The 57,671-nt window shown below is 59.8% G+C and carries 45 protein-coding genes (2 of these 45 only partly in view); 26 read left to right on the top strand and 19 right to left on the bottom strand.

Features of this window, described 5'->3' with window-relative positions:
* Positions 1 to 886, bottom strand: partial view of a glycosyltransferase family 4 protein gene (locus AB6803_RS01240; protein WP_371107152.1) — the 5' portion only. The gene continues 218 nt to the left of window position 1, outside the view; the window shows 886 of its 1,104 coding nt (coding positions 1-886); its start codon is at positions 884 to 886; its stop codon lies beyond the left edge, outside the window.
* 201 nt (positions 887 to 1,087) lie between these two features.
* On the opposite strand from AB6803_RS01240, the gene AB6803_RS01235 reads away from it, so the two are divergent.
* Together AB6803_RS01235 and AB6803_RS01230 are read left to right on the top strand one after the other, a co-directional pair.
* Entirely contained in the window at positions 1,088 to 2,812 is a 1,725-nt protein-coding gene (locus tag AB6803_RS01235) for an adenylate/guanylate cyclase domain-containing protein (protein ID WP_371107151.1), read from the top strand.
* A 29-nt stretch (positions 2,813 to 2,841) separates the two neighbouring features.
* Positions 2,842 to 3,720 carry an FkbM family methyltransferase gene (locus AB6803_RS01230; protein WP_371107150.1) on the top strand — a complete coding sequence of 293 codons (879 nt, stop codon included), beginning with the start codon at positions 2,842 to 2,844 and terminating at the stop codon, positions 3,718 to 3,720.
* A gap of 3 nt (positions 3,721 to 3,723) precedes the next feature.
* Here the strand turns inward: AB6803_RS01230 and AB6803_RS01225 are convergent, their stop codons facing one another.
* A complete protein-coding gene (locus AB6803_RS01225) occupies positions 3,724 to 4,203 on the bottom strand; it encodes a class I SAM-dependent methyltransferase (RefSeq protein WP_371107682.1) in 480 nt (159 codons plus the stop codon).
* 147 nt (positions 4,204 to 4,350) lie between these two features.
* Here AB6803_RS01225 and AB6803_RS01220 point away from each other — a divergent pair, with 147 nt between their 5' ends.
* The 12 genes from AB6803_RS01220 (at position 4,351) to AB6803_RS01165 (ending at position 21,154) form a co-directional block, all read left to right on the top strand.
* Positions 4,351 to 5,541: a DUF3095 domain-containing protein gene (locus AB6803_RS01220; RefSeq protein ID WP_371107149.1), complete on the top strand. Its 1,191-nt coding sequence runs from the start codon at positions 4,351 to 4,353 to the stop codon at positions 5,539 to 5,541.
* A gap of 365 nt (positions 5,542 to 5,906) precedes the next feature.
* Positions 5,907 to 7,244 carry an adenylate/guanylate cyclase domain-containing protein gene (locus AB6803_RS01215; RefSeq protein ID WP_371107681.1) on the top strand — a complete coding sequence of 446 codons (1,338 nt, stop codon included), beginning with the start codon at positions 5,907 to 5,909 and terminating at the stop codon, positions 7,242 to 7,244.
* Between the two features lie 161 nt (positions 7,245 to 7,405).
* Positions 7,406 to 9,313, top strand: a complete 1,908-nt coding sequence (locus tag AB6803_RS01210; protein WP_371107148.1) for an ABC transporter ATP-binding protein — start codon at positions 7,406 to 7,408, stop codon at positions 9,311 to 9,313.
* Positions 9,307 to 11,223: an ABC transporter substrate-binding protein gene (locus AB6803_RS01205; RefSeq protein ID WP_371107147.1), complete on the top strand. Its 1,917-nt coding sequence runs from the start codon at positions 9,307 to 9,309 to the stop codon at positions 11,221 to 11,223. Before AB6803_RS01210 ends, AB6803_RS01205 begins: the two co-directional genes overlap by 7 nt.
* A complete protein-coding gene (locus AB6803_RS01200) occupies positions 11,216 to 12,214 on the top strand; it encodes an ABC transporter permease (protein ID WP_371107146.1) in 999 nt (332 codons plus the stop codon). Before AB6803_RS01205 ends, AB6803_RS01200 begins: the two co-directional genes overlap by 8 nt.
* Positions 12,211 to 13,386, top strand: a complete 1,176-nt coding sequence (locus AB6803_RS01195) for an ABC transporter permease (protein WP_371107145.1) — start codon at positions 12,211 to 12,213, stop codon at positions 13,384 to 13,386. The genes AB6803_RS01200 and AB6803_RS01195 overlap by 4 nt, the downstream gene beginning before the upstream one ends.
* Before the next feature lie 101 nt (positions 13,387 to 13,487).
* Positions 13,488 to 14,702 carry a glycosyltransferase family protein gene (locus tag AB6803_RS01190; protein ID WP_034516003.1) on the top strand — a complete coding sequence of 405 codons (1,215 nt, stop codon included), beginning with the start codon at positions 13,488 to 13,490 and terminating at the stop codon, positions 14,700 to 14,702.
* Between the two features lie 17 nt (positions 14,703 to 14,719).
* Positions 14,720 to 15,979, top strand: a complete 1,260-nt coding sequence (locus AB6803_RS01185; RefSeq protein ID WP_371107144.1) for a glycosyltransferase family 4 protein — start codon at positions 14,720 to 14,722, stop codon at positions 15,977 to 15,979.
* A complete protein-coding gene (locus AB6803_RS01180; protein WP_371107143.1) occupies positions 15,976 to 17,118 on the top strand; it encodes a glycosyltransferase family protein in 1,143 nt (380 codons plus the stop codon). Before AB6803_RS01185 ends, AB6803_RS01180 begins: the two co-directional genes overlap by 4 nt.
* 237 nt (positions 17,119 to 17,355) lie before the next feature.
* Positions 17,356 to 20,070, top strand: a complete 2,715-nt coding sequence (locus AB6803_RS01175) for an ABC transporter transmembrane domain-containing protein (protein WP_371107142.1) — start codon at positions 17,356 to 17,358, stop codon at positions 20,068 to 20,070.
* A 51-nt stretch (positions 20,071 to 20,121) separates the two neighbouring features.
* Positions 20,122 to 20,598 carry a cyclic nucleotide-binding domain-containing protein gene (locus AB6803_RS01170; RefSeq protein ID WP_037220261.1) on the top strand — a complete coding sequence of 159 codons (477 nt, stop codon included), beginning with the start codon at positions 20,122 to 20,124 and terminating at the stop codon, positions 20,596 to 20,598.
* 301 nt (positions 20,599 to 20,899) lie between these two features.
* Complete coding sequence (locus AB6803_RS01165; RefSeq protein WP_371107141.1) at positions 20,900 to 21,154, top strand: DUF982 domain-containing protein; 255 nt, start codon at positions 20,900 to 20,902, stop codon at positions 21,152 to 21,154.
* 188 nt (positions 21,155 to 21,342) lie between these two features.
* Here AB6803_RS01165 and AB6803_RS01160 read toward each other — a convergent pair whose 3' ends face one another.
* The 7 genes from AB6803_RS01160 to AB6803_RS01130 all read right to left on the bottom strand — a co-directional run bounded on the left by AB6803_RS01160 (position 21,343) and on the right by AB6803_RS01130 (position 31,724).
* Positions 21,343 to 22,485: a fumarylacetoacetate hydrolase family protein gene (locus AB6803_RS01160; RefSeq protein ID WP_371107140.1), complete on the bottom strand. Its 1,143-nt coding sequence runs from the start codon at positions 22,483 to 22,485 to the stop codon at positions 21,343 to 21,345.
* A gap of 183 nt (positions 22,486 to 22,668) precedes the next feature.
* Positions 22,669 to 24,039, bottom strand: a complete 1,371-nt coding sequence (locus tag AB6803_RS01155; protein ID WP_371107139.1) for an alpha-glucosidase/alpha-galactosidase — start codon at positions 24,037 to 24,039, stop codon at positions 22,669 to 22,671.
* Between the two features lie 17 nt (positions 24,040 to 24,056).
* Positions 24,057 to 25,727 carry an ABC transporter ATP-binding protein gene (locus tag AB6803_RS01150; RefSeq protein WP_371107138.1) on the bottom strand — a complete coding sequence of 557 codons (1,671 nt, stop codon included), beginning with the start codon at positions 25,725 to 25,727 and terminating at the stop codon, positions 24,057 to 24,059.
* 13 nt (positions 25,728 to 25,740) lie between these two features.
* The gene (locus tag AB6803_RS01145) at positions 25,741 to 26,868 is read right to left on the bottom strand and encodes an ABC transporter permease (RefSeq protein WP_371107137.1); all 1,128 of its coding nucleotides are present in this window, start codon (positions 26,866 to 26,868) and stop codon (positions 25,741 to 25,743) included.
* Positions 26,868 to 27,878 carry an ABC transporter permease gene (locus AB6803_RS01140; RefSeq protein WP_371107136.1) on the bottom strand — a complete coding sequence of 337 codons (1,011 nt, stop codon included), beginning with the start codon at positions 27,876 to 27,878 and terminating at the stop codon, positions 26,868 to 26,870. Before AB6803_RS01140 ends, AB6803_RS01145 begins: the two co-directional genes overlap by 1 nt.
* 150 nt (positions 27,879 to 28,028) lie before the next feature.
* Positions 28,029 to 30,116 (bottom strand): ABC transporter substrate-binding protein, encoded by a 2,088-nt coding sequence (locus tag AB6803_RS01135; RefSeq protein ID WP_371107135.1) that lies wholly within the window; start codon positions 30,114 to 30,116, stop codon positions 28,029 to 28,031.
* Positions 30,117 to 30,257: 141 nt separating this feature from the next.
* Entirely contained in the window at positions 30,258 to 31,724 is a 1,467-nt protein-coding gene (locus tag AB6803_RS01130; RefSeq protein WP_371107134.1) for an alpha-glucosidase/alpha-galactosidase, read from the bottom strand.
* 213 nt (positions 31,725 to 31,937) lie between these two features.
* Here AB6803_RS01130 and AB6803_RS01125 point away from each other — a divergent pair, with 213 nt between their 5' ends.
* Positions 31,938 to 32,879: an AraC family ligand binding domain-containing protein gene (locus tag AB6803_RS01125; protein WP_371107133.1), complete on the top strand. Its 942-nt coding sequence runs from the start codon at positions 31,938 to 31,940 to the stop codon at positions 32,877 to 32,879.
* On the opposite strand, the gene AB6803_RS01120 is transcribed toward AB6803_RS01125, so the two are convergent.
* Together AB6803_RS01120 and AB6803_RS01115 are read right to left on the bottom strand one after the other, a co-directional pair.
* Entirely contained in the window at positions 32,860 to 33,282 is a 423-nt protein-coding gene (locus AB6803_RS01120) for a DUF983 domain-containing protein (protein ID WP_371107132.1), read from the bottom strand. The two genes, AB6803_RS01125 and AB6803_RS01120, sit on opposite strands and share 20 nt — an antisense overlap.
* A gap of 225 nt (positions 33,283 to 33,507) precedes the next feature.
* Complete coding sequence (locus AB6803_RS01115; RefSeq protein ID WP_371107131.1) at positions 33,508 to 34,908, bottom strand: PLP-dependent aminotransferase family protein; 1,401 nt, start codon at positions 34,906 to 34,908, stop codon at positions 33,508 to 33,510.
* Between the two features lie 226 nt (positions 34,909 to 35,134).
* On the opposite strand from AB6803_RS01115, the gene AB6803_RS01110 reads away from it, so the two are divergent.
* Positions 35,135 to 37,378, top strand: coding sequence for a glycoside hydrolase family 2 protein (locus AB6803_RS01110; RefSeq protein WP_371107130.1), 2,244 nt, complete (start codon positions 35,135 to 35,137; stop codon positions 37,376 to 37,378).
* Positions 37,379 to 37,464: 86 nt separating this feature from the next.
* Here the strand turns inward: AB6803_RS01110 and AB6803_RS01105 are convergent, their stop codons facing one another.
* A complete protein-coding gene (locus AB6803_RS01105; protein ID WP_371107129.1) occupies positions 37,465 to 38,391 on the bottom strand; it encodes a GntR family transcriptional regulator in 927 nt (308 codons plus the stop codon).
* 230 nt (positions 38,392 to 38,621) lie between these two features.
* Between AB6803_RS01105 and AB6803_RS01100 the strand changes: the two genes are divergently transcribed.
* The 5 genes from AB6803_RS01100 to AB6803_RS01080 all read left to right on the top strand — a co-directional run bounded on the left by AB6803_RS01100 (position 38,622) and on the right by AB6803_RS01080 (position 45,053).
* Positions 38,622 to 40,127 carry a UxaA family hydrolase gene (locus AB6803_RS01100; protein ID WP_371107128.1) on the top strand — a complete coding sequence of 502 codons (1,506 nt, stop codon included), beginning with the start codon at positions 38,622 to 38,624 and terminating at the stop codon, positions 40,125 to 40,127.
* A 90-nt stretch (positions 40,128 to 40,217) separates the two neighbouring features.
* A complete protein-coding gene (locus AB6803_RS01095; protein ID WP_371107127.1) occupies positions 40,218 to 41,237 on the top strand; it encodes an aldo/keto reductase in 1,020 nt (339 codons plus the stop codon).
* 181 nt (positions 41,238 to 41,418) lie between these two features.
* The gene (locus AB6803_RS01090; RefSeq protein ID WP_371107126.1) at positions 41,419 to 42,408 is read left to right on the top strand and encodes an ABC transporter substrate-binding protein; all 990 of its coding nucleotides are present in this window, start codon (positions 41,419 to 41,421) and stop codon (positions 42,406 to 42,408) included.
* A gap of 92 nt (positions 42,409 to 42,500) precedes the next feature.
* Positions 42,501 to 44,051 (top strand): sugar ABC transporter ATP-binding protein, encoded by a 1,551-nt coding sequence (locus tag AB6803_RS01085; RefSeq protein ID WP_371107125.1) that lies wholly within the window; start codon positions 42,501 to 42,503, stop codon positions 44,049 to 44,051.
* 30 nt (positions 44,052 to 44,081) lie between these two features.
* Entirely contained in the window at positions 44,082 to 45,053 is a 972-nt protein-coding gene (locus AB6803_RS01080; RefSeq protein WP_371107124.1) for an ABC transporter permease, read from the top strand.
* 83 nt (positions 45,054 to 45,136) lie between these two features.
* Here AB6803_RS01080 and AB6803_RS01075 read toward each other — a convergent pair whose 3' ends face one another.
* The 5 genes from AB6803_RS01075 to AB6803_RS01055 all read right to left on the bottom strand — a co-directional run bounded on the left by AB6803_RS01075 (position 45,137) and on the right by AB6803_RS01055 (position 50,189).
* Complete coding sequence (locus AB6803_RS01075; protein WP_371107123.1) at positions 45,137 to 45,487, bottom strand: calmodulin; 351 nt, start codon at positions 45,485 to 45,487, stop codon at positions 45,137 to 45,139.
* 363 nt (positions 45,488 to 45,850) lie between these two features.
* Positions 45,851 to 46,852, bottom strand: a complete 1,002-nt coding sequence (locus AB6803_RS01070; RefSeq protein ID WP_371107122.1) for an acyltransferase family protein — start codon at positions 46,850 to 46,852, stop codon at positions 45,851 to 45,853.
* On the bottom strand, positions 46,849 to 48,141 hold the full coding sequence (locus tag AB6803_RS01065; protein WP_371107121.1) for an O-antigen ligase family protein: 1,293 nt from the start codon (positions 48,139 to 48,141) through the stop codon (positions 46,849 to 46,851). Before AB6803_RS01065 ends, AB6803_RS01070 begins: the two co-directional genes overlap by 4 nt.
* A 9-nt stretch (positions 48,142 to 48,150) precedes the next feature.
* Positions 48,151 to 49,425, bottom strand: a complete 1,275-nt coding sequence (locus AB6803_RS01060) for a polysaccharide biosynthesis/export family protein (RefSeq protein ID WP_371107120.1) — start codon at positions 49,423 to 49,425, stop codon at positions 48,151 to 48,153.
* Positions 49,426 to 49,508: 83 nt separating this feature from the next.
* Positions 49,509 to 50,189, bottom strand: coding sequence for a sugar transferase (locus AB6803_RS01055; protein WP_371107119.1), 681 nt, complete (start codon positions 50,187 to 50,189; stop codon positions 49,509 to 49,511).
* A gap of 742 nt (positions 50,190 to 50,931) precedes the next feature.
* Between AB6803_RS01055 and AB6803_RS01050 the strand changes: the two genes are divergently transcribed.
* Positions 50,932 to 51,222 (top strand): exopolysaccharide production repressor protein, encoded by a 291-nt coding sequence (locus AB6803_RS01050; protein ID WP_371107118.1) that lies wholly within the window; start codon positions 50,932 to 50,934, stop codon positions 51,220 to 51,222.
* Between the two features lie 89 nt (positions 51,223 to 51,311).
* Positions 51,312 to 52,322 carry a glycosyltransferase family 2 protein gene (locus tag AB6803_RS01045; RefSeq protein WP_371107117.1) on the top strand — a complete coding sequence of 337 codons (1,011 nt, stop codon included), beginning with the start codon at positions 51,312 to 51,314 and terminating at the stop codon, positions 52,320 to 52,322.
* Positions 52,323 to 52,334: 12 nt separating this feature from the next.
* Here AB6803_RS01045 and AB6803_RS01040 read toward each other — a convergent pair whose 3' ends face one another.
* Together AB6803_RS01040 and AB6803_RS01035 are read right to left on the bottom strand one after the other, a co-directional pair.
* Positions 52,335 to 53,276, bottom strand: coding sequence for a polysaccharide pyruvyl transferase family protein (locus AB6803_RS01040; protein WP_371107116.1), 942 nt, complete (start codon positions 53,274 to 53,276; stop codon positions 52,335 to 52,337).
* An 85-nt stretch (positions 53,277 to 53,361) separates the two neighbouring features.
* Positions 53,362 to 54,321, bottom strand: a complete 960-nt coding sequence (locus AB6803_RS01035; protein WP_371107115.1) for a glycosyltransferase family 2 protein — start codon at positions 54,319 to 54,321, stop codon at positions 53,362 to 53,364.
* 117 nt (positions 54,322 to 54,438) lie between these two features.
* Here AB6803_RS01035 and AB6803_RS01030 point away from each other — a divergent pair, with 117 nt between their 5' ends.
* The 3 genes from AB6803_RS01030 to AB6803_RS01020 all read left to right on the top strand — a co-directional run.
* The gene (locus tag AB6803_RS01030) at positions 54,439 to 55,926 is read left to right on the top strand and encodes a lipopolysaccharide biosynthesis protein (protein ID WP_371107114.1); all 1,488 of its coding nucleotides are present in this window, start codon (positions 54,439 to 54,441) and stop codon (positions 55,924 to 55,926) included.
* Between the two features lie 431 nt (positions 55,927 to 56,357).
* Positions 56,358 to 57,431 carry an acyltransferase gene (locus AB6803_RS01025; protein WP_371107113.1) on the top strand — a complete coding sequence of 358 codons (1,074 nt, stop codon included), beginning with the start codon at positions 56,358 to 56,360 and terminating at the stop codon, positions 57,429 to 57,431.
* Positions 57,432 to 57,434: 3 nt separating this feature from the next.
* Positions 57,435 to 57,671 carry the beginning of a glycoside hydrolase family 16 protein gene (locus AB6803_RS01020; RefSeq protein WP_371107112.1) on the top strand. The gene runs 582 nt beyond the window's last position, so the window shows 237 of its 819 coding nt (coding positions 1-237); its start codon is at positions 57,435 to 57,437; its stop codon lies beyond the right edge, outside the window.

The raw sequence follows: 57,671 nt of genomic DNA, 5'->3' as shown, positions 1-57,671 counted from the left end.
CTTCCGGCACACCGGCGGTTGCCTGCGCCACGACCGGCAGGCCGGCCGCCTGCGCCTCGAGATAGGCAAGACCATAGGCCTCGCCACAGCCGGGCCAGACATAGATGCCCCCTGCCCGCAGCTCCTCCACGATCTCCGGCGCTGTGCGTTCTCCAAGCCAGGTGATGCGGTCGCTGTCGAAACCGGAAAACAGCGCTCGCACCTCCGCCCGCATCGGTCCGTCACCGATGATGGTCAGCGTCCACTCCCGCTCCCGGATCAATTCCAGCGCCCGAGCGAGCATCCCATAACTGTCGAATTTGTCGCCACGGCGCAACATCGCAACGGTGATCAACCGATGCGGTTCGCGCTCGCTGGCCAGAGGTCCGAAATGCGCGGTATCGATGAACGGCAGGAAACGCTCATATCGCCCCTCGGGGATGGCGTCGGCAAGACCGATCCGGTCGCGCTCGGTAAAACACAGATTGACGGCGGCCTGCCGCACGGCGTCGGCGACGAGGCGCTGGTTGTCGCTCCAGCCATTATCATCATGCCGCCTGCCATAGGAAGCCTCGGCGGTGACATAGGCGATCCCGAGGCTAGCCGCGATCTTGGGACCGATCATGTCGGGCGTCTTGTAATAGGGATGGTAGGTGAACCAGAGGTCCGGCGCAGTTTCGCCGCGCCATTTTTCCAGCAGGCGGGCGATTTCTTCTTCCGCTTTCCTGGCGATTTCGGCACGCGGCCCCGCTTCCGGCGTCTGCGTGAAACTGCGCAGTTCAGAGGCAAGCTCGACCTGATGTCCCGCCATCTCGAAGGCCGCGATGATCAGCCGCGCCATCAGCCGATCGCCAGACGGCACCGGATGGTTGGGCGATTTCAGAGGGGCGTAGAAAGCGATCTTCATGGCACGGGCCAATAGTTGACGATTAAGTGATAGTTTGGCCCGGAAATGTGACGGGAGACGCCCGAATTCCGGCGGGTTGCTTGACAATTAAGGCCCTGGCTTTAACGACCGTATTCTCGACAGCATGCGGCATTGCAGCTAGATGATTAGGCGATAACTGTTTTCCGTTCCCTTGTGAACGGGCAATGTAAATTGGATTTGATGACCACAGAGGCAAGAAAACCCATCATATCCGATCGTCTGGTGCGAAAATTCCGGCTTGGCTCCGGTCTGGTCATCTTCGTTTTCGTGATGATGCATCTGGCCAATCACTCCCTCGGATTGATCTCGCTCAGCGTTGCCACCGAGGCGCAGCATTGGTTCATGGTGGTCTGGCGCAATCCTGTTGGCACCGTTCTCTTCTACGGCGCTTTGATTGTCCATATCCTCCTCGTCCTGCGCATGCTCTACAAGCGCCGCACGCTGGTCATGCCGGCGGGTGAGGCTTTCCAGATCGTTACCGGCTTGCTGGTGCCCCTGCTGTTGATCGACCACATCATCGCCACCCGCATCGTTCACGAGATCTACGGCTATCACGACAATTACCGCGCCATCGTTCGCGGCCTCTGGGTCACTTCACCGCTCAACGGCGTGCGCCAGTCGATCGTGCTGCTGATCGTCTGGCTCCATGGCTGCATCGGCATTCATTTCTGGCTGCGCTATCGGCCATGGTACATAGCCATCGCGCCCGTCATGCTGTCTTTCGCCATCACGCTACCGGTTCTTGCCCTGCTCGGTTTTGCGGCCATGGGAAAAACGGTATCGCACGAGGCGGCGCAGGAGGACGAGCGCGGCCTTCGTGGCGGCTATTACAGCGACATGCGCAGCCTTGGTGAAGCCGGCTCCATGCCGGGCAGCCAGGTAAGCATAACCCTATGGCCCTATCGCGCCGGCTTTTATGGCGCGTTCAGCATGTCGATCCTCGGCCTTTTCGCCTTCCGCACCCATCGAAGACTGCGCGAACGGCAGCATCAAGTGGCGATCCGCTATGCAGGCGGCGAAGTCGTGCATGCGCCGCGCGGCTTCACCGTGCTCGAAGCGAGCCGTCTCGGCGGCATCCCGCATTATTCCGTCTGCGGCGGCAAGGGCCAATGTTCCACCTGCCGCGTCCAGATCATCGACGGCGCGGACAATCTGCCGCCGCCAGAGGGGCTGGAGCAAAAGACCCTGAACCGGATCGGCGCCACGCCGGATGTCCGGCTTGCCTGCCAATTGCGCCCGACGGGAGATATCAGCGTCGTGCCGCTTCTGACACCGATGGCGGAAGCCGCCATTCCCGTCTACAGCCAGACGGCAAGCCCCGGGCGCGAGCGCGAGATCGTCGTTTTTTTCTGCGACCTGCGCCACTTCACCGCGCTCACCGAGGCACGCCTGCCCTTCGACATCGTCTTCCTGCTTAACCGCTATTTCGCCATCGTCGGCCGCATCGTCGAGGAGAATGGCGGCCGGATGGACAAGTTCATCGGTGACGGCGCCATGGCGCTGTTCGGCCTGCGCACCACGCCCAAGGAAGCCAACCGGCAGGCGCTGAAGGCGGCGGCCGAAATTGTCCGGGAAATCGACAAGCTGAGTGCGGAACTGGCCGATGACCTGGGCGCTCCGCTCGAAATCGCCATCGGCCTGCATACTGGCTCGGCGGTGGTCGGTTCGATGGGCTATGGCAATGTCAAGAACGTGACGGCGATCGGCGATACGGTCAACGTCGCCAGCCGCCTTGAAAGCGTCGCCAAGGAATTCAACCGCACGCTTGTCTTCTCGGAACCGGTGGCGAGCCTTTCCGACGTCGATATCGCCGGCATCGAAAGCCGCGAGATCGCCGTTCGCGGCCGCAGCGAGCCTCTGCGCGTCTATATCGTCCGGAAGGAAGACAGTGCCCGCTTTGCATAGATCGTTCAGGCGTGTAGGGATGACGCCCGATGTTCGACCGTAAGATTCTGACCACTAAATTCTGGAAGCGTACCCTCCGCAAGACCAGGGATCGCATCACCACGCGCCTGTTCGACACCCGCCTCGGCCGCGATATCCTGATCAGTGCCATCGGCCCGCGCGTGAAGGCCATGACGGTGGATTGCGGCGATCATCTCATGAGCTTTTCGCCGGCCGACTACATCGGCCGCAAGGTGTTCCGCAAAGGGCATTTCGAGCGTGACCATGTCGACCGGCTGCTGACGGTGCTGCGCGAGCGCGGCCTGCTGCGCAAGGGGACGGTGCTGCTCGAACTCGGCGGCAATATCGGCACCCAGACCTGCTACTTCGCGCTCAGCGGCGCCTATCGGCGCATCGTCTCCGTCGAGCCCGACCCGCGCAATTTCCGGCTTCTGTCGGTCAATATCGCCGATAACGGGTTTCAGGATGTGGTGACCGCCGTCAACTGCGCCGCTGGCGACCGCGAGGGGCAGCTCGATTTCTACCTGAACCACAAGAACCATGGCAAAAGCAGCGCCCTGCGGCAAAGCCCGAGCGACGAAAAGATTTCCGTGCCGGTCCGGCCCGTCGCCGATATTCTCGGCGAGGCCGGCGTCGAGCCCGCCGATGTCGGGCTGATCTGGATGGATATCGAGGGATATGAGCCCGTCGCCGTCAGATCGATGCAGGCGCTGATGGCCCTCAAGGTGCCGCTCTACATGGAGTTCACACCGGCCTTCTACGGCAAGGAGCAAACATCCGCCTTCATCGCCGATCTCACTGCCTACTATACGGAATGCCTGGCTTTTTTCGAGGACCGCACCGTACCGATGAAGATTGCCGAACTGCCGACCGGAGGCGAGCAGTTCGACGTCCTCCTCCTGCGCTAGCGCCTATCGGCGCCGGTAGATGAAATAGCGGCCCGCTTTCACGCCTGCCGGCAAGGGCAATGGCGCGAGATCAGGGTGATTCAGGGACAGGCCGCTGACGGCGATACCGCGCGGCGCCAGTACGCCGACCATAATCTGAGGCAGCCAGGTCAAGGTCACCGCGTCCTTCTCCTCATAGCCGGTGCCGATATCGGCATGGGCAAGCGAGGCACCGCTGCCGATGAAATCCCGGGCCGTGTCCTTGATCTCGCCGAGGACGAGATTCCCGGCTTCCGGCATCGACGGGCCGTAGGCATTGGCGGCGCGATCGAAGGCAACGATGCGGCGATCGGGGAAAAGCTCGCGCAGGTGGTCGAATGTGCGGCCATTGCCAAGTCCGAGCTCCAGCACGGGACCTTCGAGTGCTTTAACCTCATCGGCAATACCGTTGAGGATGTCGCGTTGCGCGGTCAGGCGGCGGATGAAACTATCCAGGCGGCTCATCGTATCTGTCTTGTCCTTGGCATCGTGGTGTCTCTCCCGCAGCCGGAGTAGCATGATGCATGTCGCCGCGTCGACCGCCCCGCTGGTTTTTCGATGCGGTTGCTGTAGGGATAGAGTGTTGCGGCGCGCATGTAAGGGGGATGTGTCATGGCCGATCCGAACGACGATTTCTTCCGTGCATTGCCGGTTTTCACCGATTTCGAAGGCGTGACGGACAGTGACAATTACCGACCGCTTCCGGATGATTGGTTGCTGGCGGTAGCCGATATCGTCAGCTCGACCAATGCGATCGCCTCCGGTCATTACAAATCCGTCAACATGGCCGGCGCCAGCGTGATTTCCGCCGTGCTCAACGCGCTGGACAAGGGCGATTATCCCTTCGTCTTCGGCGGCGACGGCTCTCTGGTGGCTATTCCTCCCTCCGGTGAGGGTCGTGTAAGGGAGGCTCTGGCGGCTGTGCGGACCTGGGTGACGGAGGAGCTGCAGCTCAGCCTGCGCACCGCTCTGGTGCCCATGGCGGATGTCCGCGCCGAAGGACTGGACGTACGGGTCGCCCGCTTCAGTCCCAGCGATTTCGTGTCCTACGCCATGTTCGCCGGCGGCGGCGCAAGCTGGGCGGAAAGCCAGATGAAGGCCGGACGATTTGCCGTCGAGGCGGCGGCACCGGAAACGCGGCCGGACCTGACCGGCCTTTCCTGCCGATGGAACCCGATCAAAGCCCATAATGGCGAGATCGTCTCGATTATCGCCGTTCCCGATCAAGCAGGCAGCGGTTCGGAATTTCGACGCCTTGTGACCGACATCATCGCCATTTCCACGGAGCAGAACCGCGACGGCCACCCCGTACCCGTCGAAGGCCCGAAGCCTGTGCTTAACTTTCTGGGGGCAGAAATGGAGGCGCGGGCGACAGGGCCGATGGCTAATCGCTGGCGGCGCAAACTTGCGATCGGCGCACAGATCGTTCTCGTCTGCATCCTCGACAAGCTGGGTATCCGCACGGCGACCTTCGATGCCAAAATTTATCGGCGTGACCTCGCCGCGAATTCCGATTTCCGCAAATTCGACGATGGGCTGAAGATGACCATCGATGTCGACGCTGAACGTTTCTCTCGTATCGAAGCGCGGCTGCGCGCGGCCGAGGCCGAGGGCGTGTGCCGTTATGGCCTCCATCGGCAGGACAGCGCTCTCATGACCTGTTTCGTACCGACACCGCTGATGCGCGATCACATGCACTTCATCGACGGCGCCAGCGGCGGCTATGCGATGGCGGCAATGGCGTTGCGCGAGAAGCTGCACGATGGCGAGGCCGCGACCTTGTCGTCATCCGACATGCCATAAAGATTTTCAAAGATTTTCGCCTCATGTGGATTTTTCTGGAGGCCTGGTATTTTCAACCATTGTTTCAGCGACATCAGAACCTTATTTGAAGGAGAACAAAACGAGAGTCGGCAGCCCTGCCGGCCCTCTTTTCCAATGCGCCATATGTCCGCCGGGATGCGTAAATGGCGCAGGGAAATCTTTTCACGACGTCGGCGCAATTCGGAATTTCGGGGGAAATGTGCCGTCGTTTGTCGCATGATTCGTTCATCCGACCGCTGCCACCAGGCTTGGACACGACGTTGCGGCCGCGCCCGCATTGTTTGGTCGGCAGCGCGTTTCGAGTGAACAGCCCTTATTGATTGCAAGGATAGGCCGTGGGGACGATGACAGTTCATTCGAGTGTTTCCGATATTTTTCTCGACAAGGTCGCTGAATGGCTGACCCAGGCGGCGCTGACCGGCGAAGACCTGGAGACCATCGTTCGCGGTTTCTGCGAACGCATGGCCGCCTCCGGCCTGCCGATCGCCCGCGTGCACCTGACCTTTTCGATGCTGCATCCGCTCTATGACGCGCTTGGCTTCACCTGGCGTCGGGCCGGTGGGTTGACGATCGAGGGCTACCGGCACATGGACGACAAGCCGGAACGCTTCGTGCAGAGCCCCTATTATTATCTGCTCTCCAACAATCTCCTGCATCTGCGCCGGCGGATCGATGTCGACGGGCCATTGGAATTCCCGGTCTTCAAGGATTTGCGCGAAGAGAAGATCACCGATTATATCGCCTTCGTGCAGACCTTCGGTGCCGGTTCCGCCCAGGGGATGATGGGCTCATGGTCGACCGACAGCATCAGCGGCTTCAGCGAGGAAATGATCGGCGCTCTGATGCGCATGCAGAACCACTTGGCGATGGCGGCCAAGATGGCGGTTCTCGGCAAGCTCGCCAACAACATGCTGACCACCTATCTCGGCGGTGACGCCGGCAAGCGCGTGCTGAACGGCCAGGTCCGCCGCGGCGACGGCGAAACGATCCGTGCTGCCCTCGTCATGGGCGATATGCGGCAATCGACCGTTTATGCCGAGAAGGAAGGCCGCCAAGCCTATATCGATACGCTGAACGAGTTCTTCGACGCCATCGCCGCGCCATTCAACCGCAACGGCGGCGAGATCCTGAGTTTCCTCGGCGATGGCTTTCTCGCCGTCTACCCCTGCGGCCGGCACAAGGATCCCTCAAAGGTCGCCTGCGAAGCGGCGCTATCGGCGGTTTTCCAGGCGCAGAGCCGGGTCACGGCGTTGAACAAGGATCGCCTGACGCGCGGCCTGAGCGAAGTTCGCTACGGCATCGGGCTGCATGTCGGCAACGTCATGTTCGGCAATGTCGGGCTGAAGGATCGCCTGACCTTCTCGGCCTTCGGCGCTGCCGTCAACGAGGTGCAACGGCTGCAGTCGCTGACCAAGAAATATTCGACGGAAGTGGTCGCGAGCCAGGCCTTCTCCGGCTATACCGGCAGCGAATGGGTGACACTCGGCGAGGAGCGGCTGCGCGGCGTGCGGCAGCGTTTCACGGTCGTGCATCCAAAGGCCAACGCCGCGCTCAACGGCGCGACGGAAGTCTTTCACGATGCGGATATCGACGCCCTGTCGGAAGCCGAACAGGTCATTCTGCTGCATCGGGACGCCAAGAAGTTCGAGAACCGCCCGCAAGTCGAAAAATTCATTCAATGATAATAAGGCATGCTTAGTTAAGCATCTCCCGATAGATCATTGGAAAAATGACAGTTTTTTTACTGTTCAGGTCCTGCTTTGACCAACTGGACACCCGTTATGGCCTACGTTAGTGTGCCGAATGGGACCGTATAAGGTCGTGCAATCGGGACTACACAGGCATGACGTCAGGGACTGATTTATTGCGTATCGAGAACCTCGACGTCTCGTTCTCGATTTACGGGGACAAGTTGCGAGTTGTGAAAAACGCCAACTTGCGGGTACTCCCCGGCAAGGTCACAGCATTGGTCGGCGAGTCCGGTTCGGGCAAGTCGATCATCAGCCAGTCGATCATGGGTATCCTGCCGACACCCGCGCAAGCGAGCGGCCGCATTCTGTTTACCGATCCGCTCGACGGTCAGACCACCGACATTCTGCAACTGCCCCGCGACGGCATCGCAATCCGCCAGATGCGCGGCGCGCGCATGGCCAACATTTTTCAGGAGCCGATGACCTCGCTGTCGCCGCTGCATACGGTCGGCAACCAGGTCAGCGAGGCGCTGCGCATCCACAACCCTGCTCTCAGCAAGGCCGAGCAACGCGAAAAGACCGAGGAGATGCTGAGCCTCGTCGGCTTTCAGAATCCGCACCGCACCTTCGACATGTATCCGTTCGAGCTGTCGGGTGGCATGCGTCAGCGTGCGATGATCGCCATGGCGCTGATCTGCAATCCGGCGCTGTTGATCGCCGACGAGCCGACGACGGCGCTCGACGTCACCATCCAGGCGCAGATCCTCGGCCTGCTGCGCGGCCTGCAGCAGAAGTTCAACATGGCCATGCTGCTGATCACGCATGACCTCGGCGTCGTCGCCAACATGGCCGACGAAGTCGTGGTGATCTATCACGGCGAGATCATGGAGGCCGGGCCGGTCGAGACCATCTTCCGCCGGCCGCAGCATCGCTATCTGAAGGCGCTGATGTCGGCCGTGCCCCATTTCGACATGAAGCCGGGCGAACGGCTGAAATCGCTGCGCGACGTGCCGGTCAATCTCAGCACCTTCTCGGGCAAGAAGAAAATCGCCAAGGCCAATACCAACGCCACGGCGGCGCCGGACGTACTGCTTTCGGTCCGCAATCTCGTAAAGACCTATACGTCCAAGGGAAGCGGGCTATTCGGCCGCCGGGAGGGGACGAGGTTCCGCGCCGTCGACGATGTCAGTTTCGATATCCGCCGTGGCGAATGCCTGGGGCTCGTTGGCGAAAGCGGCTGCGGCAAGACGACGGTCAGCAAGATCCTGATGCGTGCTGTCAGCGCCGACAGCGGCTCAGTCAGCTTCGACGACGGCGACGGCAAGATCGACGTGCTGGCCGTCAAGGGCGACGCGCTCATGGATCTGCGCACAAAGATCCAGATGGTATTCCAGGACCCGGTTTCCTCCCTGTCGCCGCGCATGACGATCCGCAATATCCTGAGCGAGCCGCTGGAAATTCATCGGCATGGCGATAGCGCCGAGCGCAAGGAGAAGGTCAAGGGGTTGATGCAGGCGATCGGGCTCGACCAGCACTATCTGAGCCGCTATCCCCACAGCTTTTCCGGCGGCCAGCGCCAGCGCATCGGCATTGCGCGCGCCCTGGCGCTCGGGCCGAAGCTCCTGATCCTCGACGAGCCGGTCTCAGCGCTCGACGTTTCGGTGCAGGCGCAGATCCTCAATCTTCTCAAGGATTTGCAGAGGGAGCTTGGCCTTACCTATCTCTTCATTTCGCACAATCTCGCGGTTGTCGACTATATGGCGGACCGTATCGCCGTCATGGCCCGCGGCCGCATCGTCGAGATCGCGCCGCGCGAGATCATCCTTCGCGATCCGGTCCACCCCTATACGCGCTCGCTGCTGGCCGCGGTCCCCTTCCCCGACCTCGACCGACCGCTTGATTTCTCGGCGGTCAACAGCGAAGGTCCGGCCGCCAAGCAGAGCTGGGGGCCGCATTTTGCGGAAGAAGACGGCGGCGACCTCGCCTATGCCGACCTTGGCGGCGGTCATTTCGTGCGCGCTCGCCGCGGCGCCGATGTTCAGGAATTGCGCGCGTGGTAACCCGTCGAACCTTCCTTGGCCTGATGGCCTCCAGCGTTCTGCCGCTGCCTGTCGTGGCTGCGGAAATCGACAACGAGCCGGATTATCTGGCCGATTGGCTTCGCTCCGGCCAGATGCCGCCGCTCGTCAAGCGCCTGCCGAAATTTCCGCGGGTCGTCAACGTCAGGGCGCTGGGTCGCGCGCCCGGCCATTATGGCGGCACGGTGCGTACCATCATCGGCAGCCAGAACGATATTCGCTTCATGACGATCTACGGTTATGCCCGCCTTGTCGGCTATGATCGAACCTTGACGCTGCAGCCTGATATTCTCGAATCCTACTCCGCTCTCAATGATTGCGTCTTCACTTTCAAGCTGCGCAAGGGGCACAAGTGGTCGGACGGCCAACCCTTCACCTCGGATGATTTCCGCTATTGGTGGGAAGACGTCATCCTCAACAAGGAGCTGACGCCGGGCGGCGGCGCGCTGGAACTGCGCCCGCATGGCAGCCTGCCGCGTTTCGAGGTCCTCGACGAGCTGACGGTGCGCTATTCCTGGGACGAGCCAAATCCGGACTTTCTGCCGAGCCTGGCCGCACCCCAGCCGCTGGTCATCTCCGGCCCCGGCCATTACCTGAAGCAATTCCACAAGAAATATCAGGACAGTATCCGGCTTGCCTCGCTGATGCAGGAATCGCGTGTGCGCAAATGGCAGGACATGCACATCAAGAAGGGCCGCGCCTACAGGCCGGAGAATCCCAAACTGCCCGTGCTCGATCCCTGGCGCAACACGACGGCGCCGCCGGCGGAGCAATTCGTTTTCGAGCGCAATCCCTATTTCCACCGCGTTGACGAAAATGGCCGGCAACTGCCCTATGTCGACCGCTTCGTTCTGAGCATCAGCTCGGCGGCGATCATCGCGGCCAAGGCCAATGCCGGCGAAAGCGATCTGCAGGCGACCGGCATAGACTTCAACGACTACACGCTCCTCAAGGAGGCAGAGAAGCACTATCCGGTGAAGGTCAATCTCTGGAAGTTGACACGCGGGTCACGAGTCGCTTTGCTGCCGAACCTCAACAGCGCCGATCCCGTCTGGCGCGAGGTCTTGCGCGACGTGCGCGTGCGCCGGGCGCTCTCGCTGGCGATCGACCGACACGAGATCAACATGGCCGTATTCTACGGTCTGGGCACCGAAAGCGCCGACACCGTGCTGCCGGAAAGCCCGCTCTACAAGCCGGAATATGCCACCGCATGGATTGCTCATGACACGGATCAGGCCAATGCGCTGCTCGATGCTGCCGGCCTCGACAAGCGCGATGAGGACGGCATCCGTCTGCTGTCGGATGGCCGGCGGGCTGAGATCACGGTCGAGACACCAGGCGAAAGCACGCTCGACACCGACGTGCTGGAATTGATCACCGATCATTGGCGCAAGGTCGGCATCGCACTCTTCACCCGGGTCTCGCAACGCGACATCTTTCGCAGCCGCGCCATGGGCGGCCGCATCATGATGTCGATCTGGTACGGCCTCGACAATGGGGTAGCGACCGCAGACATGAATCCCGGCCAACTTGCACCGACGATGGACGATCAGATGCAATGGCCGCTCTGGGGCATGTATTATCTTTCCCGCCAGACACAGGGTGTTGCGCCTGATGTGCCGGAGGCGGCGGAGCTGGTCAGGCTTCTTGGCGAATGGGGAAAGGCGGCCTCCTCCTTCGAACGTGCCGAGATATGGCATAAGATGCTGTCGATCTATTCCGAGCAGGTCTTCTCCATCGGCCTGATCAACGGCACGATGCAGCCGATCCTGCACTCGTCGCGCCTGCAGAACGTGCCTGAGAAGGCGCTCTACGGCTTTGATCCGACCTGCTATCTCGGCGTCTATATGCCCGATACCTTCTGGCTGAAGGAGGATCCGGCGCATGCTTAAGTATATCCTCTGGCGCATCGCAGTGATGGTTCCGACGCTGATCGTCATCTCGATGCTGGTCTTCACCATCATCCAGCTTCCGCCCGGCGATTTCTTCGAAAGCCAGATTGCCGAACTTCGCGCTCAGGGCGAGACCGCCAACCTGCAGGAAATCACCGATCTTCGCCACGAATACGGGCTCGATAAGCCCATGGCCCTGCAATATGTCTATTGGGCCGCCGGCATGCTGCATGGCGATTTCGGCTATTCCTTCGAATATCAGTTGCCGGTCTCGGAAGTCGTCGGCGACAGGCTGTGGCTGACGATCCTCGTCTCGATGACGACGATCCTGCTGACCTGGCTGATCGCCTTCCCCATCGGCATTTATTCCGCCACCCATCAGTATAGCTGGGGCGATTATGGCCTGACCTTTCTCGGCCTGCTCGGCATCGCCATTCCGAACTTCATGCTGGCGCTGATCCTGATGTATTTCGCCAATGTCTGGTTCGGCGTCTCGATCGGCCACCTGATGGATCAGAAATACCTGTCGCAGCCGATGAGCTGGGAAAAGGCGCGCTCGATCCTGGCGCATCTGTGGATTCCGGTCATCATCGTCGGCACGGCGGGCACGGCCGGCATGATCCGTCGCCTTCGCGCCAATCTGCTCGACGAGATGCAGAAGCAATATGTCATCACTGCCCGCGCCAAAGGGCTGCATCCCCTGAAGGCACTGGTGAAGTATCCGCTGCGCATGGCGCTCAACTTCTTCGTTGCCGACATCGGCTCGATCCTGCCGTCGATCATCTCTGGAGCTGAAATCACCGCCATCGTGCTGTCGCTGGAAACGACCGGACCGATGCTGATCAAGGCATTGCAGAGCCAGGACATGTATCTCGCCGGCTCGTTCCTGATGTTCCTCGCCTTCCTGAACGTCATCGGCGTGCTGATCTCTGACATCGCCCTCGGCTTCCTCGATCCACGTATCCGCTTGCAAGGCAGGAGCACAAAGTGACCGCACCCCTGCCGCGCCCCGGCGCCCCATTGGAGCATTACGTCTCGACCGCCGCCTTCGATCCCGATCAGTTCGAAGCCATGTCCGCCGGTCAGGCGCGTTACTACCAGGCCTCGCAGAAGCGGCTGATGTGGTGGAAGTTCAAGCGGCACAAGCTTGCACTTGCGTCCGGCATCTTCCTGATCCTGCTCTACGGCACGATCCTGATTTCGGAGTTTCTGGCGCCTTACGGACTGCATACCCGCAACGTCGAATATATCCATTCGCCGCCACAGGCCATCCATCTCTTCGACCAGGGCAAATTCGTCGGCCCCTTCGTCTATGGCCGCAAGATGACACTCGAGCTCGACACGCTGCGGCGGGTCTATACCGAAAACTCAGCCGATGTTCAGCCGATCCGCTTCCTCTGTCATGGTGACCCCTATCGCTTCTGGGGCCTGGTGGATTCGGATATCCATCTGGTCTGCCCCGCTGTCGGTGGCCAGATGTACCTGCTCGGCACCGACCGCCTGGGCCGCGACGTATTGTCCCGGATCATCTACGGCGCGCGCATCTCCCTGACGATCGGATTGATCGGCATCAGCATCAGCTTCCTGCTCGGGATCGTCATCGGCGGCCTCGCCGGATATCATGGCGGGATCTTCGATCTACTGGTCCAGCGGGTCATCGAAGTGCTGCAATCGCTGCCGAGCCTGCCGCTATGGATGGCGCTTGCGGCGATCATGCCGGTGAGCTGGAGCCCTATCCTGATCTACTTCGGCATTACCATCATTCTCGGCATTCTCGACTGGACCGGGCTCGCACGAGCCGTACGCTCCAAGCTCTTGTCTTTGCGAGAAGAAGACTATGTTCTTGCTGCGCAGCTGATGGGCGCGAGCTCGCCCCGTGTCATCGGCCGGCATCTCGTGCCCGGTTTCATGTCGCACCTGATCGCGACGGCGACGATTTCGATCCCCAGCATGATTCTCGGCGAAACCGCGCTGAGCTTCCTGGGCCTCGGTCTTCGGCCGCCGATCACAAGCTGGGGCATCCTGCTGACCGAAGCTCGCGGCGCCAGCGTTATTGCATTTTATCCCTGGCTCCTTTTCCCGATGGTACCGGTGATTTTGGTCATTCTGGCGTTCAACTTTTTAGGAGACGGCTTGCGCGACGCGGCCGATCCCTACAAATAGCGGAAAGCGTGGCCAAGAAATGGATTGCAATTCGAAGAGCGGCCGCGGACGTCGTTTGCAGAGAACCCGCGAAAATGACTTTCAGTCCTGAGGTTTTGCCCATGAAGCGGCGCTTAGAAGATGCTCGAATCCTCATGTATAGTCACGACACCTTCGGTCTGGGTCATCTCAGACGGTGCCGGACCATCGCGCATGCGCTTGTCGAGAACTACCGTGGACTGAAGGTCCTGATCATTTCCGGTGCGACGATCGCCGGCGCTTTCGATTATCGAGCGCGAGTCGATTTCGTGAAGGTCCCGAGCGTGATCAAGCTGCGCGACGGCGAATATACGTCGATGGCAAGCCATGTCGATCTTCAGGAAACCCTGAAGATGCGCCAGTCGATTATCCGTCACACGGCGGAGACCTTCCAGCCGGACATCTTCATCGTCGACAAGGAACCGATGGGCCTGAAGGGCGAGGTCGAGGAGACCCTGCAATATCTAAAGGCGCGCGGCACGACGCTGGTGCTCGGCATGCGCGATGTGATGGATGCCCCGCATCTGCTCGAAGCCGAATGGAAGAAGAACAGCGTGCTGCAGAAGATCGACCAGTTCTACGACCGCGTCTGGGTCTACGGACCGCCGGACTTCCACGATCCGCTGATGGGTCTCGACGTGCCGCCCGGCGTGCGCCGGAAAATGGAATTCGTCGGCTTCCTGCAGCGCAGCGTCTCCACGCAAGGCGCGAAATCGGAACATGTGCCCGATGAAGACTATCTTCTCGTCACCACCGGCGGCGGCGGCGACGGCGCCGATCTCGTCAACGATGTCGTCAGCGCCTTTGAGCAGGACAACACGCTGCAGCACAAGACGCTGATCGTGCTTGGCCCCTATATGCCGGCCAAGGAACGCATTCAGCTTCTGAAGCGCGCAAGCAAGATTGCCTGTCTTCAGGTGATCGAGTTCGACAACAAGATGGAGGAACTGATCGCCGGCGCCAAAGGTGTGGTCGCCATGGGCGGCTACAATACCTATTGCGAAATCCTGTCCTTCGACAAGCCAGCGCTGATCATCCCGCGCACCAGGCCACGGGAGGAGCAACTGATCCGCGCCCAGCGGGCAAGCGAGCTCGGTCTCGTCGACATGCTGCTGCCGGAGGAGTCCGCCGATCCGAAGCAGCTTGCCGCCGCGCTGAAGCGCCTGCCGACCCGCGCGCCGCCATCGGCGAGCAGCGAGAACATGCGGCTGGAAGGGCTGGTGCATATTTCCCGCATCGTCGGCGAATGGTTCGACGACCGCGAGCAATATCCTCCGCTCTCGGTCGTCGCCGAATAGAGCATCGGAACCCATCGATGCGCAAAAAGATCCTGGTGGTCCTCAAGGGCTACCCCCGCCTGTCCGAGACCTTCATCGCGCAGGAGCTGCTTGGCCTGGAGCGGGCCGGCTTCGACCTGACATTGATTTCGATGCGCAGGCCGACGGACAAGAAGCGCCATCCCGTCCATGACGAGATCAAGGCGCGGGTCGTCTACCTGCCGGAATATCTCCACGACGAGCCGCTGCGCGTATTGCGCGCTTTCTTCGCCGGCATCGGCAAGCCCGGCTTCAAGCCGTTGCTGAAGCAGTTCTGGGCCGATCTCAAGCGGGACATCACGCCGAATCGCTTTCGCCGCTTCGGCCAGGCGCTGGTGCTGGCGCATGAATGGCCCGACAATGGCGAATGGCTGCACGCGCATTTCATCCATACGCCCGCCTCGGTGACGGCCTATGCCAGCATCATGACCGGCATTCCCTGGACCTGTTCCGCACATGCCAAGGATATCTGGACCTCGCCGGACTGGGAGCTGTCGGAAAAGCTCGGGCGTGCCCGTTGGACGGTCACTTGCACCCGCAGTGGCTATGAGCACATGCGCGATCTGACGTCGATGCCCGACCACGTGCATCTGAGCTATCATGGCCTCGATCTCGCCCGCTTCGGCCCCTTCGCAGGTGAGCATTCCGGCCGCGACGGCTCGCAGGCCTCCGATCCCGCCCTCCTTCTCAGCGTCGGCCGCGCGGTCGAGAAGAAAGGCTATGACGTGCTTTTGAGGGCGCTGGCGCTGCTGCCCGCCGATCTTCATTGGCGCTTTACCCATATTGGCGGCGGTGATGGGCTGGCGAAGCTGAAGGTGCTTGCCGACACGCTCGGCATTGCCGATCGCATCACCTGGAAGGGTGCGTTGGCGCAGGAGGAGGTGCTGGCGCATTACCGTCAGGCGGATCTCTTCGCGCTTGCCTGCCGGGTCGCAGCCGATGGCGACCGCGATGGCCTGCCGAATGTGCTGGTCGAGGCTTCCAGCCAGCGCCTCCCCTGCCTCTCCACCAATATTTCCGGCGTGCCGGAACTGCTGACCGATGGCGAGAACGGCTTCGTCGTGCCGCCGGAAGACCCAAAGGCGCTGGCGGCGGCACTGGAACAGGCGATCCGCGATCCGGCGCTGCGCCGCCGGCTTGGCGATGCTGCCGAAAAGCGCGTGCGTGAGCATTTCGACCATCATTCCAGTATTCGGCAATTGACACGGCTGTTCGAGGAGCAGTGGCAAAAAGAAGAGCAATGGCGGAAATCGGCATGACAGCCTCCCATAAGTCGTCCCCCCGTGTGTTCTTTTATGTCCAGCACCTGCTTGGCATCGGCCATCTTGCTCGCGCCAGCCGCATTGCCAGCGCGATGGCGAAGGACGGCTGTCTCGTGACGGTCGTCACAGGCGGCGTGCCGGTGAACGGCTTTCCCGGCCCAGACGTCAACTCGGTCACCCTGCCGCCGGTCGTCGCCAGCAGCGCCGGTTTTTCCGGCCTTGCCGATCAGTCGGGGAAGGCTGTCGGCGAGGAGTTTTTGTCCGCTCGCCGAAACTTGTTGCTGGATGCGTTCCACACGGCCGCGCCTGATGTCGTCATCATAGAGGCCTTTCCCTTCGGCCGCCGCCAAATGCGCTTCGAGCTGTTGCCGCTACTTGATGCCATTGCATCGGCCAAACCGAAGCCGAGGCTCTACAGTTCAGTGCGCGATATCCTGCAGCAGCAGAAAAAGCCGGGGCGCGACGAGGAGACCGTGGGCCTGCTGCGCGATCATTTCGACGGTGTTCTGGTCCATGGCGATCCGAACTTCGTCCGGCTGGAGGAGACATTTCCGCTGACTGCCGCCATTTCCGACAAGATCACCTATACCGGCATCGTCGCCCCGCCCTTGCCGCCCGAGCCGACCGAGATCTTCGACATCGTCGTTTCCGCCGGCGGCGGCGCGGTTGGGCGCGACCTGATCCGCGCGTCGCTTGAGGCGGCAAGCCGGATCGCGATCAACCGCCGCTGGCTGCTGGTGACCGGGCCGAACCTGCCGGAACAGGACTTCGCCACTTTGACCGCGGATGCGCCCGGTAACGTTGAGGTCGTCCGTTTCCGCAAGGATTTCCCATCTCTGCTCAGAGGTGCGGAGCTGTCGATCTCGCAGGCAGGCTACAACACGGTCGGCGATCTCCTTGTCACCGGTTGCCGCTCCATCCTGGTGCCGTTCACCGCCGGCGGCGAAACCGAGCAGTCCGTGCGCGCCGAGCGACTGGAGAATCTAGGGCTGGCGCTGGCGTTGCCGGAAGCGGGACTGACGACGGATCAGCTCGTCGGGACCATCGACAAGGCACTCTCGCAACCGAAGCCGTCGACCCTTGATATCGACCTCACCGGCACCGAAAAGACCTCCGCAATCATCCGTCAATTATAGTGAAATTCGCGGTGACGGTCTGTCACTTCTCCTCGTCGTTTTGCCCCCCTCGTTTTCCGCAATCTTGTGATATAAAATGGGAAATCAATGAATCGGGAGGAACCTGGGCGAGAGACCGGGGGCGTCCCGTTTTCGATATGGGGCCGCGCATCCAAAATGAACTCCTCCCGCACCTCTGCAACATCGGCGCCGGCATTGACGGCGAAGACTGTTGAATTTGGAAGCATGCAATAAGCGATGGAAAAAAGCCTAGCGCGTTACATCTGGTCGAACACCCGGCTGGAGCAGATTTGGATACTGACGATCGTCGCCGCTTCGATGATCCCGTACTTTCTGTCTTTCGACTTGCCGAAGCAGATCGTCAACGGGCCTATCCAGGGCAAAGGTTTCGAGCATCCCGGCGACACCCAGACCTTCATGCATATCGCCTTCGACCTGCCCCTGATCGGGCATATCGAGGTATTCGAGGGCCTGCATCTCACGCGCTTCTGGATGCTGATCGCACTCAGCCTGGTATTCCTGGCGCTGGTCGTCCTCAACGGCCTCTTCAAGCTCTACATCAACACCTATAAAGGCCGTCTCGGCGAGCGCATGCTGCGCCGCATTCGCTTCGAGCTGATCGACCGCGTGCTGCGTTTCCCGCCGGCGCATTTCAAGCGGGTGAAGCCCGCTGAGATCGCCACCATGATCAAGGACGAAGTCGAGCCGATGGGCGGCTTCACCGGCGACGCTTTTGTGCAGCCGGCCCTGCTCGGCGGCCAGGCGATCACTGCGCTGATCTTCATCATCATGCAAAATTTCTGGCTGGGCATGATCGCCGCAGCCATCGTCGTGGTGCAGGCAATCGTCATTCCGCGCATGCGTAAGCGGCTGCTCGAACTCGGGCGCCAGCGGCAATTGACCGCGCGCGAACTGTCTGGCCGCGTCGGCGAAATCGTCGAAGGTATCGGCACGATCCATGCCAACGACACCTCCAATCTGGAGCGCGCCGACATTGCCGCTCGCCTCGGGCTGATCTTCTCGATCCGCTACGATCTCTACCAGTGGAAGTTCATGGTGAAATTCATCAACAACTTCCTCGCCCAGGTGACACCCTTCCTGTTTTATTCGATCGGCGGTTTTCTAGCGCTGCAGGGCCGGCTCGATATCGGTCAGCTCGTCGCCGTCATCAACGCCTATAAGGACCTGCCGGGGCCGTTGAAGGAACTCATCGACTGGGATCAGTCGCGCCAGGACGTTCAGGTCAAATACAATCAGGTGGTCGAACAGTTCAGCGTCGATGGCCTGATCGATCCGAAGATCCAGCTTGTCTCACCCGCTCCCGCAGGTCGTATTACCCATCCGCTGGTCGCCACCAATATCACCGTCGTCGATGACAGCGGTGCCCGCGTGCTGGACCACGTTTCCGTCGAGATCAATCCCGGCGAGACGGTGGCGATCGTCGGCGAAAGCGGCGCCGGTGGCGAATATCTTGCCGAGGCGCTAGGCCGGCTTGTCCGGCCGGATACCGGTCGGACCACTATTGACGGCCACGATCTGCTGGAATTGCCGGAATCGCTGACGGGGCGGCGCATTGCCTATGCCTCATCGGATACCTTCTTTTTCCACGGGACGTTGCGCAGCAATCTTCTCTATGGCCTGAAGCACGCGCCATTGACCGCGGCGACTTATGACGAGAAAGCAGCCAACAAGCTCAAGTGGCAGATGATCGAAGCGCGGCGCGCCGGCAATCCGGAGCTGGACCTTAACAGCGACTGGGTCGATTATGCCGCCGCCGGCGCCACCGGTCCGAACGATATCTATGCCGCCATTCGTCCCGTTCTCGATGTCGTGGCCATGTCCCAGGATATCCTCGACATGGCGCTACGCTCGACTGTCGACACGGTGGCGCATGAGGATCTCACCTCGCGCATCGTCGAGCTGCGCCAGGCGCTGCGCGTGAGGCTGAAGGAGGAAAATCTCGAAGGGCTTGTCGTGCCCTTCGAATTCGATGCCTATAATCCGCAGGCGACAGTCGGCGAAAACCTACTGTTCGGCACGCTGAAGCGACCGCAGATGACCAATCGCAAGCTTGCTGCGCACCCCTATTTCCAGCAATTGTTCACCGAGACCGGCCTCAATACCGACCTCTACGACATGGGCCTGGAAATCGCGGAAAACGCCGTCGAGCTCTTCACCGACCTGCCTCCGGACCACCCTTTCTTCCAGCAGCTCACCTTCATGACACCGGAAGATATTCCGACCTACGAGGCGCTATTGCAGAAGCTGAACGGCAAGGGCTTCTCCGCCGCTTCGCCTGACGAACGGGCAGCCATCATCCGCCTCAGCTTCTCCTATATCGAACCTCGCCACCGCTTCGGTCTTTTGACCCAGACGCTGATGGAGAAGATCGTCACGACGCGGATCAAGTTCTACGAGCATATCCCGGCCGATCTTGCCGAGGTGATCGAGCGCTACGATCCGGAGCGTTTCACCGCCTCGGCGACATTGATGGACAACGTGCTGTTCGGCAGGATCGCCCATCAACAGGCGAACGCGCCCGAGCGTATTCACTCCATCATGTACGACGTGTTCGAACGGCTCGGCATGCAGGACAGCGTGCTGTCAATCGGGCTGGACTTCGATGTCGGGTCCGGCGGCAAGCGATTGACCAACGTGCAGCGGCAGAAACTCAATCTTGGCCGTGCCCTGCTGAAGCGGGCCGACTACATCATCTGCAACCGCCCGTTGCCAGCGCTCGACCATCGTATCCAGGATCAGATCCTCCGCTCCATCCTGACAGAACTCGACAGGAGCGCGGATAAGCCAGCACTCATCTGGGTACTGTCCAACCCGAATTTTGCCGAGCTGTTCGATCGCGTTCTGGTCTTCAACCATGGCAGCCTGGTTGAAAGCGGCACAACGACCGATCTTTTAGAAAAAAACGGGATGTTCAAAGAACTGTTATCGTAATATCCTATTGCGCGGGGATATCTGGGGCCTGAAACCGGGGATTTGAAGCTCATGCTTCTGAAGGACGAAGTTGAAATGCTGAAACGGGTGCCGATTTTTGCGCGCATCGCACCCGCAAAATTGAAATTGTTGGCATTTACCTCGGATCGCGTCAGCTATAATGCCGGTCAGGCGTTGTTTCATCAGGGCGACCAGGGCGACGCGGCCTACGTTGTTCTTTCAGGAACTGCTGATATTCTTGTCGATAGTCCCGCCGGCGAGATCAAGGTCGCCGAAGTCGATATCAACTCCATCGTCGGTGAGATCGCCATTCTCTGTGATGTCTCCCGTACCGCCACCGTCAAGGCGACATCGCGGCTGGAAGCACTGAAGATCAGCAAGGAACACTTCCTGAAGCTGCTGAGCGATTTCCCCGAAATGGCCGTAGAAATCATGCGCGTCCTCGCCGACCGCCTCAATCACACCACCTCCGAACTCACCGCTGCCCGCAGCCGCCAGCAGCAACCGCACTCGATGTCGACGCATTGAGAGCAACGTTTTTGACAGGCGCCCGTAGCCCGTAGGTCCTGCCTGACCATTTGTGCGTAGGTCAGCGCATGCGCAAACATACGATCTGATAGAGTCTATTCGGGATTCTTATGTTTCCCCTGCCTTTAGCTGTGACGACTTGCCGCCCGATTGTCCTTATCGGCCCGTCTCAAACTGCATCCCGACGCAGACGCCAGAGCCCCTAATCACCTTTTGACGATACCAGCGCGATGATGGCACCCCACTCCGGAACGTATTTTGCAAGGTTACCAAAGTATGTGTGCTTTGGAGGTATTGCGTTTTGAAACGGGACACTTTGCGGCCCTTCCCTGCCGTGACATTGGTGATGGAAGGCGCTGGGGAATATCGGCGTGTCAATTCGGTACAGGCCGCCACTGAGACGCTGCTGGAACATTGGCCGATCGACGACGGTGAAGAGTATCTGGCTGCGATAAAAGTGTGCCTCGACGCGATGATGGGTACGGTCCAGCCATCCGCCGCGCGAGAGGCACTTATCAAGGCAGCAGAGGAAGCTGGTGTGTCTGTGATGCAGTGAGACGCCATGGCCATCCATACAGCCTATAGCGCATTCGATTGAAAGAGGACGGGCCGACGCCAGCCGAACCCCACCCTAGAGCGTTTCAGCGCTTCACGGAATCGCTTCGCCGCTCTATCCTATTGTTTTGACGCAATTCCGGACGGAAAACCGCTGCGCACTTTTCCTGGAATTGCTCTAATTCCCCATCAAATCAGCCCGCGCCCAGCCAGGTTGCGCATCAGATGCGACACGCCGAAGGTCCAGGGCGCGCATTCCGTCGACAGCAGCACGCGATTTCGGAGCGCCCCAAGCCTGTCGTTGGAAATGGTGACGATGTCGCCGATCTTGTGGGTGAAGCCCTGCCCCGGCGTATCGCGATCCTCCACCGGCGCAAAAAGGGTGCCCATGAACAGCACGAAACCATCGGGATATTGATGATGGCGGCCTATGGTCTGGGAGACGAGGTCGAGCGGATCGCGACTGATCTCCTTCATCGACGAGCGGCCGTGCAGGACATAGCCGTCCTCGCCTTCGACCTTGAGGTCGAGATCGGCATTGCGCACATCATCGAGCGTATAAGTCTCGTCGAACAGGCGGATGAAGGGGCCGATCGAGCAAGAGGCATTGTTGTCCTTCGCCTTGCCGAGCAGCAGCGCCGAGCGTCCTTCGACATCCCGCAGGTTGACGTCGTTGCCGAGCGTCGCCCCCCTGACGCGGCCTTGGCTATCAACGGCGAGCACGATTTCCGGCTCGGGATTATTCCACTTCGAGATCGGATGCAGGCCGACATCGGCGCCTGGGCCCATTGACGACATGACCTGCGACTTCGAGAAGACCTCGGCGTCCGGGCCGATGCCAACCTCAAGATATTGCGACCACACTCCCTCCTCGATCAGCGCCGCCTTGACCTTCGCGGCCTCCGGTGAGCCGGCCTTCAGATTGCGCAGGCTGTCACCGATCAGGGCCGTGACCTTGCCGCGGATCGATTCCGCAAGATCCGGGTTGCCGGCGGCACGCTCCTCGATGACACGTTCGAGCATCGACCGGGCGAAGGTGACGCCGCAGGCCTTGATCGCCTGCAGGTCGATGGGAGCGAGAAGATGGACCACCGAGTTGTCGGCCTTGGCAGCGAGCAAGTCATCGAGCCTGGCGACGGCTTCGCCCTTTTGCGCGTGGACAAAGGATACCGGATCATCCTTTTCCAACAGGTCGCGCATGGTCGGCGCGTCCTTTGAGGTGATGTCGTAAAGAGCACCGTCACGGACGACGACAAGGGCCGGCCCCTTCACATCCGGACGCCATACACGTCCGACGAAGGTTCCGCTGCTGAAAATATCCGAACTGGCCATGTCTTTGCTCTCTCCCAAGATTTGCTGTCGTTTCTAGCGCAGTCGGATCGGCTTTTCCATCCGATATCGGTTTGGAAAATAGAGGGTTTTGGATTTTCACCTTCTTAGCCAAGGCTAAAAAGGCGAGGCCCCGCAGCGATGCTGCGGGGCCCTTCCGGCCGCAAAAACCGGGAGAGGGTGGTTTCAGGCGGCCTGAACCTTGCGGGCGCCGCGCGCCCATTCCGGCAACCAGTCACCGTGCGCGGCCAGCAGATCATCGGTGAGCGACCAGATCTGGTCGAGATCGAGCTCGGCGGCCGTATGCGGGTCCATCATTGCCGCGTGGTAAATGTGCTCACGGTTCTCAGTCATCAAGGCCTGAACGGTCAATTCCTGCACATTTATGTTGGTGCGGATGAGCGCGGTCAGTTGCGGCGGCAGATCGCCGATGAAGGTCGGCTGGATGCCTGAGGCATCGACCAGGCAGGGAACCTCGGCGGCGCAATTATAGGGCAACGAGGTGATGCAGCCATTGTTGCGGACGTTGCCATAGATCACCGAGGGCTCGCCGGTCCAGACCGAGTTGATGATCGAAGAGGCGTATTCCTTCGATTGCGTGACCTCGATCTTGTCAGCATTGCGATATTCATCAGCCTGGCTCTTCCAGCGGGCGATCTGCTCGATGCAGCGCTTCGGATATTCGTCGAGCGGAATGCCGAACTTCTCGATCAGGTCCTCGCGACCTTCCTTGATGAAATAGGGCGTGTATTCGGCGAAATGTTCCGAGCTCTCGGTGACGAAATAGCCAAGCCGTGTCAGCATCTCATAGCGCACCTTGTTCGGGCAGCGCGGGTTCCAGCCGGGCTTCGGCGCACGTCCCTCGCGGTAGGCGCGCACGAGATCGGGATAGAGATCGCGATAGGATCCATCCGGCTGGCGATGCTCGAACTTCAGGTAGAAGGCCATATGGTTGATACCGGCCGAGCGATAGCGAATTTCCTCATAGGGAATGTCGAGATCGTGGGCCAGTTCCATCGCCGTACCCTGCACGGAATGGCAGAGGCCGACCTGCTTGATCGTCGGGTACTTCTCGGCAATCGCCCAGGTATTGATCGCCATCGGGTTGACATATTGCAGCATCACCGCCTCGGGGCAGACGGCGAGCATGTCCTCGCAAATCTTCCAGAGATGCGGCACGGTGCGCAGCCCGCGCATGATACCGCCAACGCCGAGCGTATCGGCGATCGTCTGGCGCAGGCCGTATTTCTTCGGCACTTCGAAGTCGGTCACCGTGCAGGGCTCATAGCCGCCGATCTGGAAAGCGACGACGACGAAATGAGCGCCGTCCAGCGCCTTGCGCTGATCGGCAAAGGTTTCGACGGTGGCCGGTGCGCCAAGCGTCGAGGCAAGCTTGCGCACGACGATGGCGCTTTCTTCCAGCCGCTGCGGGTTCAAATCCATCAGCGCAAATCTAGCGCCCGAAAGCGCCGGACGCTGCAGCACGTCGCCGATGATGTTTTTCATGAAGACGGTGGAACCGGCGCCGATAAAGGTGATCTTGGGATTGCCTGTCATTTGAAATCTCCTGAATGCTAGGAAGCTACCTCGAACGCCGCTTTGACGAGGCGTTCGGTGTAGGCGGTCTTGGGATGGGAAAGAACGTCGTCGACCGGTCCTTCTTCCACGATCTTGCCGTGCTGCATGACGATGACGCGATGGCAAAGGGCGCGGACAACCTTGAGGTCGTGCGAGATGAAAAGGTAACTCAGGCCCCGCTCATCCTGCAGCTTGCGCAGGAGGTCGATGATCTGTGCCTGGACGGAGAGATCGAGCGCCGAGGTCGGCTCGTCGAGCAGAATGAATTCCGGCTCGAGCGCGATGGCACGGGCGATGGCGATGCGCTGGCGCTGGCCGCCGGAAAATTCGTGCGGGAAGCGCGACAGGATATTCGACGGCATGCCGGCGCTCACCAGCGCTTCCTTCACCCGCTCCAGCCGCTCGGCCTTGTTGGCGCCGATGTTGTTGACCACCAGCCCCTCGGAAATGATCTGGCCGATGGTCATGCGCGGGTTGAGCGAAGAGAATGGATCCTGGAAAACGACTTGCATACGCGAGCGCAGCGGCCGCATCTCGGCGCGCGAGCGGCCTTGGATCGCCTGGCCGGCGAAATAGATCTCGCCGCTGTCGGCATCGATCAGCCGCAGCAGCGCCTGCCCGAACGTGGTCTTGCCGGAGCCGGATTCACCGACAAGGCCAAGCGTTTCGTGGCGGCGAAGCTCCAGGCTCAGACCACCGACGGCGACAAGCTCGCGCAGGTCCGGCTTGAACAGGCCGCCATGGCGCAGCATGAAGGCGACCTTCACGGACTTGCCCTCAAGGATCGTGCCGCAATCCGGCGGCAGCGGCTTTGCCTGCCCCCGCGGCTCTGAGGCAAGCAGATGCCGCGTATAGGGATGCTGCGGATGGGCGAAGAGCTCTTCGGTCGTATTGTGCTCGCGCATCTCGCCATGCTGCATGACATAGACATAGTCGGAGAACTGCCGGACGACCGTTAGATCGTGGGTGATCAGGATCACCGCCATGCCGAGCTGCTTTTGCAGGTTGCGGATGAGATTCAGGATTTGCGCCTGCACGGTCACGTCGAGCGCGGTCGTCGGCTCGTCGGCGATCAGCACGTCCGGATCATTGGCGAGCGCCATGGCGATCATCACGCGCTGGCGCTGCCCGCCGGAAAGTTGGTGCGGATATTGTCTGAGCCGGGCCTCGGGATCGGGGATCTGCACCTGCTTGAGCAGGTCTAGCGCCCGTTTTTCCGCCTCGCGCCGGCTAACCTTGCGGTGGACGCGGATTGCCTCGACGATCTGGCCGCCGATCGTATAGATCGGGTTGAGCGAGCTCATCGGCTCCTGGAAGATCATCGAGATGCGGTCGCCACGCAACTGCCGCCGGGCGCGCTCGGAGAATTTCAGGACATTCTTGCCGTCGTAGTTGACGCTCGATTTTTCCGAGACCACGGCGCGCTTGGTAAGCAGCCCCATGATCGTACGGGCGGTCACCGATTTTCCCGAGCCGGATTCTCCGACGATGGCGATGGTTTCGCCGCGATAGAGCTGGAAGGAGATGTCCTTGACGGCATCGATGATACCGTCCTCGACCTTGAATTTGACCGCGACATTGCGGGCGTCGATGACGGGCGACACTGTTTTGCCGGCGGCATCGAGCCTGATGTCGGGAGCGAAGGGGTTGACGAGTGTGAGGGTCATGATCTGTCTCCTCTCAATAGGGGTCGATCGCGTCGCGTAAGCCGTCGCCAAGCGCGTTGAACGCAAAGACGGTGACGAGCACGAAGGCGACGGGCGAGAGGATCCAGGGATAGGAGCCAATAACCGAATAGGTAGACGTGTCCTGCAACATCAGCCCCCAGGAGATCAGCGGCGGCTTGACCGCAAAGCCGAGAAAACCGAGGAAGGATTCGAGCAGCACCACGCTCGGGATTGCCAGCGTCACGGCGACGATGACGTGGCTCATCACGTTCGGAAAGATATGCTGCAGGATGATGCGCCGATCGGTCGCCCCGACCGCCATTGCGGCGCGCACATACTCTATCCTGGCCAGGGCCATGGTCTTGCCACGCACCTCACGCGACATCTGTGCCCAGCCGAGCGCCGACATGACGACGATGACGAAGGCGAGGAAGACATTGGTCGGCGCCGTCACCGGGATGAGCGAGGTCAGCGCCAGATAGAGCGGCAATTGCGGAAAGGCGAGCACCAGTTCGACGAAACGTTGGATCCAGGTATCAAGGGTGCCGCCGAAATATCCGGACACCATGCCCACTGTCGTTCCGACGACGGTGACGATGAAGACGACGGTCAACGCGATCATCAAGGAGATGCGCGAACCATAGATGGCACGGGATAGGACATCGCGGCCGAACTTGTCGGTGCCGAGAAAATGCACTGGCTGCCCATCGGTCGACCCGAAGAGATGGCGGTCGCCCGGGATCAGGCCGAAGAGTTTATAGGGCGCACCCTTGACGAAGAAGCCGAGCAGACGGGGATTGTTGTAGTCCGGCCCGACCACTGGCTGGAAGGTGACGGGATCGAGTTCGTCGGTCTCGGCCAGCGCATAGACGCGCGGCTGGAAGACGAAATTGCCATCCTTGTCGTGAAAGCTGATCACCTGCGGCGGCGCAAAGCCGGTATCGGTCGCCTTGGGATCGTCGGGTGAAATGAACTCGGCAAAGAGCGCCATCAGGAGCAGCAGAACGACGAGGATCAGGCCGCCCATGCCGGTCCAGGAGCGCTTCAGACGTCGCCAGACAAGCGCGATATAGCTCTCATTGCCGCCTTTCAGCGTTATTTTTTCTTCAAGCGGTGGTGGGGATGTGTTGAAGGCGAGCATCAGCTGATCCCTCCCTGTTGGCGCACGCGGGGATCGAGCAGGGCGAGCAGAACATCGGCAATGATGTTGCCGACGATCAGTGTCGCCGACAGCACCAGCATGAAGGTGGCGGTGACATACACGTCGCCGACCGCCATGGAGCCAACGATCGCCGGACCGACGGTCGGCAGCGCGAAGATGATGGCGGTCTCGATCTCGCCGGTCAGCATGTAGGGCAGTACGACGCCCTGATACATGACGAGCGGATGGAGCGCGTTCGGAACGGCATGGCGCATGACGACGGCGCCGCCGGACAGACCCTTGGCGCGGGCGGTCTCGACATATTGCGCATTCAGCGTGTCGAGCAGATTGCCCCGCATGACGCGCATATTATAGGCGAGCCCGCCGAAGGTGGCGATCGCCACGACCGGCCAGACATGTTTGACGAGATCGACGAACTTACCCCAGGACCACGGCGCGCCACCATATTGCGGCGAATAGAAACTGCCGATTTCCGAGACGTTGAGCTGGAAGACGAGGATATAGACGATGATCAGCGCCATCAGAAAGCGCGGCACCGTCATGCCGAGGAAGGAGATGCCGGAGAGCAGGCTATCGATCCAGCTATATTGTCGCGTCGCCGCCCAAATGCCGAAGCCGATGCCGAGGATAGACGCCAGGATGTGGCAAACGAGGGCGAGCAGCAAAGTGCGCGGCAGACGCTCGCCGACAACGTCGCCAACCGGCTTGTTGTAGAACATGCTGTAGCCGAAATCGCCCCTGGTGACGATGCCGCCGATCCAGTTGAAATATTGCACGACCATCGGCTTATCGAGACCATGCTCCTGGCGGTAAGCCTGTGCCTGGGCGTCAGCCTGGGCGAAGGATGCGCCGCCCTGGTTCATCAATTGCGAGCGGATATAGTCAGCATAGTCTCCCGGCGGTGCCTGGATAATGGCGAAAGTCACCACGCTCAGGATCAGGAGCACGGGTATGGCTGAGGCTATGCGCATGAGCAGGAATCGCAACATGGAACGGTTCGCTTCTCTTGTTGCCGCCGGTGGTCTGCATCCCCTAGGGATCGCACGGACCGGCTGTGTTCACATTTGCCCGGCTGCAGCGCGGTGCAGCCGGACTTTTAGACGTCTGTCAGGCAGCGGCCTGTTGGCCGAATTCCGTGATCACTTTACGGGACCGGCGCTGCCAGGCGCGCCCGGCAGTTGTTCGGGGAACAGTTCGTATTTCCCCTGCTTGTCGGCAGCGACCCACATGCGTTCACGAATGATCGAGTCTTCAGCCCAGTTGAACATGAAGATCGGCGTGCCCGGGGGAACGTTCGAGAAGCGCTTGTTGATGATCAGAGCACCGGGATACTCCGTCAGGCCGATATTGTAGAGATGCCCGGTCGAGAGCTTCTGGTACTGTTTCATCAGGGCCACGCGCTCGTCGCTATCCTTCGAGGCGGTGAACTTGTTGACGACGTCAACCATCTCCTTTTCGAACGGCATCAGGTCCACTTGGCCGCTTTCCGGCGCACGGTGGTTCCAGCTCGTGCGCGGGCCGATGGGCGCGAGCTGTTCGGTGTTCTGCACGACCGAGGCCAGTTCGGTGCTGTTACGGCGGACCATCCAATCGAAACGGCCGCTATAGTTGGCATCATCGCGCTTCGGGCCATCAAGCGCATTGATGATCACCCGGAGGCCAAGCTTCTCCATCTGGCCGACCACACCCTCGGCAAGGCTCTTGTCCGTGGTGTAGTCGTTGTTGACCAGCAAGGTAATCTCGACGTCCTTACCGCCAGCCGTGCCGGCCGGGAAGTTGACGATACCGTCGCCGTCGGTGTCCTTGAGACCGGCCTTTGCCAGCTCCGCCTTCGCACCGGCGAGGTCGAAAGGATAATAGACGGTCGAGTTGCGATCGTAGAAGCTGGTGCCCGAAGACAGACCCCCTGGATAGATCGCCGTGAACGGCCCCTTGACCAGGGATTCACCGATCGCCTTGCGGTCGAGCGCCATGGTCACGGCCTTGCGGAAATCCTCGTTACGGTTCAGTTCGCGAACGGCTTGTCCGCGCGCATCCGGCGCGCCCCAGCCATTGGCGGAGAAGTTCATCTGCAGGTTATAGCCGATGAGGCGCGGTCCGAAGGCAAGACGTGCCGGAGCGTCCGGCTGGGCGGCGCGTTTCAGCGAAGCGACGAAGTTTTCCGGCTGCTCCAGATTGGAGAGGTCGCCGGAACCGGCAACCGCCTGCACGTCGCGGTCAGCCCAGGTCGAGAGCTTGTAGTCCAGCTCGTTGAGATAAGGCAGCTGATTGCCCTTTTCGTCGACCTTCCAGTAGTAGGGGTTGCGGCGTAGAACGATGATGTCATCGGAACGGTATTCGACAGGTACCCAGGCACCCATGACGGGTATGTTCATGAATTCCGGCGGGAAAGCGTTCTTGAACTGGTCGTAGGTGTTCTTCGAATATTTTGGATGCTGCGGCTTGAGAATATGCGACGGGCCGGGGCAGAAATTCGGATAGGCCATCGTGTAGAGATACTGCTTCGGGAAGGCGTCCTTGAAGGTCCACTCGATCGTATAATCGTCGACCTTCCTGAGCGTCGTCCCCTCGCCGAAGGCCTCGGGCGATGCGCCGCCGCCGAGCGGCGAAACATTCGGGTCGATGACCTCATCTTCCCAGTAGAACATGATGTCATCAGCATTGAATGGCGCCCCGTCGGACCATTTCGCGCCTTCGATCAGATGCATGGTGAGCTTGTGGCCATCCGCCGACCACTCCCATCCCTTGGCAAGGTTCGGCAGCGGTTCGGTGTCCTTCGCCTCGACCTGAAACAGCGGCGCGGTGCGCGTCAGGCACTCGGACAGGGCGATATCGATGCCACCCCAGCCTTGTGTCTGCCCGGCGCCATAGTTCCAGCCTTCCGGCCTGCCACCGATGACATGGCGCAACGTGTCGCCATAAACGCCGATACCATCGGGCATGTTGCCGGTTTTGTAGACCAGCGGCTCCTTCGGCAGGCGATCCTTGACCGGCGGCAGCTTGCCGGTCTTGACAAATTTCTCGGTGACCCAATCCGGCTCGTGATATTCCGGCAGCGCCTTGAACTCCAGGATGGAGTCACGCGCCACATATTTGATCTTGCCTTCCGCCGGGAAAACCGGGGGTACGGGCGGCACGGTCGGTTCGGATGCGTAGGCGCTGATAGCGATTGCGGATGTGGCAATCGTCATCGCCGCTAGAATGCTGATCGGTCGAAAATATCTCATCGTTTTCTCTCTCCCCTTATCGCGAGCGTCCCCGTGGGAGCGCCGCATTCCTCCATCGAACTGGAAACCATTGGCCGGATGCGACGGGGTCTGTCCTCCTGAAAGTCCCGCCGCAGCCAATATGTCCCGAACCTCAATCCGTTAGCCAGCCTGCTTCAGGGCTGCCTTCTCCGCTCTCAATTCCTCGATCGAGCGGACGTTGCGGCTGGCCGCCCCCTTCCAGTCGCGGGTTTTCACCTTGCTACGCGAGAGGCGATCCTTGGCGCCCTCGACGGCATGCGCATATTGCGGCAGCCAGCGAGCCTCGGCGACGATCATTTCGTCAACCATCTGCCAAACCTCTTCCGGGGTCGAGATGGCACCGACCAGCGGATCATGCAGAACCGCGAGTTTCAGCAGGTCGAGATCGCCGCTGACGGCGGCATGGACCGACATGCGCTGAACATTGATCGAGGAAATGCAGGTGGCCGCACAGGCCTCCGGCAGCGTGATGCCCGCCACCATGTTGATGCCGAAGCGATCGACGAAGCCGGGCGATTCGATGATGGCGTCGGCCGGAAGATTGGTGATGACGCCGTTGTTCTTGACGTTGAAGTGGCCGCGATAGACGCGATTGGTCTCCAATGCCTCGAGAATATGGCTCGCATGCTCATTCGAGCGCCTGGCCGGGTCGATAGGCTGCGACGCGCTGTCGAGGATCTGCTGGAATTCCGTCTCGAACCAGTTGCGGGTCTCGGTGGAATGGCGGAGGTATCCGCCCGTCTCGCCATGGATCCAGTCGGACATGTCGATCCACTTGTTGATCTCGTCCGGCCGCTTGCGATACCAGGGCAGGTATTCCGAGAGATGGCCGTTGCTTTCGGTGGAGTAGACGCCGAAGCGCTTCAGCACGTCAATGCGCAGTTTCTCCTGCTGCGAGAAGACCGGATGTGCCTCGAATGCGGCGACCAGCTCGTCCTTGCCGATCTTGCGGCCGTTGAGACGGAGATCGACGAACCAGGTCTGATGGTTGATGCCCGAGCAGATATAGTCGAGCTCCGCCTTGTTCTTCGCGCCGAGAACCTCGGCGATCTGTTCGGCGCCGTGCTGGACGCCATGGCAGAGGCCGATCGTGTCGACCTTGCCGTATTCGATCGCCGCCCAGGTATTCATCGCCATCGGGTTGGCATAGTTCAGGAACTTCGCGCCGGGTTCGGCGACTTCGCGGATATCCTTGCAGAAGTCGAGAATGACCGGAATGTTGCGCTGGCCATAGAGAATGCCGCCGGCACAGATCGTATCGCCGACGCATTGGTCGATGCCGTATTTGAGGGGAATGCGAATATCCTCGGCGTAGGCTTCCAGCCCGCCGACGCGCACGCAGCTGATGACGTAGCGTGCACCGGAGATCGCCTCGCGGCGCTCGGTGGTGGCTGTCACCCGCGTCGGCAGCTTGTTCGCCTCAACGATGCGATCGAGGATCGCCTTGATCATCGTGAGATTGTGCTCACTGACATCGGTCAGCGCGAATTCGACGTCCTGGAACTCCGGCACGCAAAGAATGTCGGTGAACAGCTTTTTCGTGAAGCCGACGCTACCTGCGCCGATAATAGCGATTTTGAAACTCATGATCCTCACCTTGAAGTCGGTCAAACAATCAGCAACGGAGAAGAGAATGGTATTTTCGTCCCACGATCGCACGGTATCGGGCGAGATGGCGAAACGGGCATTTTCCCCTCCTTCTGCCGGTCCTCATCGGCAGGTACATGCTGTTTTCTGGCGGGATTATGCCTATAATCGCCGGATCGACCAGAGAACAATTATGCTTTCAAGGGTAATTTTGTGCTGCAAGATTTGATCACCAATGGCCAAACCATGCGGACTGTTTCGCTGCCGCGCGGCCGCCACCGGCTGCATGCCATGCCGACCAGCGCCGGCTACGAAATAAGGGATAACGAGGTTTACGATTGGGACGGACGCCGGCGCGGCCTGACGCCGTTCACAGTGCTGCAACACACGATCAGCGGCAGCGGCCGGTTGCGTTACGAGAACCGCAATTACCGGGTCGGTCCCGGCGATACGCTGCTGGTGCTGGTGCCGCACAATCACCGCTACTGGTTGGAAAAAGGCGAGCGTTGGGAGTATTTCTGGATATCGATGAATGGCGAGGAAGCCCTGCGCATCCACCGCCTGATTCTCGCCGCCGCCGGGCCGGTGCTGAAATTGCAGCCGGCAACGATCGATCATCTTGCCGATTGCAGCCTGCGGCTGGTGCGGGGTGCCGCAACACCGGCCTCCGCTTCGGCGGTGGCTTATGAGGCCGCGATGGCGCTTTATGACGATGTCTTCGGCTCGCACGCCGTCGCCGCCGACCGTTCCGCCATGCAGGCAGTCATCGATCACATCAACGACAATCTCGACAAGCCTCTGCCGGTCAGCGAACTCGCCAAGGTCGGCGGCCTCAGTCGCGCCCATTTCTCCCGTGTCTTCGCCGAGAGCGAAGGCCTGCCGCCGGCCGAATTCGTGCTGCAGCAACGCATGCAGCGGGCGGCAAAACTACTGACCAAGGCGGCCTTCATCCCGGTCAAGGAAGTAGCGATCATGTCGGGCTTCGACGACGCCAATTATTTCTCAAAAGCCTTCCGCCGCATCTATGGGATCAATCCCACCGAATTCCGCACCACCGGCATGTATGCAGCCGTGCGAAGCCCTGGGGAGGAGATCAGGAATGGGCGGAGGAAATATGCCGGATCGTCCGGCCCGATCACGCGGAATGCGGATTGAGGCCGCCATCGTCGCGTGGCGTTTCCAGCCGTGCCAGCTTGCCCTCTTCCGCCTTGTAGAAATACTGGCTCGCGACCAGCCAGCCCTTGAGGGGCCGCAGCGGCGGGATACAGGTCAGCAGCATGAACGGCAGCGTCGTGAAGGCATGCACCCAATAGGGAGCGTTGAAGGCGACTTCGAGCCAGACAGCGAAAGCGACGCTCGGAATGCAGGCAAAGCAGATGACGAAGAAGGCCGGGCCATCGGCTGGATCGGCAAAGGCATAGTCTAGGCCGCAAACCTCACAGGAAGGGCGCAGCGTCAAAAAACCATTGAAAAGATGACCCTCGCCACAGCGCGGGCAGCGACCGCGCAAGCCGGTCTGAAGCGGAGAAAGCGGTGGCCATGCATCTTCGGATGACATTGTTCTGTCCTTTGCAAAATCGGACACTCCACGCCTAGGCGCGATGCCCGGGAGCCTCGCAGGCGAAGCGCCCCATGCGGGTCGCCTCGAAGCCGGACGGGCTACCGGCTGCCGTCACGCAGCCAACCGTCCTGTTGCAGGATATATGGTACCAAATACATACATTGTCAATTATTGTATGTATATTGTTTCGAACAATATATGCAGGCGCGGCAATTTGTCCGATCAGATGACAATCGTCGAGGCCGCGGGCGTCTCGGCGAGGAGATCAGCGACGATGCCGAGGCTCTGGCGCAGATGGTCGTGATTTTCGGCCGCTCCGAGCCCGAGGCGCACCGCCTCTGGCGCGGGACCAAGGGCGAAGGCATCGCTGGCGACGACGCCGATACCGGCAGAGCGCAATCGCGCTGTGAATTCACCGCGCGACCAGGCGGGTGGTAGTCGCAGCCAGATATGGAAGCCTTCGGGATCGGCAAGCACATGGGCCGCCGGCAGCAATTCTGCCGCGATGGCCTGCCGTCCCTTGCTCTCCTGGCGGATAGCGGCAAGGACAGCCTCAGCCGTGCCGTCTTCGATCCAGCGTCTAGCGATGGCGGCTGAGAGCGGCGATGCCATGGCCGAGGTGGCGCGGATAATGCCGGCGAGCCTGGTTGCCGCGCGCAAATCCGGCACAGCGAGATAGGCGATGCGCAGCGCCGGCGACAGGCATTTGGCAAGGCCGGCGATGTGATAGACCCGCTCCGGCGCAAGCGCCGCCAGTGGCGCGACCGGCTCCGCCGGCAGCGCGCCATAGGCGTCGTCCTCGATGATCGCGACATCATACCGGACAGCGATATCCAGGATCGCCTTGCGTCGCGAAAGCGGTAGGGTGATCGTCGTCGGATTGTTGATGGTGGGATTGCAATAAAGCGCCTTCGGTCGCTTGCTGACACAGATCTGCTCGAAAGCCTCTGGAATCAAGCCTTTATCATCGACCTCCACACCAACGACAGTCAACCGCAGATGCGCTGCGACCGAGAGAAAGCCCGGATAGGTCAGCGCCTCGGCGCAAACGATATCTCCGGGCGCCGTCAGCATGCTGGCGACTGCAAGCAATGCGCCCTGCGCGCCGGGGCACACGAGAATGCGCTCGGGCCCGATGCCAGGCAATCGTCCGGCAAGCCATTCGGCGCCAGCCTCACGGTCACGGATAGCGCCGCCAGGATGCTGGTAGCGCAGCAACAGATCCAAGCCGTCGCTGGCTTCCAATTCGCTGATCCCCCGCCACATCCGCGTCGTCAGGTCCCCGTCGTTAAAGCGTGGCGGCAGGTTCATGCTCATATCGACCAGCCCGCTTATCACCGACCTTTGCCGCCGCGGTATTCGGCCCTCGCTCACATAGGTCCCCTGCCCGACCCGGCCCTCCACCAGACCTCTCTTGCGTGCCTCGGCATAGGCGCGGGTAACGGTGGTGAAATCGATGCCGAGCGCTTCGGCCAATGCGCGTTGCGGTGGCAAGCGCGTGCCGGGCTTCAGGTGGCCAGAGCGGATATCGACCTGCAGGGCATCTGCGATGGCCAGATAGACCGGTCCTGCCGCCTTGTTGATGACTGGAGTCCAGAAGGAAGCCGCCTGATCGTCGCCCATGTCGCCATCTCCCAAATCAATGTATGTATATTGTATGTCTTTAAATGCTGAGCAAGGGGGCGACAATGAGGAAATCATAACTCCGGCATCCGATTTCGTTGCGCCGTCGCAACGGGCCTGTATAGATATCGGCCGGCGGCGATAACGTTTACGCTGCAACTGCGTTTCTCTTTTCAGCCATACTCGTTCGTCCAAGGCACGACGGGCTCTATCGATAGGATTGAATATGCGTTCTGTTGTCGCTTTCAACGAATCCTGGACTTTTCGCGAGGGATTCTCGGCTGCTGAAGCCGATCGTCTGCAGGAGGGACAACCGATTGCACTGCCGCACACCGCGGTCGAACTGCCGTTCAACTATTTCGATGAAAAATCCTATCAGCGCGCCTTCACCTATCAGAAAATCCTGCCTTGGAGCGCCGATTTTACCCGGCGTGAGGTATCGCTCGTGTTCGATGCTGCCATGGCCGATGCCGTGGTCTATCTCAACGGCGAGGAAATCGTTGCGCATCAGGACGGCTATACGCCCTTCGAAGCGCGGCTGACGGGACGCCTGAAGCAAGGCGACAACCTTCTCACCGTCAAAATCGACGGCAGCGAAAACCCGGAAATCCCGCCCTTCGGCGGCCGCATCGACTATCTCACCTATGCCGGCATCTACCGCGACGTCTGGCTCAAGATTGCTGCGCCCGTCTCGATCGCCAACATCAAGGTCGAGACCGACAAGGTGCTTGCCGATGTGAAGTCTGCCACGGTCCGCTGCGATATCGCCAATCCGCAGGCCCTTATCTTCAGCGGCACGGTGACCGCAAATCTCCGCGCGCCCGACGGCAAGGTGCTGGCGTCTGCGACCACCGAGACCTCGGGCGGCAGCGTGAGCTTCTCTTTCGACAATCTCTCCGGCATCTCGCTGTGGGACCTCGACAATCCCGTGCTCTACACGCTTGAGGCCGAACTGAAGACCGATCATGGCGCCGACCAATATTCGACGACATTCGGCTTCCGCACCGCCGCATTCACCGATGAAGGCTTTCTGTTGAATGGCAAGAAGCTGAAGTTGCGCGGTCTCAACCGTCACCAGGCTTTCCCGTATGTCGGCTACGCCATGGGCCGCTCGGCGCAGGAGCGTGATGCCGAGATCATGAAGCAGACGTTGAAGTGCAATGTCGTACGCACCTCGCATTATCCACAATCGAAGTGGTTTCTCGATCATTGCGATCGCATCGGCCTGCTGGTCTTCGAAGAAATCCCCGGATGGCAGCACATCGGCAGCGACGAATGGCAGCAGGAATCGATCCGCAACGTCCACCGTATGATCGAGCGCGACTGGAACCATCCGTCCATCATCATCTGGGGCGTACGCATCAACGAGTCGCAGGATTCCCATGATTTCTATGCCGAGACCAATCGGCTGGCGCGTGAACTCGATCCCACCCGCCAGACCGGCGGCGTGCGCTACATCACCGAGAGCGAAATGCTCGAGGACGTCTACACGATGAACGACTTCATCCTCGGCAACGAGGAACTGCCGGGCGCCAATCGCCCACGCACACCGCTGCGGCCGCAGCAGGAAAATACCGGTCTATCGAAGAACGTACCCTATCTGATCACCGAATTCGGCGGCCATATGTACCCGACGAAGATCTACGATCAGGAGCAGCGCCAGGCCGAGCATGTGCGCCGGCATCTGGAGGTGCTGAATGCGGCCTATGGCGATCCCTCGATTTCCGGTGCCATCGGCTGGTGTATGTTCGACTACAATACCCATAGCGACTTCGGCTCCGGCGACCGCATCTGCTATCACGGCGTCATGGACATGTTCCGCGAGCCGAAATTCGCCGCCTATGCCTATGCCAGCCAGTGCGAGCCTTCCGAGGAGGTCATCATGAAGCCGGTGACGATCTGGGCGCGCGGTGAGCGCAATATCGGCGGCGCGCTGCCGCTGATATTGCTGACCAATTGCGACGAGGTCGAGCTCCGCTACGGTTCGCTCACCAAGCGCCTCGGCCCCGATCGCGAGAGCTTCCCGCATTTGCCGCACCCGCCCGTCATTTTCGATCATCGCAATTTCACCCAGGACGAACTCGGCGTCTGGGGCATGGAATGGGAAGACGCGCGCTTCACCGGCTACGTCAATGGCAAGCCGGTCGTGGAGCTGCATATGGTCGCCAATCCGCTCCCGACGACGCTGGAGGTAGAGGCCGACAACCTGACGCTGCGTGCCGCCGAGCGCGACACGACCCGCGTCATTATTCGTGCGCTCGACCAGGCCGGCACACGCCTGCCCTTCCTCAACGACGTCGCAACGATCAAGGTCACCGGCCCCGCCAAGCTGATCGGGCCGGAGGCCGTGGCCTTCCAGGGCGGCACGACGGGTTTCTGGCTGCAGGCAACCGGCGAGGCCGGCACAATCACGGCCGAGGTTTCTTCGGCGCGGTTTGCAAGCCAAAGAGTGGAACTGAAGGCAGAATGATCGGCTGATAGAGCAACGGGCGGTCAAGAGACGGCCCGTTGCGCAGTGCACCAGTCTCGTTCAGGCGCGACGTTGGCGAAATCTCGCTAGCCGTGCACAGTGGAAGTATCCGCCTCCCCAATCTCCCCCGCACTCTGCGGAATGGATTGCAGCAGCGTTTGCCGCGCCGAGGCCAGATGCGTGCGGCAGGCGGTGTCGATCCGCGCTGGATCGCGTGACTGCAGCGCTTCGATATAGTCGAGATGTTCGGCGATGGCGCGTGAATTACGCACGCGGGCGAAAGCCTTGTTCCACTGGTAGTGATAGTGGAAAACGATGGCGATCGCGTCGTAGAAATCGGCGATGAAGCGGTTCTTCGAGGCGCGATGGATGAGAAGGTGGAATCTTTCGTCGAGCTGCGAAAAATCGCGGTAGCGCTCATCGAAGTCCTCCAGCAGATCATAGTGCTCTTGTTGGATGGCGGCCAGACTTGTCCAGGCCGGATGATCGACCGGCATGCGTCCGAATTGGGCGGCCGAATGCAATTCGAACATCTCGCGCACATCGGCAAGTTCGAGCGCGAATTCACTGGTGAAGCCTTTCAGGATCCAATGGCTGTTCGGCCGCTTTTCGATCAGGCCGAAACGGCTGAAACGAATGAGGAATTCACGCACCACCGACGTTCCCGTGCCAATTTCACGCGCCAGTTCCAGCTCGTTGATCTGCATGCCCGGCTGCGCTTCGTCGGAGAGAATACGCAGCATGAAACTGCGCTCGATGATGTCGTGCAGCGAATTGGTTTCTTCCTGCGGAAAGAAATCGGCCTCGGTCGGCTGACGCAGGACGGTCTTCTGCCGCTTGTTCCAGCTGATGATACCGGCGTCACTCAGACGCATCAGGATGGCGCGCGCCGTGCTGCGGCTGACGCCGAGTTCGGCGGCGATCTCAGGCTCCGTCGGCAGGGCGGCATCCGGCTTCAGGCCGGCGACGTAGCGGTTATACGCATCCTTGAAGAGCGTGTTCTGTCTCGCCATTTCCTCCCTCGCTTATCATTCGCTGCTCTCTATCGGCGGCGATCTCTGTAGCCTGCTCGGATAACAATCAAGCGCGGGAGCACCGCTTGTGTGCGTCGCTCCCTCCTGCCCGGAACCGCCGAATGATTTCCTCGTTGACTTCAAAATGTTTATTGTAGATAAAAAACAAAAGCAATCGGCAATGGCCCGGGAGAGGCTCGCCGAACTGCAAGATTGCCTGGGAGAGAACTTTGAACAGCCAGCCTTGGATCCTTCTATCGGAAGGCGACAATGTCGCGGTGGCAACGGCAGCCATTGAAGCGGGTATCGCGGTCGCCAACGGTGTCTCGACGCGAGGCAAGATCGACCCCGGCCACAAATTCGCCATCCGGGACATCCCCCTCGGCACGCCTGTGGTGAAATACGGCCAGGCCATCGGGCGCACGACCGCCGAGATCAAAGCCGGCGATCACGTCCATAGCCACAATCTGCATTTCGAAAACGATCGGCTGGCGGCAACGGCCAATGCGGCACCGGAGGAAGCGACCGAGGCCGACAAGGCCCGTACCTTCATGGGCTATCGCCGCGCCGACGGCCGGGCCGCGACACGCAACTATATCGGCATCATCGCCAGCGTGAACTGTTCCACCACGGTTTGCCGCGCCATCGCGGAAGAGGCAAACCGGACGCTCCTTCCGCACTATGACGGCATCGACGGTTTCGTGCCGATCGTGCATGACCAGGGCTGCGGCATGAGCTCGACCGGCGACGGCATGCTGACGCTACATCGTACGCTGGCCGGCTATACGCGGCATGTGAATTTCGGCGGCGTGCTGATGATCGGCCTCGGCTGCGAGGTCAACCAGCTGACGCTCTACGGCCAGAGCGGCGCCGGCGCCAGCAAGCGGCACTTCAATATCCAGGATGCCGGCGGCTCGCGCCGCGCCGTGGCGCTTGCCATGGGCGTCCTGAAGGAGATTTCGGACGAAGTCGGCCAAGCTCGACGCGAACCGATCTCGATCAGCGAAATCATCGTCGGCCTGCAGTGTGGCGGTTCGGACGGTTTCTCCGGCATCACCGCCAATCCGGCGCTGGGGGCGGCGGCCGACCTGCTGGCCGCTGCCGGCGGCACGACGATCCTGTCGGAAACCTCGGAGATTTACGGCGCCGAACACCTACTGCGCAGCCGCGCCGTCAATAACGAGGTCGCCGCCAAGCTCGACGCGAAAATCGATTGGTGGGAAAAGTATGTCGCCCTGCACGGCGCTTCGCTGGACAACAACCCATCGCCCGGCAATAAGCGCGGCGGGCTGACCACCATTCTGGAGAAGTCGCTCGGGGCTGTTGCCAAGGGCGGCCGGTCGCCGCTGACCGCGGTCTACGGCTATGCCGAACGGGTAACGGAGCATGGGCTCGTCTTCATGGACACGCCCGGCTATGATCCGGTTTCCGCAACCGGTCAGGTAGCCGGTGGCGCGAACATGATCGCATTTACGACCGGTCGCGGCAGCTGTTTCGGCTCTCGTCCGGCACCGTCGTTCAAGCTGTCGAGCAATTCGGCACTGTATCAATCGATGGCAGAGGACATGGACATCGATTGCGGCACCATTGCCACCGGCGAGGCAACGATATCGGGCAAGGGCCGCGAGATTTTCGAACTGATCATCGAGATCGCGTCAGGCAAGAAGACCAAAAGCGAAACCTTCGGCTACGGCGATAACGAATTCGTGCCCTGGCATCTCGGGGCGACGTTGTAGATAGTCAGTGCATTCCACGACGTTGTGCCGGCCCTCTGACAAGCCAGGCGCGGCGGAAACCAAGCGATTAATCATCACAAGGGAGAGGTGATGAAAAAGAGAAGAATCGGCAGGACGGAGCTGGAGGTTACCGAAATCAGTTTCGGTGCTGCAGCGCTCGGCGGTCTTTACCGCGCCTGCCCTCGCGACCAGGCTATGGAAACCCTGCTGGCGGCATGGGATAGCGGCATCCGCTATTTCGACGTCGCGCCCTGGTATGGCTTCGGTCTCGCAGAGCGCCGCGTCGGCGATTTCCTGCGTGACCAGCCGGAAGACAGCTATGTGCTCTCCACCAAGGTCGGACGATTGATGCGACCTGTGCCGACCGACAAGGTACCGGATTACGGCTATATCGATCCCTTGCCCTTCGATGCGGATTACGATTATTCCTATGACGGCATCATGCAGTCGGTGGAGTTCAGCTATGCCCGCCTCGGCCTCAACCGCATCGACATTCTCTATGTCCACGATATCGGCGGCTACACCCACGGCAAGGCGCTGAACGAGCGCTATCTCGACCAATTGCTCGGCTCCGGCATCAAGGCGCTGGAGGAGCTGAAGTCGTCAGGCACGATCAAGGCCTATGGTCTTGGCGTCAATGAAGTGCCCGTCTGCCTGGATGTCATGCATGCAGCCGATATCGACTGCATTTTGCTTGCCGGCCGCTATACGCTGCTCGACCGTTCGGCGGTCGCGGAACTGCTGCCGCTTTGCGAAAAGAAGGGCACGTCCATTGTTGTCGGCGGTGTTTTCAACTCCGGCATCCTTGCGACCGGCCCCGTGTCCGGCGCAAACTTCGACTACCTTCCGGCGACACCGGATATTCTGGCCAAGGTGGGAGCGATGGAGGACATCGCTCGCCGTCACGGCCTGCCGCTTGCCGCACCAGCGCTGCAGTTTCCGTTGCGCAACCCGTCGGTCGCGTCAGTCCTGATCGGCACGGCAAAGGCATCAAGTCTCACCCGCAATATGCAGCTTGTGGAACCTGAGCTTCCGGCGAGCCTTTATGCGGAATTCGAAGGATTGACCCTGGTTGCGCCGCCGTTGGGAGACGAGGCGGTGCGGGTCTGATGAAGAAATAAGGAGCTATCGGGCCGTCGGGAGAGACGGCTCGAAGAGGAGGAAAGCCTGTTTTGGCGAGAGTGGCTTCGTGCTGCTCCGCAATGCGTGAACCATCTGTCGTTCACGGTACCGAGCCGCAAGCGTTCAACGGCCGGTGTACAGGAGAAGAGCGCGTTGAGAGGAGAAATCAATGACTATCGCTAAATCCCTTCTGTCCCGCCGCACCTTTGCCGGTCTTGCCGGCGCGGCCATGATCGCCGTCGCCATGCCGGCGCAATCCTTCGCGGCTGAAGTGACGATCCCGATCATCGTCAAGGACACGACATCCTTCTACTGGCAGATCGTTCTCGCCGGCGCACGCAAAGCCGGCAAGGATCTTGGCGTCAAGGTGCCGGAGTTGGGTGCGCAGGCTGAAACCGACGTCAACGGTCAGATCAGCATTCTTGAAAACGCTGTTGCCGGCAAGCCGGCCGCAATCGTCATCTCGCCGACCGAGTTCAAGGCACTCGGCAAGCCGGTGGACGAAGCAGCGAAGTCTGTTCCGATTATCGGTATCGACTCCGGCGCCGACTCCAAGGCTTTCAAGTCGTTTCTGACGACCGACAACACGCAGGGCGGCCGTATTGCTGCCGATGGCCTTGCCGCTGCGATCAAGCAAATGACCGGCAAGGTTGAAGGCGATGTCGTCATCATCACCAACACGCCCGGTGCCGGTTCTCTCGAACAGCGCCGCACCGGCTTCCTGGATCAGGTCAAGACCAAGTATCCGGGCCTGAAGGTCGTCGCCGACAAGTATGCTGACGGTCAGGCAACGACCGGCCTCAACATCATGACTGACCTGATCACGGCAAACCCGAAGATCGTTGGCGTCTTTGCCTCCAACCTGATCATGGCGCAGGGTGTCGGCCAGGCCATTGCTGAAAACAAGCTCAGCGACAAGGTCAAGGTCATCGGCTTCGACAGCGATGACAAGACCCTCGGCTTCCTCAAGAGCGGCGCCATTGCCGGTCTCGTCGTTCAGGACCCGTACCGCATGGGTTACGACGGCATCAAGACCGCTCTCGCCGTCTCCAAGGGTGAAAAGGTTGAAGCCAATGTCGACACCGGCGCCAACCTCGTCACCAAGGCCAACATGAGCGAGCCGAAGATCGAGGCCTTGATCAATCCGAAGGTCAAGTAAAGCCCTGAAGCTGCGGCCGATTCGTCGGCCGCAGCCTTTCTGTCTGTTCGCCTTTCGGGCGACCGCGCGGTGATGCCAGAGGGAGGAGACCCATGACGAGCCTTGAAGAAATCAGCCATCGGCACGATGACACGATCAAGACGGAAGCAAGTCGCGTTGCGGCAGGCTCGCCTATCCTCGAACTCAAGGGATTGCAGAAGCGCTATGGCTATGTGGAGGCGCTGAAGCCAGCGACGATCACATTTCTGGCGGGTGAGATTCATGCGATTGTCGGTGAAAACGGGGCCGGCAAGTCGACGCTCATCAAGCTTTTGACCGGCGTCATCACTAGGACGGACGGCGAGATATTCTGGTGCGGCCATCCGGTCGCCCTTGCCAATCCCAATGAAGCGATCGCGCGCGGCATCAACGCCGTGCATCAGGAGGTCGTCCTTTGCCCGCATCTGACGGTCGCCGCCAATCTCTTTCTCGGCGACGAAGTCAATCGCTTCGGCCTGATGCGCAAGAAGCAGATGGTCGCTATGGCCCAGACGGTGCTTGACGACCTCGGCTTCGGACTGCCGGCCGCCGATTTGCTGAGCTCTCTCACCATTGGTCAGCAGCAGTTGGTCGCAACGGCAAGAGCCGCCATGCGCGGCACGCAATTCCTGATCTTCGACGAACCGACCGCCTATTTGACGCGCAAGGAATCGGCGCAGTTGTTCAAGCTGATCCGCCGGCTGCAAAGCGAAGGCGTGACGATCGTCTATATCAGCCACCGCATGGAGGAGGTCTTCGAGCTGGCCGATCGCGTGTCCGTGCTGCGCGACGGCACGCATGTCGGCACCCGCCTGATTGCCGAGACCAATGATGACGAACTGATCAAGCTGATGATCAATCGCTCGATCGAACAGATCTACCACAAGGAAGAGATACCGATCGGTGAGCCCATCCTTGAGACGCGCGGCCTTTCCGGTCCCGGTTTCGAGGATGTCTCCCTAACCGTGCGGGCCGGCGAGATCGTTGGCCTTTACGGGCTTATCGGCGCCGGCCGCAGTGAATTCGCGCTCGGCCTCTATGGCCGTCAGCCGGTCTCGGCGGGGGAAATATACTGGCAGGGGCGTAAGGTCCAAATCCGCAACGAACGCGACGCGATGGAGCTTGGCATCGCGCTGGCGCCGGAAAGCCGGCGCGATCAGGGGCTCTGCCTCAACCTGCCGATCGGCCTCAACATTAATTTGCCTGTGTTCGGGCGGCTGAGCCGCGGTCCGATCATCGATAGCAAGAGCGAGGCTGCTAACGCCGACAAGCAGATTCGCGATCTCAGCATAAAGACGCCCAGCCGGCGGGTTTTGGTTTCCGCCATGTCCGGCGGCAATCAGCAGAAAGTGGTCATCGGCAAATGGCTGAGCCACGGCGCCAAGCTTTTCATCTTCGACGAACCGACGGTAGGTGTCGATGTCGGCACCAAGGCGGAAATCTATCGGCTGTTCGCCAAGCTGCTGCGCGACGGCGCGGGCATCATCGTCATATCCTCCTACCTGCCCGAGGTTTACGAGCTCGCCGATCGTCTACATGTATTCCGCCGCGGCCAGCTTGTTGCCAGCCATGATTTTCACGCCGCCACGCATGAGGAAGTCCTCAGCGAGGCCATCGGCGTCTGAACGATAAAAAATCGAAAGAGGAGAACAAGAATGGCTGCGAACACGACAGAAGGCCCCGCCGTTGCACCACGGCGTAAAATGAGCATCCTCTTCAGCCTGACGCTGATCCTGCTCTTGATTGCACTATGGGTCGTGCTCGGCTTCTCGACAGACGTGTTCTGGACGCAGCTCAACATCACCAACCTGGCGCGCCAGGGGTCGATGACGGCCATCCTTGCGCTTGGACAAACCTTCGTCATCATCACCGGTGGCATCGATCTTTCCGTTGGCGCAATCGTCGGCTTCTGCACCGTAGTCGTCGCCTGGCTGCTCCAGGCCGGAGTTCCGATCTGGGCCGCTATCCTCATAACCTTGCTTTTCGGGGTTCTTATCGGGGCATTCCATGGCTTCGGCATCGTGCGCATGGGCCTGCCGCCCTTCATCATCACGCTGGCGACGCTGACCTCTCTGCGCGGCATCGGCCTGCTCATCACCAACGGTTCGAGCATCAACATCGTCAACGACGCTTTCACAAATTTCTCGGTCGCGGATTTTCTCGGTATTCCGAGCCTGTTCTGGATGGTGATCGTGGTGGCGATTCCAGCCGTCGTCTTCCTGCATTTGAGCCGTTGGGGCCGCTATCTTTTCGCCGTCGGCTCGAACCGCGAGGCGGCGCGCCTGTCCGGCGTCAATGTCAACGGGATGATCTATTTCGCCTACATACTGTCTGGAACCTGCGCCGCCTTGGTCGGTGTTCTGCTTGCCTCGCGCATCGCCATCGGCAACGCGACCCAGGGCGATGGCTGGGAACTGCAGGCGATCGCATCGTCGGTTATCGGGGGCACCAGTCTGTTTGGCGCGATCGGTTCTGTCTATGGCCCTCTGATCGGCGCCTTCATTCTGGCGACGATCAACAACGGCGCCAATCTCCTGAACCTGAATTCCTTCTGGCAGCGCATCATCACCGGCGTGCTGATCATCGTGATCGTCTATTTCGATCAGTTGCGGCGCCGGCGTCTCTGAAGATATTCGAGACCGGCTATTGCTGAACTGGGCGGCAATCCGGGCGAGATCCTCTCGCCTCGATTGCCGCCCACTCTATTTTGTTAGTTGCTGGTCACTTCGCGGGTCAGTCTGGAATCCCAGGGGCACCAATGATTTCCAGGGAGAAAGGCACCGCCGGCTTCATCGAGATGATCCTCGACATAGACCATGTTCGCATCGCAGACTTCGATGGCCATGTCGAAGAAGTTGATCGTTGCCGGGTCCAGGTAGAAGCTGAACCTCGGATTGTATGGCTGGCTTCTCTTGATGATCCTGCCATGGACATGAACCTGGCTCTGTTCCTCGCCAGAAAGAATCTTCAGGGCATGGTCGATCGTCTTTTCATTCGTCAGCTCGATGACGAATTCCACACCTGGTGACGAGGCTTGGGTAAAGGCAAAATAACGGGACATATGTTTCCTCCATATCGAGTTGAAAGGATGTTGGATCAAGCTGCTTCCGGTCATGGAAGCTCCCGTTAATTAGTTATACCTAAATAAACTTCAACCCACAGATTCTATTGGGTTTTGTCTGATTTCAACATCAATCTCCGTAAGGAATCGGCCATATCGAACGGCCCATGGCCACGCCACCTGCAACAGATGCGCTCCACCACGCCGGTAGTCCAAATCAAATCGTCAGGGGATCATTCTTGGCGCGAGATCTATCGCTCCAAACCCAAGCCAAAGGCACCGTCAGACGGCAAACTAAGAGGCACGACCCTGCTCGCCCGGCCAATGAAAGCCTGCTTCGGTTCAGCAGAATTGGCCTGCCCATCACACCGGCGATGGGCGTGATCTTTGCCAACTCAGGCCCTTCAATAGACCACGCACTGGTTTCTCGACCAGCTCATAGGCGCAGACGCCCAGCAGCAGGCCTGCGAGGAGACAGATGAAGGTTGCGACATCGGAGGGTAGCTCCGTGCGCGCCATCAATTTCAACACCACCGAGACCGCCAGCGTGTGCCAGAGATAGATCGAATACGAGGCATTGCCGAGATAGGTGAGCAGTGGAATATCAGGCAGCTTTCCACCGCGCTCCAACGATACCGTGCCGAGGACCAAAGCCACGGCAAGCGGTCCGCAGGTCAGTTCGTTGAAGTCGAGATGCAGGAGCTGGATAGCGGCAAAACCCGAAAGAGCGGCGATGATCAGGATAAATCCAAGGCCGGCCTTCGGTATTGTCCCGGCCAGCCATAGCTCGGCGAGGAGAATGCCAGCGACGAACTCCAGAATGATCGGCCGCGTATAGGTAAGGAGCAACGGCGATTGTGGGCTGAATATGACGCCAGCCACGACGAAAGCAGCGAAGATGCTGGCTATGCAGAAGAGTCGTATTCGACGCGACAGGAACAATGCTGCAGCGAATATGGCGTAGAAGAACATCTCGTAGTTCAGCGTCCACCCCTGCACCAGAACCGGCCAGATCATGCCATTGCTCGGCGAGCGAACGGGAATGAAAATCATCGAGCCGAGAATATGGCCAGCCGTCAGCTTCATGTTCGGAAACAGTCCGGCGACTGCGCCCGCTATCATGATAGCCGTGACGATCCAGTAGGACGGCGCGATACGCTGCAGACGATCGGCCAGGAACCGCAGCGGCGCCACCGGTCGACGTTCGCTGATTGTCCACATGATGAAGCCGCTGATGACGAAAAAGACGTCGACCCCAGCCGCCCCGATCTGAAAATGACTGTTGCTGCGTTCCGCCGCATGGAACAGGACGACCGCCAAGGCAGCAAGAGCGCGAAGATATTGAATGCCATAAAGAGTTTTCATCTGCCGATCTGAGGCTCCCAATTCACCGGCGCCCCAAGGTCCGCTCTATCGTCCGAAACGAGCGGAGCTCTCCGTGGCGCTTGCGCCTTCATCGTCAGCTTTCCGGCTATGAAGTACAGCAGGAACGAGCCGACCTGATAGGGATTGAGAATGTCGATCTCGACGAAGGCGCGGATCAAAAGCAGCGTCGCCAGACCGAACAGAACATAGGATTCATCATTTCTGAGGTCGTTGAGAAACCGCTTGAGGTGGCCGATGACCGCCGTCAACAATATCGACACCAATAGGAAGACGCCGATCAAGCCGGTTTCGACCGTCGTTTCGATGAAGGTATTGTGGAAATGGAAGCCGGCGCGGGAGGTGATGTAGAATTCTTCCCACAGGCGCTCCGGCTCGGAAAAACCCTGTACCCAATAGGCCTGATAGCCGATCCCGAAGAACGGATGCATTGTTGCGGCCGCGATGCCCTGTTGCCAGAGATAGGTGCGGCCGGTCAGCGTTGAGTCTTTGCCGAAGGCACCGAGCACGAGATCGACGGCGCCGAGATAGACGCCGGCGACGGCGAGAATGATCCCGGATATGGCGGCGGTAGCAAACAGCTTTTTACGCTGTCGCGGCGACAGGAACAGGATGACGCGCATACCGATACACAGCATCACGATCAACCCGGTGACCAGCACCGACGTCGCCGATTGCGAAGCAAGGAGACAATAGGCGGCCAATAGGCCGACCACACCGGCCCCAACCAGCCAGATACGGCGCTCGCCAAGGATGAAGACCCCGGCGAAAGCGAAATAGATGCCGAGCGAGGCATAAAAGCCGAGCTGGTTTTTCGAGTCGAAAGCGCCGACGAAGCTATAGGTGCCATCGATTGCGTCGAGGGCATAAAAGCCGAACAGCACGGAATAGAGCAGCACGATGCTGGCGCCCGCGATCGCGCCACGCGTCAGCGTGCGGATATCGAGCGTGCGCACGGCGATCAGCGCACAGATGATATGCGTCATGTACTGGATTGCAGCACGAGCGGTGACCGGAGGCACCACCGACCAGAAGATGGAGAGACAGGTAAAAATGCCGAAGGCGAAAATCCAGAGCTGCTTTGAGTAGCTGCCGAGCACGCTGCGATAGTCGATCAGCACGAGCGGAAACCACAGTGCGTAATAAACAAGAATGGAAGCTTGGCCGAAGCGGGAGGAATAGGCAAAAGCGAAGAAAGAGAGCGCAATCGCCACCATGCCATAGGTGGCGTTGCTGCCCGGACGAATAAAGGTCGATTTGCGGATCCGCATCGACTCTCCTTATCGCATGGCTAGACCGGCACTCACCTTGATGAGATCACCGGGCAGGACCAGGGTGGTTTCCTGGGCCGGAATTTCCTTTGCCTGACCATTCTCATCCCGCACAATGGTATAGACGACGTTCACGCCCTGCCCGCTGGCATCGAGATTGCTGGCATCAGCCGATTGCGCGACCGCCTCCTGCATCAATGCCTGGCTGGTGGAGAGCTTGAGCTGCAAGGTTTCCAATTGGGTATCGGTATCCTGCATATCCTGCGCAAGCGAGTTTTCCCAATCGTTGCGCAGCGTGATCTCGTCCTGATTGGCCTTGCTGATGCTCTGCTTGGCGTTCAGCGATGCCGTGTCGGTATCCAACAGATTGGTCTCCACGTCGGAAGCGCGCTGTTCGGCCGCGATCTTGCGCGAAGCAAGTTCCAATCCTCTTTCCGCCAGGCTCTCGACCTTGTCGCGGTCCGCCTTGGCGAGATCGAGTTGGCGGCTTAGTGTATCGGTCTTCTTCGCCAGCGCCTCGACCTCGCTTTGCAGCAGCACTTTCAGGTCTTCCAGCGCCTTCGACTGTGTCTTCAAACGCGTGCTACGCGTCTTCATCAGCGCTTCTTCGCTGGCGAGCAGCTGGGCCGATTGCGGCAATTCCTTCAGATCCGGCGTCAGATCGATATCTTCCTGACCGGCGCGCTCGGCCAACAGACGCGCCTTGCGCATCAGCAACCGCCCGCGTTCGGCCATCAAAACAACGGCGTCACCCTTGGCGTTGATGAAATCGCGTGCGAAGCGCTGGCCGGCCTCAGCGCGATGCAGACCGCCGCCCAGGCTGAGCGCCTTGAGAACCGTAAGATTTGGCACGTAAGGATATGAACCAGGATTCTGGACCTCACCGGAGAGATAGATCGGTCGGAATTGCGAGAGCTCCACCGAAGCCGAGGGCCGGTCACGCAGGCCGAACTGCTTCTGCAGCCCGAGGCCGATCGCTTCGGCAATCTCATCTGTCGTCTTGCCGGCGGCCGGCATGTCTCCAATGAAGGGAATCGAAACCGAGCCGGAAGGACCGACCGTGTAATCGCCCGAAACCACCGACCAGTCGCGGATCGTGCCCTCTGCCGTCTGCCATTCGGCAACCCGAATGCTCAGTTTGTCCATGACGCCCAAGTGATAGCCGGGAAGGTTATCGGCACGGGCATTGCCCGACACCGCACACAGGCTGAGAAGGACGAGAGCGGCGCAACGGAAACGTGTAGTTGCGCCAACGAGCCTACCAGAAGGCTGAATTTCAATCATGCAGGATCTTCCCTGTTATTAGATTGCAGCCCCACAGATGCGGGGAAACCGCAGGAACCTTCCCTGCGGTATCTGCTTCGTCGTCAGTAGCTTCCGCGCGAGAGGCAGACCGCGGGAATGGTTTTCGCGATAATCATCATGTCGCTGCTAAGTGACCAGTTTTTGACATAATGCGTATCGAACGCGACGCGGCTCTCGTAGGAGACGTCGTTCCGGCCACTGACCTGCCACAGGCCGGTCAGGCCAGGGCGCGACTGGAGATAGTAGATCGCCGATGTTTCGTAGCGCTCGAGTTCGTCCTCGACGACCGGACGAGGGCCGACGACACTCATTTCGCCGCGAATGATATTGAGGAGCTGCGGCAGTTCGTCGAGGCTCAGCTTGCGGAGCACGGCACCGATCAGGGTGACACGTGGGTCATTTTGCAGTTTGCGCGTTGCGCGCCATTCGTCCATCGCGCGGGGATTGGCCTGCAGATAGGCCTGCAGCACCCTGTCACCGTCGACGACCATGGTGCGGAACTTCATGCAACGGAAGGTCTTGCCGTTGTGACCGATGCGGCGATGGCCGTAAAAGATCGGGCCCCGGTCCGAGAGCTTCACCAGGAGCATGAGCATTAGGAAGAGGGGGCTGATGAGGATCAGCCCCATCAGGGCAGCTGTAAAGTCGAATCCCCTCTTTAGGATTCCACCCGTTGGCGGAAAGACGTCGCTTTCCGGAGCGCTGAAAAAAGCCGATGTGGCCGATCTCGTCGCAGACTTCATAGAGATGACTCCATTCATGTTGGCGAATTGGTCGGAAATGTCTCGGACGCGTAATTAGTGCGATGCAGTAAGGAGTGTAGGATGGGATTGGGATTTTTTAAGCCAAATTTTTATGGCAATGCGGATTCACGGTACGGCTTTACCGCTAACACGGCCCAGGCTCCAAGTTCAGTCGTTTCCAACCTGGCTGATTTGCAGTTTATATTCTGTATAAATTCGCAATAAATTCGCTTCTTACGTTTCATTTTATAGTGTAATAGAATGTTAAAGGCTGGAATGGTGGATTTATTCCTCTGATCTTATCGAAATAGGCTTTCATCGCCCTTGATGACTCTTGTTAAATCCTACTTTAGGCGAAAAAATATTGCACTGCAACAACATATTGCGACGCACATATTTATAGAGGCGACGGCCGGACTTTGTAACAAAAGTTGATTGAATTGTTTAAAATCAGAATGGATTGCACTAATCGATTAGCACTACCAAAATCGAATGTGAATTTTCTGCGAACAACTTTTGGGAGAGTGTCCGCAGGAGAAAAAAGATAATGAATGCAATTGTATTGATTGTGGAGGAGTAGTTTTAACGAGCGCGACGTAGGATCCGTATCAATTCGTAACGCCTTGTCATCGCTCGGTTGAATCTAAATGAATCATAAAATATATTTGAGTTCTGGGTCTACTGAGGGAGGCAAGACCTTGATTACTGTTCTACAGATATTCGTGCGGGGGAGGTAACATCCATGTATGCGCCTCGCGTCTTCATCAGCATGGCGGGCACTCTGGCCGTATTCGCCATCGCGACGTATTTTCTGACGCATTCGCTTTCGATCACCCTGATCGAAACTGTGATTTGCGCCGTCCTATTACAGATCGGTTACTTCGCGGGCGTTCTTTTCCTGGTGTGGAAGGAACGCAATGCGAGGCATGCGTTGTTGAATGAAGGCACGGTTGCAACGCCGTTGCGTGACGGTGACAAGGTTAGCGGCCTGCCCGCAGCCAACCTCAATCGTTCCGAACCCTTCAATCCCTGACGTCACCGTTTGGCGCATCTTTTGGCGATCATGTGGTTGCCGGATGGCTGTTGTCGTCCTAAGTCTCCGATAGAACCATGGAGGCTGACTTGATCGACAGTGCCGAAAACAATGTCTGCGTAATCATTGCCGCGAAGAATGCCAGCGATACCATAGGTCTTGCCGTGGCTTCGGCGCTGCGCGAGCCTGAAGTGGCTGAGGTCGTCGTCATCGACGATGGTTCAAATGACGGCACGGCGACCGCAGCGCGTCAGGCCGATGATGGCAGCCGCCGCCTGATCATCCAGGAGTTCGAGAAAAATCGCGGGCCTGCGGCGGCACGTAATCACGCAATCGAGATTTCGCGCGCACCACTGATCAGCATCCTCGACGCCGATGATTTCTTTTTCCCGGGGCGCTTCAAGCCGCTGCTTGCCAACAATGATTGGGATTTCGTCGCCGACAACATCGCCTTCGTAGATGCCGATACCGTTCCGACCGCCTATACGATGCTCGATCATTTCGATCCGAAGCCGCGCTTCCTGGATCTGGTCGCGTTTGTCGAAGGCAATATTTCCAAGCGTGGCGTCCGGCGCGGCGAGATCGGCTTCCTGAAGCCGCTCATACGCCGATCGTTTCTGGACAAGCATCGGCTGCGCTATGACGAGGCGCTGCGTCTCGGCGAGGACTACGACCTCTATGTGCGCGCGCTTGCCAAGGCCGCGCGCTACAAGATCATCCATAGCTGTGGCTACGGCGCAGTAGTGCGCAGCAATTCCCTAAGCGGCCGGCATCGCACCGACGACTTGCGGCGGCTTTATGAGGCGGACCGGGCGATTCTCGCGGCCGGTGGGCTTTCTCCCACCGACGCGGCAGCCATCCGCCGCCACGAGCAGCATATTCGCGGCCGCTATGAGCTAAGGCATTTTCTCGATATCAAATCGCAATCGGGCATGGGGGCAGCTGCCTCCTACGCCCTGGGCAAGCCTGCCGCCATTCCGGCCATAGCCGGTGGTATTTTCGCCGATAAGACCGAGCGTTTCCGCAAGGGTGGCAGCGCGCCGATTGCCCATTCGGGCGCTAACGGCCTGCGGTATCTTCTGCAGGCCGTTCCCGAATAATTTACAGGCGCGTCAGAAGTAGTCGCGCCGTACGCCTTCAATCGCGGTCATGAAGCGCTCCTTGCGACCGGCAAGCGCCGCATCGGTGCTGAGCTGCGGCTTTGCCTTGCTGGCCTGCCAAAGCGCCAGCGCCGAGGGTACGGCAAGCGCCTGCTTCGCCATGACGCGCAGCGTGGTTTGCTGCGGATCGGCAAGCACGGTTTCACCATGCCGCTGCTTCTCCAGTTCACTGGCCGCCTGTTCGTCGCGTTCGAAACCGACGCCCCAGAAGCGTGCGCCCTTGGCGATCGCTTCGGCACGGGTCGAAACGGGAATATGCTTCGGCGCGTAGGTAACCCCGAGAGAGTGAGCCCAGTCGTTCCATTTGAAGCTGTTGATCGCCCGAGACGTGCTGACAGCGATCCACGGCACGCGGAAGGCATCGGCAAGAATCGCGCCATGCATGGATTCGGCGACGATCAGCTCGGATGTGGCGATCTCATGGATCACGGCTTTCGCTTCCCCGCGCGGGTCGAGATAGGAAAGGCCGACTGTCTTGCAGATGTCTTGCCAGAGCCCCGCTCCAGCCGACTCCCAATGTGGCACGAATGTATGGCGCTTGGTCTTCGGCAGGTTTTTGAATTCCGGCATCTCGGTGACCATGACGGCCGGATCGATAATGCCCATATCCGTGGGAACGCCAACTTTTTCAGCCGTCAGCGGGCCACGGACGCAGCGGATATCCCATTTGCTCCTGTCGCTCATGTCGGGAAGCGTGCCATAGCCGAAGCCACTGCCGATCACGAGCTTGTGGCCGTCAGGCGGCAATAGCGATGTGTTCAGGACAGTGCCGACACCGACCAGCAATGTTTCTTCATGAACGTCGCGTAGGCCGGGGAGTAGAAAATCCCAGAGCCAGAGATTGAGATCGTCACCGAAATTGCCATGGGTGGATTCCCAGTGGAACGGCTTCATACAGGACTCCTTGCTGATCTAGACCGTAGCTGCACATGCGCTGGCTCTAGAATGTCACATGCACAGCTTTGCTGCAGTGCGAAAACTAGGGCGTAAACTTGCCCGCGGCAAGCTGCATCGCACTCTGCAATATGACGGGGTCGCGCCATGCCCATTTCGCAAGTAGCCCAAGTTGTGGCAGGCGACGGCGACGCAACTGCCGCGCCTGACTCCACAATGCCTGCTGACGGGCGCGGTTTTTGCAGGAGCGAATGGTCGCGATATCCTGCGGTCGGCGCGAAAAGCGCTGTTCCAGCGTGTTGAGCGCCGTCCAGGTGTTGAACTGTTGGCGCAGGAACTGGGGCGAGTCATTGTCGATGCTGTGAAAGATGTTGACGCCCTCACCGCGCAGCGCGCCGGCATCCTCGCAGAGCAAGACCCGCCTGGCGGCCAGGATGCAGTCGCAAAAGAACAGCACATCCTCTGCTGCCAGCCGCAGCGCGGCCTCGAAGCGGATGTTTTCAAACAGCGGCCGGGCGATCACCATGCAAGACAGATGCAGGAAGCTCCAGTCTTTCAGCATAACGCTGGCGATATCAGGGATTTCGATGATTAAGGGCGCTTCGGAAAGGCGCACGGCATCGGGCGATTTCACCAGTTCACCTATGCCGAAATGATAGGAAAAACCCTCGCCGCCGTCGATCGAGTCCCAATAACAATCGCCATCGTGGCGCGTCAGCGCCTCGAAAGCGTTGCTCAAATGCTCCGGCGCCCATTCATCGTCGGAATCGAGGAAGGCGACAAAGCGGCTTGCGGCGGGCACGTTATCGAGGCCAGTATTGCGCGCACCGCCTGGGCCGGCATTGGCTTGGCGGATGACCGTAATGCGCGCGCGCTCGGCGTCTCCGAGCGATTGAAGTTCACTTTCCGCCGAGAGCGGCGATTCATCATCGACGATAAGGATATCGAAATCCTGAAACACCTGCTTAGATATCGACCTCAATGCGCGCTGCAGAATGCCTGTCTGTTTCTGGTAGAAGGGAATAACAATCGTAATTGACGCCATTTTTTCGCCTTGCGTTTTTCAACAAAGAGTTTGCGCCGTCCTCCCAGGGTCGCGGCCAGCATTTTTCGACAATATCCGTCGCTGATTTTAGCCGCTCCCAAGAGATAGGATGTCGCAATGACCTCAACAGTTAGTGTCCGTTCGATTACGAACAATGTCGGATGGAGCGTTTTATCGAAGACAAGTACATTTGGATTGAAATTCGTGACCGTGCCCATCCTGGCACGCATCCTGACTCCCGAGGAATTCGGTGTGGTGGCCGTAGCCCTGACAGTCGTGCAATTCCTCTCCATGATCGGCGGCGCCGGCCTCACCTCTTCTCTCGTCATCCAGGAGAAGGAGGATATGCTGACCATTCACTCCGTTTTCTGGGTGAATCTGGCCGTATCGACGCTGATGGCCGTGGTTCTCTTTGTCTTTGCCGATTTCTTCGCAGCATTGTTGGGCGCCAAGGAGGCAGCCCACCTGTTGCGCATCATGGCCTTCATGATCCCGATCCAGCTTGCCGCTGACGTGGCCTATTCGATCCTGGCGCGGCGGATGAACTTCAGTAAGGACGCGGTCTGGAGCATGATTTCAGAGTCCTCCGGCGCATTGGTCGCCGTCGGTCTGGCCTGGTTCGGATTTGGCGTCTGGTCGCTTGTCGCTCAGCTTTTCGTCTCCGGTACCGTTCGCCTTGTCGGTCTCTACACCGTCTCCGGCTATTTCCCCCGGTTCGCCTTCTCCTTCAGCCGCATCAAGGGGCTGACGAAGTTCTCTTTCGGCATGATGGGCTCGGAGATGGCCAATTTCGTCACCTTCCAGTCGCCGATGGTGATCATCGCCCGCTACCTCGGCCTCGCCGACGTCGGCGCCTATTCCGCCGGCAACCGCTTTGCCAGCATCCCGAACCAGGTCGTGCTCTCGGCGGTCATGGGCGTGCTGTTCCCGGCCTTCAGCCATATGACGCATGACCGCAAGCGGCGGTCGGATGCCCTGATGCTGAGCACGCAGGTCACGACGGTGCTTCTGGCGCCGATGATGTTTGGGCTATGGGCCATCGCCGAGCCGGCCATGCTGGTGCTGTTCGGACAGAAATGGGCCTACGCCTGGCCGGTGCTCGGTCTGCTGGCGCTCTCCAAGGCCATCCTGACGCCCTGCAGTACGTTCATTCCCTATCTCAAGGGTGTCGGCCGCGGCAATGTCCTGTTCTGGTCGGCTGTCGTCCGTGCCATCGTCACCACAGCCGCCGTCGCCTATGGGGCAATGACCGGCGATCTGATCAACGCCATGGTCTGGCTCTGCATCGTCAGCGTCATCACGCTGATCTTTTATTCCTGGGCGGTCTTTCGTGCCGACGGCACGCCGTTTCTCCAGGGACTTTATATCAGCAACCGGCCGATGATCACCGCACTCATCATGGCGCTTATCGTTCGCTTCATGCTGGACCATCTGAAGGTGGCGATGCCGAGTGCCGTGCTGCAGATCATCGTGGGCTCGGTGGTGGGCGGCGCGATCTACCTCGCTTTCGTCCTGCTGACGGAGAAGGCACTAGTGCGCAAAATCCTGGAACTCGTTCGTTCTCGCCGAATGCCCAAGGCGGCCACACAACCTGCAGCTGAATGATTCTGCCGGACTTTCTTAGAGAACTTGCATCGCTGCCGCATTCTGATCACGTTTACTCACGGATTCTGTGGCGGTGCAAAAAAATGTTCACCTATTGCGAAAAAAATGATGTTGGTGCCTCATAGGGGCACGGATCGTTTCACGAATTATTTCAGCGTACTTAAATCCTTTTAATACCAGAGACTTCTACAAATATCGACCTGCCGAATCGCGTGTTTCGCCATCATTTTTGCCCCCAAATTGGGGCCGTTGAAGCCTATTAACACTTGTTTTTTGCTGCACTGCCATATTTCTTTTCGTGAGATCGCCCTAGGTTAGGCGTGTGGGCTCTGGTCTGCTCTGGTTGAAACGGTCGCAAGGGGGGGCGACCTGGAAAAGGGGTGACGGACATCGTGAATGTGACTGCCAACGTGTCTTCGCGGATAAATCTCATGCGCATCGTGCTCATCACGGGCATCATATTTGTGCATATCCCATTCGATACGGATTCCAGCCCGTTTAACGGTTCCTATGGGCTCTTCGATTGGTTCCGGGTCTTCCTGCGCGATAGTCTCTTTCGCGTCGGCGTTCCCTGCCTCAGCGCCATTTCCGGCTATCTTCTTTTCCGTCACGGCACGGTAAAGCTCGACTATGGCAAGACCATTCGGCGCAAAGCGAAGACCGTTCTGCTGCCGTTTTTGTTGTGGAATAGCGCCTTCTTTCTGTTCGTACTGATCCTGCAGAACTTCGGCATCGGCGACGGCTTTCTGCCGGATATTTCAAATGCCAGCCCGCGCACGCTTTTGACGCTCCTCTTCGCCATCGAAGGCACTCCGGTGAACCTGCCACTCTATTTCCTGCGCGATCTCTTCGTCTGCATCCTGCTGTCGCCATTGCTGGCGATGCTGATCAGCCGCTTTCCGCTGCCAACGCTGGTGGGCTTGCTGCTGCTGGCGGCATTGCCGATCCCGCTCGGCATCGTGCTTCGAAATTCCATTCTCTTCAGCTTCGGCTTCGGCATCTATCTCAGCCTCTACCATATCGACCTGACGATCATTGACCGGTATGCCGCGGTGATCGGACCCGCCTTCGTTGCCCTGGCGGCACTCTTGGCCACAGCTGCCTACCTCACGGGTCCCGATCTTCCATTGTGGTTCGAAATTGGCCGCAACCTCATGGTACTCGTCGGCATTCCCGGTTTCTGGGCGCTGTCGGCGATCCTCATCAAGAGCCGGGTCGGCCAGACTTTGGCGGGAACCGGCGGCCTGAGTTTCTGGGTATTCTGCGCCCATTTCCCGCTGCTGTTCTGCCTTTGGGTTCTCTGGAGCCGCGGCGGCAGTGAGATCTATCCGATTTTCTATCTATTGGCATCCGCCATCGCCTTGATGGTGCTGCCCCTGACCAACGGCGTGGCACGCTCCGCCCTGCCCTCCCTCTACAACCTGCTGACCGGCAGCCGAACGCGGCAACGTGCCGAAACTCCGGCAATCGCCGGTCGTCGGCGGGCGACTTCCGAGCAAAGGTGACACATGACGAAACAAACCGCCCACCCGCGCAAACTTAGCCTTGTTTCACTGGGCCTTGCCTCACTGGCCATCTTGAGTGCCGGTCTTGTTCCTGGCGTGGTTTCCGCGCAGGAAGACCAGCCGAACGGCACCTCCTTCGTCGATAATTTCGACAGGATCGACAGCAGCCGCTGGTACATTTCGGATGGCTGGAACAATGGTCCGCACCAGAATTGCACCTGGTCGAAGAAGCAGGTCAGC

The organism is Rhizobium sp. RCC_161_2 (assembly GCF_041355235.1).
Classification (GTDB): domain Bacteria; phylum Pseudomonadota; class Alphaproteobacteria; order Rhizobiales; family Rhizobiaceae; genus Rhizobium.
The sequence above is the reverse complement of the archived record's forward strand: the minus strand, read 5'-3'. Positions and strand labels throughout refer to the sequence as shown.

Coding starts and splice junctions, on each gene's coding strand:
- AB6803_RS01235 (WP_371107151.1), top strand. CDS start 1,088: ATGACCACAGAGGCAAGAAAACCCATCATATCCGATCGTCTGGTGCGA.
- AB6803_RS01230 (WP_371107150.1), top strand. CDS start 2,842: ATGTTCGACCGTAAGATTCTGACCACTAAATTCTGGAAGCGTACCCTC.
- AB6803_RS01225 (WP_371107682.1), bottom strand. CDS start 4,203: ATGAGCCGCCTGGATAGTTTCATCCGCCGCCTGACCGCGCAACGCGAC.
- AB6803_RS01220 (WP_371107149.1), top strand. CDS start 4,351: ATGGCCGATCCGAACGACGATTTCTTCCGTGCATTGCCGGTTTTCACC.
- AB6803_RS01215 (WP_371107681.1), top strand. CDS start 5,907: ATGACAGTTCATTCGAGTGTTTCCGATATTTTTCTCGACAAGGTCGCT.
- AB6803_RS01210 (WP_371107148.1), top strand. CDS start 7,406: ATGACGTCAGGGACTGATTTATTGCGTATCGAGAACCTCGACGTCTCG.
- AB6803_RS01200 (WP_371107146.1), top strand. CDS start 11,216: ATGCTTAAGTATATCCTCTGGCGCATCGCAGTGATGGTTCCGACGCTG.
- AB6803_RS01190 (WP_034516003.1), top strand. CDS start 13,488: ATGAAGCGGCGCTTAGAAGATGCTCGAATCCTCATGTATAGTCACGAC.
- AB6803_RS01185 (WP_371107144.1), top strand. CDS start 14,720: ATGCGCAAAAAGATCCTGGTGGTCCTCAAGGGCTACCCCCGCCTGTCC.
- AB6803_RS01180 (WP_371107143.1), top strand. CDS start 15,976: ATGACAGCCTCCCATAAGTCGTCCCCCCGTGTGTTCTTTTATGTCCAG.
- AB6803_RS01175 (WP_371107142.1), top strand. CDS start 17,356: ATGGAAAAAAGCCTAGCGCGTTACATCTGGTCGAACACCCGGCTGGAG.
- AB6803_RS01170 (WP_037220261.1), top strand. CDS start 20,122: ATGCTTCTGAAGGACGAAGTTGAAATGCTGAAACGGGTGCCGATTTTT.
- AB6803_RS01160 (WP_371107140.1), bottom strand. CDS start 22,485: ATGGCCAGTTCGGATATTTTCAGCAGCGGAACCTTCGTCGGACGTGTA.
- AB6803_RS01155 (WP_371107139.1), bottom strand. CDS start 24,039: ATGACAGGCAATCCCAAGATCACCTTTATCGGCGCCGGTTCCACCGTC.
- AB6803_RS01150 (WP_371107138.1), bottom strand. CDS start 25,727: ATGACCCTCACACTCGTCAACCCCTTCGCTCCCGACATCAGGCTCGAT.
- AB6803_RS01145 (WP_371107137.1), bottom strand. CDS start 26,868: ATGCTCGCCTTCAACACATCCCCACCACCGCTTGAAGAAAAAATAACG.
- AB6803_RS01140 (WP_371107136.1), bottom strand. CDS start 27,878: ATGTTGCGATTCCTGCTCATGCGCATAGCCTCAGCCATACCCGTGCTC.
- AB6803_RS01135 (WP_371107135.1), bottom strand. CDS start 30,116: ATGAGATATTTTCGACCGATCAGCATTCTAGCGGCGATGACGATTGCC.
- AB6803_RS01130 (WP_371107134.1), bottom strand. CDS start 31,724: ATGAGTTTCAAAATCGCTATTATCGGCGCAGGTAGCGTCGGCTTCACG.
- AB6803_RS01120 (WP_371107132.1), bottom strand. CDS start 33,282: ATGTCATCCGAAGATGCATGGCCACCGCTTTCTCCGCTTCAGACCGGC.
- AB6803_RS01115 (WP_371107131.1), bottom strand. CDS start 34,908: ATGGGCGACGATCAGGCGGCTTCCTTCTGGACTCCAGTCATCAACAAG.
- AB6803_RS01110 (WP_371107130.1), top strand. CDS start 35,135: ATGCGTTCTGTTGTCGCTTTCAACGAATCCTGGACTTTTCGCGAGGGA.
- AB6803_RS01105 (WP_371107129.1), bottom strand. CDS start 38,391: ATGGCGAGACAGAACACGCTCTTCAAGGATGCGTATAACCGCTACGTC.
- AB6803_RS01095 (WP_371107127.1), top strand. CDS start 40,218: ATGAAAAAGAGAAGAATCGGCAGGACGGAGCTGGAGGTTACCGAAATC.
- AB6803_RS01090 (WP_371107126.1), top strand. CDS start 41,419: ATGACTATCGCTAAATCCCTTCTGTCCCGCCGCACCTTTGCCGGTCTT.
- AB6803_RS01085 (WP_371107125.1), top strand. CDS start 42,501: ATGACGAGCCTTGAAGAAATCAGCCATCGGCACGATGACACGATCAAG.
- AB6803_RS01080 (WP_371107124.1), top strand. CDS start 44,082: ATGGCTGCGAACACGACAGAAGGCCCCGCCGTTGCACCACGGCGTAAA.
- AB6803_RS01075 (WP_371107123.1), bottom strand. CDS start 45,487: ATGTCCCGTTATTTTGCCTTTACCCAAGCCTCGTCACCAGGTGTGGAA.
- AB6803_RS01070 (WP_371107122.1), bottom strand. CDS start 46,852: ATGAAAACTCTTTATGGCATTCAATATCTTCGCGCTCTTGCTGCCTTG.
- AB6803_RS01065 (WP_371107121.1), bottom strand. CDS start 48,141: ATGCGGATCCGCAAATCGACCTTTATTCGTCCGGGCAGCAACGCCACC.
- AB6803_RS01060 (WP_371107120.1), bottom strand. CDS start 49,425: ATGATTGAAATTCAGCCTTCTGGTAGGCTCGTTGGCGCAACTACACGT.
- AB6803_RS01055 (WP_371107119.1), bottom strand. CDS start 50,189: ATGAAGTCTGCGACGAGATCGGCCACATCGGCTTTTTTCAGCGCTCCG.
- AB6803_RS01050 (WP_371107118.1), top strand. CDS start 50,932: ATGTATGCGCCTCGCGTCTTCATCAGCATGGCGGGCACTCTGGCCGTA.
- AB6803_RS01040 (WP_371107116.1), bottom strand. CDS start 53,276: ATGAAGCCGTTCCACTGGGAATCCACCCATGGCAATTTCGGTGACGAT.
- AB6803_RS01035 (WP_371107115.1), bottom strand. CDS start 54,321: ATGGCGTCAATTACGATTGTTATTCCCTTCTACCAGAAACAGACAGGC.
- AB6803_RS01030 (WP_371107114.1), top strand. CDS start 54,439: ATGACCTCAACAGTTAGTGTCCGTTCGATTACGAACAATGTCGGATGG.
- AB6803_RS01025 (WP_371107113.1), top strand. CDS start 56,358: ATGCGCATCGTGCTCATCACGGGCATCATATTTGTGCATATCCCATTC.